Annotated in this window: 56 protein-coding genes and 2 pseudogenes (2 of these 58 running past the window's edge); 42 read left to right on the top strand and 16 right to left on the bottom strand. The window is 60.8% G+C overall.

What is annotated here, in order from left to right; translation table 11 throughout:
- The 3 genes and pseudogenes from speD to ylqF all read left to right on the top strand — a co-directional run.
- Positions 1-22 (top strand): annotated as a pseudogene (gene speD / locus ACO9S2_RS10035) (S-adenosylmethionine decarboxylase) (its annotated part extends 323 nt beyond the left edge of the window); the annotation flags it as partial.
- 83 nt (positions 23-105) lie between these two features.
- Complete coding sequence (locus ACO9S2_RS10040) at positions 106-441, top strand: SCP2 sterol-binding domain-containing protein (protein WP_423721877.1); 336 nt, start codon at positions 106-108, stop codon at positions 439-441.
- A gap of 108 nt (positions 442-549) precedes the next feature.
- Entirely contained in the window at positions 550-1,419 is an 870-nt protein-coding gene (gene ylqF, locus ACO9S2_RS10045; protein WP_423721879.1) for a ribosome biogenesis GTPase YlqF, read from the top strand.
- 17 nt (positions 1,420-1,436) lie between these two features.
- Here the strand turns inward: ylqF and ACO9S2_RS10050 are convergent, their stop codons facing one another.
- The 7 genes from ACO9S2_RS10050 to ACO9S2_RS10080 all read right to left on the bottom strand — a co-directional run bounded on the left by ACO9S2_RS10050 (position 1,437) and on the right by ACO9S2_RS10080 (position 8,427).
- On the bottom strand, positions 1,437-4,625 hold the full coding sequence (locus ACO9S2_RS10050; protein WP_423721880.1) for an efflux RND transporter permease subunit: 3,189 nt from the start codon (positions 4,623-4,625) through the stop codon (positions 1,437-1,439).
- Between the two features lie 82 nt (positions 4,626-4,707).
- Positions 4,708-5,895, bottom strand: a complete 1,188-nt coding sequence (locus tag ACO9S2_RS10055; RefSeq protein ID WP_423721881.1) for an efflux RND transporter periplasmic adaptor subunit — start codon at positions 5,893-5,895, stop codon at positions 4,708-4,710.
- Positions 5,892-6,536 carry a TetR/AcrR family transcriptional regulator gene (locus ACO9S2_RS10060; RefSeq protein ID WP_423721882.1) on the bottom strand — a complete coding sequence of 215 codons (645 nt, stop codon included), beginning with the start codon at positions 6,534-6,536 and terminating at the stop codon, positions 5,892-5,894. The genes ACO9S2_RS10055 and ACO9S2_RS10060 overlap by 4 nt, the downstream gene beginning before the upstream one ends.
- Positions 6,537-6,676: 140 nt before the next feature.
- The gene (locus ACO9S2_RS10065) at positions 6,677-7,093 is read right to left on the bottom strand and encodes a PilZ domain-containing protein (protein WP_423721883.1); all 417 of its coding nucleotides are present in this window, start codon (positions 7,091-7,093) and stop codon (positions 6,677-6,679) included.
- Between the two features lie 40 nt (positions 7,094-7,133).
- On the bottom strand, positions 7,134-7,295 hold the full coding sequence (locus tag ACO9S2_RS10070) for a hypothetical protein (protein ID WP_423721884.1): 162 nt from the start codon (positions 7,293-7,295) through the stop codon (positions 7,134-7,136).
- A gap of 69 nt (positions 7,296-7,364) precedes the next feature.
- The gene (locus ACO9S2_RS10075) at positions 7,365-7,895 is read right to left on the bottom strand and encodes a hypothetical protein (protein WP_423721885.1); all 531 of its coding nucleotides are present in this window, start codon (positions 7,893-7,895) and stop codon (positions 7,365-7,367) included.
- 7 nt (positions 7,896-7,902) lie between these two features.
- A complete protein-coding gene (locus ACO9S2_RS10080) occupies positions 7,903-8,427 on the bottom strand; it encodes a hypothetical protein (protein ID WP_423721886.1) in 525 nt (174 codons plus the stop codon).
- Between the two features lie 164 nt (positions 8,428-8,591).
- On the opposite strand from ACO9S2_RS10080, the gene ACO9S2_RS10085 reads away from it, so the two are divergent.
- The 8 genes from ACO9S2_RS10085 (at position 8,592) to ACO9S2_RS10120 (ending at position 15,538) form a co-directional block, all read left to right on the top strand.
- The gene (locus ACO9S2_RS10085) at positions 8,592-9,095 is read left to right on the top strand and encodes a thiamine pyrophosphate-binding protein (protein ID WP_423721887.1); all 504 of its coding nucleotides are present in this window, start codon (positions 8,592-8,594) and stop codon (positions 9,093-9,095) included.
- Positions 9,092-9,670 carry a thiamine pyrophosphate-dependent enzyme gene (locus tag ACO9S2_RS10090; RefSeq protein ID WP_423721888.1) on the top strand — a complete coding sequence of 193 codons (579 nt, stop codon included), beginning with the start codon at positions 9,092-9,094 and terminating at the stop codon, positions 9,668-9,670. The genes ACO9S2_RS10085 and ACO9S2_RS10090 overlap by 4 nt, the downstream gene beginning before the upstream one ends.
- Positions 9,671-9,765: 95 nt before the next feature.
- Entirely contained in the window at positions 9,766-10,839 is a 1,074-nt protein-coding gene (locus ACO9S2_RS10095) for a pyridoxal-phosphate-dependent aminotransferase family protein (protein WP_423721889.1), read from the top strand.
- Positions 10,836-11,555: a sugar phosphate nucleotidyltransferase gene (locus ACO9S2_RS10100; protein ID WP_423721890.1), complete on the top strand. Its 720-nt coding sequence runs from the start codon at positions 10,836-10,838 to the stop codon at positions 11,553-11,555. Before ACO9S2_RS10095 ends, ACO9S2_RS10100 begins: the two co-directional genes overlap by 4 nt.
- An 81-nt stretch (positions 11,556-11,636) precedes the next feature.
- Complete coding sequence (locus tag ACO9S2_RS10105; protein WP_423721891.1) at positions 11,637-13,061, top strand: CDP-alcohol phosphatidyltransferase family protein; 1,425 nt, start codon at positions 11,637-11,639, stop codon at positions 13,059-13,061.
- 150 nt (positions 13,062-13,211) lie between these two features.
- Positions 13,212-14,231, top strand: coding sequence for a lysylphosphatidylglycerol synthase transmembrane domain-containing protein (locus ACO9S2_RS10110; protein WP_423721892.1), 1,020 nt, complete (start codon positions 13,212-13,214; stop codon positions 14,229-14,231).
- Positions 14,232-14,462: 231 nt separating this feature from the next.
- Entirely contained in the window at positions 14,463-14,900 is a 438-nt protein-coding gene (locus ACO9S2_RS10115; protein WP_423721893.1) for an Hsp20/alpha crystallin family protein, read from the top strand.
- 461 nt (positions 14,901-15,361) lie between these two features.
- A complete protein-coding gene (locus ACO9S2_RS10120; RefSeq protein WP_423721894.1) occupies positions 15,362-15,538 on the top strand; it encodes a hypothetical protein in 177 nt (58 codons plus the stop codon).
- 138 nt (positions 15,539-15,676) lie between these two features.
- On the opposite strand, the gene ACO9S2_RS10125 is transcribed toward ACO9S2_RS10120, so the two are convergent.
- The 7 genes and pseudogenes from ACO9S2_RS10125 to ACO9S2_RS10155 all read right to left on the bottom strand — a co-directional run.
- Positions 15,677-16,066, bottom strand: a complete 390-nt coding sequence (locus ACO9S2_RS10125; RefSeq protein WP_423721895.1) for a PilZ domain-containing protein — start codon at positions 16,064-16,066, stop codon at positions 15,677-15,679.
- A gap of 514 nt (positions 16,067-16,580) precedes the next feature.
- Positions 16,581-16,874, bottom strand: coding sequence for a PIN domain-containing protein (locus ACO9S2_RS10130; protein ID WP_423722487.1), 294 nt, complete (start codon positions 16,872-16,874; stop codon positions 16,581-16,583).
- A 96-nt stretch (positions 16,875-16,970) separates the two neighbouring features.
- A complete protein-coding gene (locus ACO9S2_RS10135; RefSeq protein ID WP_423721896.1) occupies positions 16,971-17,183 on the bottom strand; it encodes a type II toxin-antitoxin system VapB family antitoxin in 213 nt (70 codons plus the stop codon).
- A 150-nt stretch (positions 17,184-17,333) separates the two neighbouring features.
- On the bottom strand, positions 17,334-17,981 hold the full coding sequence (locus ACO9S2_RS10140; protein ID WP_423721897.1) for a glutathione S-transferase family protein: 648 nt from the start codon (positions 17,979-17,981) through the stop codon (positions 17,334-17,336).
- Positions 17,982-18,040: 59 nt separating this feature from the next.
- Positions 18,041-19,096 (bottom strand): alpha/beta fold hydrolase, encoded by a 1,056-nt coding sequence (locus ACO9S2_RS10145; protein WP_423721898.1) that lies wholly within the window; start codon positions 19,094-19,096, stop codon positions 18,041-18,043.
- 5 nt (positions 19,097-19,101) lie between these two features.
- Positions 19,102-19,842 (bottom strand): hypothetical protein, encoded by a 741-nt coding sequence (locus tag ACO9S2_RS10150; RefSeq protein ID WP_423721899.1) that lies wholly within the window; start codon positions 19,840-19,842, stop codon positions 19,102-19,104.
- Between the two features lie 390 nt (positions 19,843-20,232).
- Positions 20,233-20,364: pseudogene (locus ACO9S2_RS10155) on the bottom strand (type II toxin-antitoxin system RelE/ParE family toxin); the annotation flags it as partial.
- Positions 20,365-20,761: 397 nt separating this feature from the next.
- On the opposite strand from ACO9S2_RS10155, the gene ACO9S2_RS10160 reads away from it, so the two are divergent.
- The 3 genes from ACO9S2_RS10160 (at position 20,762) to ACO9S2_RS10170 (ending at position 24,501) form a co-directional block, all read left to right on the top strand.
- A complete protein-coding gene (locus ACO9S2_RS10160) occupies positions 20,762-22,678 on the top strand; it encodes a carbon starvation CstA family protein (RefSeq protein ID WP_423722489.1) in 1,917 nt (638 codons plus the stop codon).
- Positions 22,679-22,828: 150 nt separating this feature from the next.
- Positions 22,829-23,326 carry a YajQ family cyclic di-GMP-binding protein gene (locus tag ACO9S2_RS10165; RefSeq protein WP_423721900.1) on the top strand — a complete coding sequence of 166 codons (498 nt, stop codon included), beginning with the start codon at positions 22,829-22,831 and terminating at the stop codon, positions 23,324-23,326.
- 104 nt (positions 23,327-23,430) lie between these two features.
- Positions 23,431-24,501, top strand: a complete 1,071-nt coding sequence (locus tag ACO9S2_RS10170) for a WD40/YVTN/BNR-like repeat-containing protein (RefSeq protein ID WP_423721901.1) — start codon at positions 23,431-23,433, stop codon at positions 24,499-24,501.
- 31 nt (positions 24,502-24,532) lie between these two features.
- On the opposite strand, the gene ACO9S2_RS10175 is transcribed toward ACO9S2_RS10170, so the two are convergent.
- Positions 24,533-25,582: a hypothetical protein gene (locus ACO9S2_RS10175; RefSeq protein ID WP_423721902.1), complete on the bottom strand. Its 1,050-nt coding sequence runs from the start codon at positions 25,580-25,582 to the stop codon at positions 24,533-24,535.
- 339 nt (positions 25,583-25,921) lie between these two features.
- On the opposite strand from ACO9S2_RS10175, the gene rsmH reads away from it, so the two are divergent.
- The 21 genes from rsmH (at position 25,922) to ACO9S2_RS10280 (ending at position 48,151) form a co-directional block, all read left to right on the top strand.
- Positions 25,922-26,860 (top strand): 16S rRNA (cytosine(1402)-N(4))-methyltransferase RsmH, encoded by a 939-nt coding sequence (rsmH, locus tag ACO9S2_RS10180; protein WP_423722491.1) that lies wholly within the window; start codon positions 25,922-25,924, stop codon positions 26,858-26,860.
- Entirely contained in the window at positions 26,857-27,189 is a 333-nt protein-coding gene (ftsL, locus tag ACO9S2_RS10185; RefSeq protein ID WP_423721903.1) for a cell division protein FtsL, read from the top strand. Before rsmH ends, ftsL begins: the two co-directional genes overlap by 4 nt.
- Positions 27,189-28,907, top strand: coding sequence for a peptidoglycan D,D-transpeptidase FtsI family protein (locus tag ACO9S2_RS10190; RefSeq protein ID WP_423721904.1), 1,719 nt, complete (start codon positions 27,189-27,191; stop codon positions 28,905-28,907). The genes ftsL and ACO9S2_RS10190 overlap by 1 nt, the downstream gene beginning before the upstream one ends.
- Before the next feature lie 16 nt (positions 28,908-28,923).
- The gene (locus ACO9S2_RS10195) at positions 28,924-30,432 is read left to right on the top strand and encodes a UDP-N-acetylmuramoyl-L-alanyl-D-glutamate--2,6-diaminopimelate ligase (RefSeq protein WP_423721905.1); all 1,509 of its coding nucleotides are present in this window, start codon (positions 28,924-28,926) and stop codon (positions 30,430-30,432) included.
- A gap of 34 nt (positions 30,433-30,466) precedes the next feature.
- Positions 30,467-31,912: a UDP-N-acetylmuramoyl-tripeptide--D-alanyl-D-alanine ligase gene (locus ACO9S2_RS10200; protein WP_423721906.1), complete on the top strand. Its 1,446-nt coding sequence runs from the start codon at positions 30,467-30,469 to the stop codon at positions 31,910-31,912.
- Positions 31,913-31,972: 60 nt separating this feature from the next.
- Positions 31,973-33,049, top strand: coding sequence for a phospho-N-acetylmuramoyl-pentapeptide-transferase (gene mraY, locus ACO9S2_RS10205; RefSeq protein WP_423721907.1), 1,077 nt, complete (start codon positions 31,973-31,975; stop codon positions 33,047-33,049).
- A 22-nt stretch (positions 33,050-33,071) separates the two neighbouring features.
- Positions 33,072-34,463 (top strand): UDP-N-acetylmuramoyl-L-alanine--D-glutamate ligase, encoded by a 1,392-nt coding sequence (gene murD, locus ACO9S2_RS10210; RefSeq protein WP_423721908.1) that lies wholly within the window; start codon positions 33,072-33,074, stop codon positions 34,461-34,463.
- Between the two features lie 33 nt (positions 34,464-34,496).
- Positions 34,497-35,705, top strand: coding sequence for a putative lipid II flippase FtsW (ftsW, locus tag ACO9S2_RS10215; RefSeq protein WP_423721909.1), 1,209 nt, complete (start codon positions 34,497-34,499; stop codon positions 35,703-35,705).
- Positions 35,702-36,826 (top strand): undecaprenyldiphospho-muramoylpentapeptide beta-N-acetylglucosaminyltransferase, encoded by a 1,125-nt coding sequence (gene murG, locus ACO9S2_RS10220; protein ID WP_423721910.1) that lies wholly within the window; start codon positions 35,702-35,704, stop codon positions 36,824-36,826. The genes ftsW and murG overlap by 4 nt, the downstream gene beginning before the upstream one ends.
- Positions 36,827-36,893: 67 nt before the next feature.
- Positions 36,894-38,282 (top strand): UDP-N-acetylmuramate--L-alanine ligase, encoded by a 1,389-nt coding sequence (gene murC / locus ACO9S2_RS10225; RefSeq protein WP_423721911.1) that lies wholly within the window; start codon positions 36,894-36,896, stop codon positions 38,280-38,282.
- Positions 38,283-38,286: 4 nt separating this feature from the next.
- The gene (murB, locus tag ACO9S2_RS10230; protein ID WP_423721912.1) at positions 38,287-39,228 is read left to right on the top strand and encodes a UDP-N-acetylmuramate dehydrogenase; all 942 of its coding nucleotides are present in this window, start codon (positions 38,287-38,289) and stop codon (positions 39,226-39,228) included.
- Positions 39,229-39,331: 103 nt separating this feature from the next.
- Positions 39,332-40,318: a D-alanine--D-alanine ligase family protein gene (locus ACO9S2_RS10235; RefSeq protein ID WP_423721913.1), complete on the top strand. Its 987-nt coding sequence runs from the start codon at positions 39,332-39,334 to the stop codon at positions 40,316-40,318.
- A gap of 17 nt (positions 40,319-40,335) precedes the next feature.
- Entirely contained in the window at positions 40,336-41,196 is an 861-nt protein-coding gene (locus ACO9S2_RS10240; RefSeq protein ID WP_423721914.1) for a cell division protein FtsQ/DivIB, read from the top strand.
- Positions 41,196-42,434 carry a cell division protein FtsA gene (ftsA, locus tag ACO9S2_RS10245; RefSeq protein ID WP_423722493.1) on the top strand — a complete coding sequence of 413 codons (1,239 nt, stop codon included), beginning with the start codon at positions 41,196-41,198 and terminating at the stop codon, positions 42,432-42,434. Before ACO9S2_RS10240 ends, ftsA begins: the two co-directional genes overlap by 1 nt.
- 53 nt (positions 42,435-42,487) lie before the next feature.
- Positions 42,488-43,687 (top strand): cell division protein FtsZ, encoded by a 1,200-nt coding sequence (gene ftsZ / locus ACO9S2_RS10250; RefSeq protein WP_423721915.1) that lies wholly within the window; start codon positions 42,488-42,490, stop codon positions 43,685-43,687.
- A 39-nt stretch (positions 43,688-43,726) separates the two neighbouring features.
- Positions 43,727-44,467 carry a peptidoglycan editing factor PgeF gene (pgeF, locus tag ACO9S2_RS10255; protein WP_423721916.1) on the top strand — a complete coding sequence of 247 codons (741 nt, stop codon included), beginning with the start codon at positions 43,727-43,729 and terminating at the stop codon, positions 44,465-44,467.
- A 96-nt stretch (positions 44,468-44,563) separates the two neighbouring features.
- The gene (locus ACO9S2_RS10260; protein ID WP_423721917.1) at positions 44,564-45,274 is read left to right on the top strand and encodes a YggS family pyridoxal phosphate-dependent enzyme; all 711 of its coding nucleotides are present in this window, start codon (positions 44,564-44,566) and stop codon (positions 45,272-45,274) included.
- Entirely contained in the window at positions 45,267-46,085 is an 819-nt protein-coding gene (proC, locus tag ACO9S2_RS10265) for a pyrroline-5-carboxylate reductase (RefSeq protein WP_423721919.1), read from the top strand. The genes ACO9S2_RS10260 and proC overlap by 8 nt, the downstream gene beginning before the upstream one ends.
- A complete protein-coding gene (locus ACO9S2_RS10270) occupies positions 46,085-46,381 on the top strand; it encodes a YggT family protein (protein WP_423721920.1) in 297 nt (98 codons plus the stop codon). The genes proC and ACO9S2_RS10270 overlap by 1 nt, the downstream gene beginning before the upstream one ends.
- A gap of 21 nt (positions 46,382-46,402) precedes the next feature.
- A complete protein-coding gene (locus ACO9S2_RS10275) occupies positions 46,403-46,915 on the top strand; it encodes a DivIVA domain-containing protein (protein WP_423721921.1) in 513 nt (170 codons plus the stop codon).
- Positions 46,916-47,014: 99 nt separating this feature from the next.
- On the top strand, positions 47,015-48,151 hold the full coding sequence (locus ACO9S2_RS10280) for a serine hydrolase domain-containing protein (protein ID WP_423721923.1): 1,137 nt from the start codon (positions 47,015-47,017) through the stop codon (positions 48,149-48,151).
- Here ACO9S2_RS10280 and ACO9S2_RS10285 read toward each other — a convergent pair.
- Entirely contained in the window at positions 48,148-48,465 is a 318-nt protein-coding gene (locus ACO9S2_RS10285) for a hypothetical protein (protein ID WP_423721924.1), read from the bottom strand. The two genes, ACO9S2_RS10280 and ACO9S2_RS10285, sit on opposite strands and share 4 nt — an antisense overlap.
- A 144-nt stretch (positions 48,466-48,609) precedes the next feature.
- Here ACO9S2_RS10285 and ACO9S2_RS10290 point away from each other — a divergent pair, with 144 nt between their 5' ends.
- From ACO9S2_RS10290 to ACO9S2_RS10320, 7 genes are all read left to right on the top strand, one after another.
- A complete protein-coding gene (locus ACO9S2_RS10290) occupies positions 48,610-49,152 on the top strand; it encodes a CDP-alcohol phosphatidyltransferase family protein (protein WP_423721925.1) in 543 nt (180 codons plus the stop codon).
- A 155-nt stretch (positions 49,153-49,307) separates the two neighbouring features.
- On the top strand, positions 49,308-50,522 hold the full coding sequence (locus ACO9S2_RS10295) for a type II secretion system F family protein (protein WP_423721926.1): 1,215 nt from the start codon (positions 49,308-49,310) through the stop codon (positions 50,520-50,522).
- Between the two features lie 196 nt (positions 50,523-50,718).
- The gene (locus tag ACO9S2_RS10300) at positions 50,719-52,410 is read left to right on the top strand and encodes a two-component system sensor histidine kinase NtrB (RefSeq protein ID WP_423721927.1); all 1,692 of its coding nucleotides are present in this window, start codon (positions 50,719-50,721) and stop codon (positions 52,408-52,410) included.
- A complete protein-coding gene (locus ACO9S2_RS10305) occupies positions 52,395-53,777 on the top strand; it encodes a sigma-54-dependent transcriptional regulator (RefSeq protein WP_423721928.1) in 1,383 nt (460 codons plus the stop codon). Before ACO9S2_RS10300 ends, ACO9S2_RS10305 begins: the two co-directional genes overlap by 16 nt.
- The gene (gene ispE / locus ACO9S2_RS10310) at positions 53,770-54,693 is read left to right on the top strand and encodes a 4-(cytidine 5'-diphospho)-2-C-methyl-D-erythritol kinase (RefSeq protein ID WP_423721929.1); all 924 of its coding nucleotides are present in this window, start codon (positions 53,770-53,772) and stop codon (positions 54,691-54,693) included. The genes ACO9S2_RS10305 and ispE overlap by 8 nt, the downstream gene beginning before the upstream one ends.
- A 202-nt stretch (positions 54,694-54,895) precedes the next feature.
- The gene (locus tag ACO9S2_RS10315) at positions 54,896-55,837 is read left to right on the top strand and encodes a ribose-phosphate diphosphokinase (protein ID WP_423721930.1); all 942 of its coding nucleotides are present in this window, start codon (positions 54,896-54,898) and stop codon (positions 55,835-55,837) included.
- 51 nt (positions 55,838-55,888) lie between these two features.
- Positions 55,889-56,144, top strand: partial view of a 50S ribosomal protein L25 gene (locus ACO9S2_RS10320; RefSeq protein ID WP_423721931.1) — the start only. 512 nt of this gene lie beyond the right edge of the window; the window shows 256 of its 768 coding nt (coding positions 1-256); the start codon lies at positions 55,889-55,891; the stop codon falls past the right edge of the window.

The following is a 56,144-nucleotide window of genomic DNA, read 5'->3' on the forward strand; positions in this document are numbered from 1 at the left end:
GACAGCCACGCTCCGGTATTAGTCGCACGCTGTGTCAACCGGGAGTGGGGGCCGCATGCCTGCGGCCCCCATTGCCACCACCCACGATACCCCGTCGATCGATCCATGAAACCCACGTCCGTTGCAGAGTTCTTCCAGTCCCTGCCCGCCTCGCTCGATCGGGATGCCGCCGAAGATGTCACGGTGGTCTATCAATTCGATCTGAGCGGAACCCAGGGCGGGCAGTATGCCGTTCAAGTCGCGGATGGGGCCTGTACGGTTCAGAGCGGCATTCATCCCGATCCGCACGTGATCATCTCCATGACGGGGGAAGACTGCCTCAAGCTGCTCAACGGCCAGCTCAACGCCCCGGCCAGCGTCATGACCGGCCGTCTTCGGGTGAGCGGGGATATGGGCCTGGCGCTGCAGATCAAGTCGCTATTTCCTACCATCGGGTCGTAACTCATTCCGGCTGGCTCACCGTTCATCCGTCACCGCCGGGCTTGACGGCCGTTGCGCTTCTCTGCGACGTTGTACCTCTGTCCTCTTGATCTGAAAGGCTGTTTCCCCATGTCTATCCAGTGGTTTCCCGGTCACATGAATGCGGCGCGCAAAGAAGCGGCCAAGACCATGGAGGTGATCGATGTCATCGTCGAAATCCTGGACGCCCGCATTCCTGAGGCCAGCTGCAATCCGCTGATCGAGGAGCTGCGCCAGGCCCGTCAGCGACCCTGCCTGAAGGTGCTCAACAAGGCCGATCTGGCCGATCCCGCCGTGACCCAGGCCTGGTTGGATCTGTATAACCGGCAACCGGGCGTGAGCGCGGTGGCCCTGTCCTGTCAGCATGCGGGCGACGCCGCCAGGATCCCCCGGCTCTGTCAGCCCCTCGCCCCTCATCGCAACAGCATCGTCAAGCCGCTGCGTATGCTGATCATGGGAGTCCCCAACGTCGGCAAATCGACCCTGATGAACGCGCTCCTCAAGCGACGCATCGCCCGCGTCGGCGATGAGCCGGCCGTGACCAAGGTCCAGCAGCGGCACAAGCTGAACGACCGTATGACCATCACGGATTCCCCCGGATTGCTCTGGGGGACCATCAAGGACCCTCGGGTGGGCCTCCTGCTTGCGACGATCAACGCGGTGGGGCACACGGTCGTCGATGACGAAGCGGTGGCCGAGTTTCTCGCCGGCATCCTGCTCGCTCGCTACCCCGCCAGGCTTTCGGCCCGCTACGGCTTTGCGGTGGAGGGACTGACGAGTACCGGGGTGATTGATGCGATCGCGAAAAAGCGCGGCTGTCTCTTGGCCGGAAGCGGCGGGGCGCTGGACCGGGACAAGGCGGCGAGGATTCTCTTAGCCGACTACCGTGACGGGACGCTGGGCCGCACCAGTCTGGAGAAGCCAGGAACAGAAGCAGAGCCACAGGCGGGGCCAGCCTGAAGAGGCTGGGCTGGAGGCTATTCCAGTGCCGGAAGCGGGCTGGTCGGTGGTGAGGGAGTAGCGGCCTGCTGCTCTTCATCCAGCTTTCTCGGGAACCGTTCCTCCAAGATCATATACATCGTCGGGACGAGGAAGAGGGTCAGCAAGGTCGAGACGCTGAGCCCGCCTACGACCGAGCGCGCGAGCGGTGCGTTGGTTTCTCCGCCCGTTCCCCAGCCGATGGCCATGGGCAGCAGGCCGAAGACGGTGGCGAGCGAGGTCATCAGAATGGGCCGGAGGCGGGTGCGCGAGGCGGTGACCACCGCGTCATGCAAGGGGCGGCCCTTGCGGCGCAGGACGTTGGTGTAGTCCACCAGCAGCACACCGTTTGAGACCACGATGCCGAGCATCATGATGATGCCCATCATCGAGGTGGTCGAGAGCGTGGTGTTGGTCAGGAAGAGGATCAGAATCACGCCCGGAAAGCCCATCGGCACCGAGAACATGATGATGAAGGGGTCGATGAGCGATTTGAACTGCGCCGCCATCACCATGTAGACGAGTGCCAGGGCGAGGATGGTGGCGAACTGCAGGCCCTGGAAGGTCTCGCGCTGCTGCTGAATCTGGCCCGCCAGCTTGATGCTGAACCCGGTCGGCATCTGGAGATTTGCAAAGGCCGACTCCAGGTCGGCGGCGATCGCGCCCAGATCCCGATTGACCGGATTCGCCGTGATGTGGACGACGCGTTGGAAATACTTCCGGTCGATCTTCACGGGGCCGGCATTCAACTTCAGGGATGCCACGTTCTTGAGCAACACCGGCTCTCCGGCCTTGGTCGTCAGCAAGATGTTCTCCAGATCGGTGAGGTCTTTCCGGTGTTCCTCCGCCAGCCAGGCGCTGATGTAGTACTCGTTGCCGTTCTGCGGGTCGGTGTAGATGATCGGGTCGGTCTGGCCGTTCCCGTTCAGTGAGAAGAGCACGGCGTTGGCCACTTCGGTTTCACTGATTCCGAGCAGCGCGGCCTTTTCCCGGTCCACCACCACGTTGATTTCAGGATAGTTCTCCTCGCGGCTCACCTCGATGTCGGCGAGGCCCGGCACTTTGTGCATGACCTCTTCGACCTGGCGGATGACCCCGCGGGCTTTCTCAAAGTCATAGCCATAGATTTCGACATCGATCGATTTCTGGGAGCCGAAGCTGGTGACCCGCTTTACCAATCCACCCGGATCAAAGAACATGGCGACACCGGGGAACAGCTTGATCACTTTCGGGCGCACGTCGTTCATGACCTGAACCTGGCTCCGTTTCCGCTTGTCGGGCGGCACCAGGTAGACGGAGATCACGGACGTATGCGGGCCGGTGTTGGGGTTGAAGAGGGATGAGCGGCCTTGGGCCAGCACGCCGGTGCTGGACACCATCGTTTCCAGTTCATTCGCCGGGATATTCTCTCGCAGGACCCGTTCGACCTCCGCGACTTGCTGCTCGGTTTTCTCGACGCGCTGGCCCACCGGCGCACGGAGGACAATGCGGAACTGGCTTTCGTCGGAGACCGGCAGGAACTCCGTGCCGATCATGGGGAGCAGCATCAGCGAGCCGACAAAGACCAGGACCACGGCTGAGATGAAGGTCCGACGGTGGTCCAGCACCCAGCGCAGCGACTCTTCGTAACGGCGATCCAGCGAGTCGTAGCGGTTCCGGCTCCACTCCATTAATCGCACAAACCAGCCCGGCATGGCGCCGTGGGCGTCCTGCTCCGGCTTCAGGAACTTGTAACAGAGCGCCGGGGTGACGGTGCGCGAGATGAAGAACGAGGTGAAGAGGGCGATGGCGATCGTGACGGTGAGCGGGATCAATAATAAGCGCGCGATGCCGACGATGAAGAACATGGGCAGGAAGACGACGACGGTCGTGACGGTTGAGGCGAAGATCGGCATCGCCACCTCACGGGCCGCTTCCAGAATCGCATCCCACCGGCGTGGGGTCGTGTTGAGGTGCCGCTGAATATTTTCCAGTTCGACGATCGAGTCGTCGACGAGGCGACCGATGCCCAGCGCCAGCCCTCCCAGGGTGAACACATTCAAGGTTTGTCCGGTGAAGTAGAGGACGATGAATGTCACGAGGATGGAGAGCGGGATGGCGACGGAAATAATCAGGGTGCTCGTCAGATTGCGCAGGAAGATCAGGATGACGGCGGCGGCCAGCAGCGAGCCGTGCAGGGCCTGCTCGATCAGGTTCTGGATGGATTGGCGGATGTAGACGGACTGGTCGAAGGAGATGCCCAGCTTCACGCCCGGCGGAATGCCGATCATCTTGGGGAGGGCGGCGCGGAGGGCATCGACCACTTCGACGGTGTTGGCGATGGGCTGCTTGTTCACGCGGAGATAGACGGCCCGTTTTCCGTCCGTCCGGACGACGTTGGTCTGAATGTCCGACGAGTCGGTCACGGTTCCCACATCCCGCACACGGACCGGGCTGCCCTGCTGGTTGACCTTGACGATGACGTCCTGAATCGGCTCGACGGTCTTGAATTGATTGTTCGTGAAGACGTTGTAGTCGAGATTGCCGGCCTTGAGGTCGCCGGACGGCAGGATCAGGTTCGCGGCCTTGACCGATTTCACGACGTCGAGGATCGAGAGCCCCCGCGCATTGAGCAGGGCCGGGTCGAGATTGATGTTGATCTGGCGGATTTTGCCCCCTTCGACCGTGGCGGCGGCCACGTTGGCGATCTGTTCGATCTGGGGCGCGATCGTGTTGTAGGCCAGGTCGTACAAGGCACGCTCGTCCAGATCGTCGCTGGAGACCGTCACGAACGACACCGGGATGTTGGAGACGTCGAACTTGACGATGAAGGGTTGGAGGATGCCCGGCGGCAGGCTGTTCAGGATCTGGGTGATGCGCTGCATCACTTCCATTTGGCCGACGTTGATGTCGGCGCCCCAGTTGAACCAGATCTGGACCGCGCCGATGCCTTGTTTCGAAAAGGATTCGACGTGCTCGACGTTGGAGGCGGAGCTGACGGCCTTTTCGATGGGATAGACGACGCTCTGTTCGATGTCGAGCGGGGGTGCGCCTTTATAAATGACCCCGACGAAGGCGACGGGGACCTGGATGTTGGGGAACAGATCGACCGGGAGCCGCTCCAGCGAGGTGACGCCCAGCACCACCATCGCAAGCGACAGCATCAGGATGCCGATGCGATTTCGTAATGCGAGCAGTGTCAGCCACATGATGGAAACGGTGACGTGTGATGCGTGATCAGTGATGAGCTAGGGATTAACGAACATCGGTTGCTGGACCGGAGTTCACCCATCACCCCTCACCCTTCACTGGGCTAAGGGATTGCGTCTGCACCGGGGTGCCGTCGTGGACGAGATCTTTTCCTGAGACGATCACCTGTTCATCGCCGGTCAGACCTTTCGTGATTTCCACGCGATTGCCCTCGCGGGCCCCGATTTCGACATTCATGCGCTGGGCCTTCCCCTCCCGCACGACGTAGACATATTGCGCGTCTTCCAACCGGCTGACGGCATCGATCGGGACCTGGATGGCCTGAGGGTGAGTGCCCACGAGGGCTTCGACCCGCGCGAACATGCCGCCCTTCAGATCGCGCTCCTTGTTGGGCAGATCGATCTCGACGGTCATGGTGCGGGTGGCGCGGTTAAGGGCCTGGACGATGCGTGTCACGGTTCCCTCGAAGACCCGATCCGGGTAGGCTTCGGCCCGCACCTCCGCCTTTTGCCCGATATGCACGAGGGGAATGTCCTTCTCGACTACCTCGATCAGAATCCGCACGGTTTCGATGTCGTGCAGGCTCAGGATCCCGCGCGACATGGTGGAGGTGCTGGCGGTCGCGCTGGTCACGTAGGCGCCCTGGTCGAGGTTCCGTTCGGCAACATAGCCTGCAAAGGGGGCCCGGACATAGGAGTAGGCCAGGTTGGTTTCTGCCTGAGCGAGCGCCACTTCTACCTGCTTTACTTGCGCTTGCAGGGATTGTAGCGCCGCGATTGCGCCGTCGAAATTCACCTGCGCGGTATCCAAGTCCTGCTGAGAGACGAATTGATCCTTGATGAGTGACTGCATGCGGTCCAGGGTCAGCTTTGTGTTGCGCACCGCCGCCTGCTGCTGCGAGACCTTGGCCTTGGCTGCTGTGAGATTGGCTTTCGCCTGGTTCACCGCGTGTTGGTAGTCGGTATGGTCGATTTCCACCAGCAACTGGTTGGCGTTGACGAAGTCTCCCTTATCCACATGGATTTTGGCGATGTAGCCATCGACGCGGGAGAAGAGGTTCACAACCTGGTTGGGAATAATGTCGGCTGTGTAGGTCAGCCGGATGGGGAGGTCCTGTTTCACGGGAGTGACGGTCCCCACGGTAATGACGCGCGGCTTTTTCTGGTCGGTCTTGGCGCCCGTGCTCAGGCGGAAGACGACCAGGGCGGTGACGGCAAAGAAAATAATCACGCCGAGGATGACGAAGGGGTGCTGCTTCCACGACTTCATGTCACGCGCCTTGTCTTTGCGCGACCGGTTGCAGGCACGGCCACGAGCCCGTGCAGGAACAGATCCACATAGCTTGAGACGGTATCTTCATAGGACCGGTCCATCGGCACGCCGAAGATTTCGTGCAGCAGGCGATGGTGGACCACCATGCCGATAAAGCCCCGGGCAGCCAACAGGGGGTCCACTTGGCGGAAAGCGCCGTCTTCGACCCGCTGCTGAATGTAGGCGGCGAGGCGGTCGTAGAATACCTTGTGATGCTTGCCGAAGAACATATCGGAGAGTTCATGGCCTTCCAAGGCGCTGAACAACAAGAGCCGTAACAAGGTCGGATCGACACCGGGGCGGATGCGGTAGCCGGCGATCAGGGTAAAGATGCGCCGGTCGTCACGCTTCCTGGCGGATTCCTCGATGGATCCGAGCAGTTCGCCGAGGGTGACCTTTTCCGCGAGGATAGCGGCATAGAGTGCGCGCTTGGTCGGGAAATGTTTGAACACCAGCGCTTCGCTGATGCCGGCCGCCTTGGCGATCTCTCTTGTGGTCGTGCCGTTGAAGCCCTTTTTGGCGAACAAACCCGTGGCGGCCTGAATGAGGCTGGCTTGCCGTTCCCGGCTGGATTGTTTGGATGGCTGTGTCGCGGGCATATTGTCCTGGTGAGTAATCACTCACCGCGACGGTAGCATGAGTCCTCTTGCGAAGACAAGCAACGGGCGGAATCGGACGGCTGGCAAGGTCGTGATCAGGGGCGGTCGTCGGGGCCTTGCTCGCAGGCCAGGGGGGAAACTCAGACCAGTCTGAATCTGGTGCGCTGATTGTGGACCGTTGCGTGGGAAATATTTTTCCAGATGTAGGACTGCAACCGTTTCCGCTGCTCTTGCGAGAGCTGGAGAAATCGAACTGAGAACTGGCAGCCCGAAACCCAGACCACATGTGCCGCAGTCAGGCACAGAGGGGCTTCACCATCCGGCAGGTGTATGGCGAGGGTGAGAAGTGTTCCACGGGTCACCGGGCCATCGGTCACGAGCTTACATCCTGTTACGGAGATATCTTTGGTCAATGCCTGGCCGGCATGAGGTTGGCTGGGGACTTCTCCCTTGTACTGGACTTTGAAACTGACCGCGAGCCGTTCGGTGTTGCGTTTGTCCAGGCTGGAGTAGGTTGGACGTGTGTGAGTGGTTGCCAGAGACGGAGACTTTCTCATTTCTACCTTTCTGTGAGCGATGCTTTTTTATAAGCCGGCTCTACGTCGGCCCAGGCGTTTCCGGAATCCCCGGGGTGAAGGGGACGATGCCCCTCGCAGTCGGGAGGGCGGTCCGGAACCGCTTCAGGTCATTAGGGAGAATGATGGAGGAGAACGGGTCGGAAAGCCAGTTATTGGTGAATTTTGCGAAACGCTCTTTCATGATCCCGAAAGAGCCTCCTCCCACGGAGTACGAGTTCTTGTATGCGGAGGGGGGAGCGGTCGTGACCGCTCAGAACACTGTGCCGGAATTCCCTTCAGCGAGTTTTTCGCGGAGCGTGCGGCTTTCGAAGAAAATGACGCCCTGTTCGACTCGCGACTCGAACCGCAGCGTGATTTCCGTATCGAACCCGTGCCAGGCATAGACGCGGATCGGGCCGACCGAAATCTGGCCCGGCGTCCGATCGAGCGGCCCGTATTTGGATTGGAGATAGGTGAGGATCTGCTCGTGCGTCTCCTTGCCATGGTAGCGGATCAGCACGCGGCCGAACTTTCCTTCAAAGGTGGTGTAACGCAAGACATCCACCGGGATGGTCCCGAGCGCGGGCGCTCCGGACTTCTGCTCGAAGGATTGCAGCGCGCCTGCATCTTCAACCCGTCCCAGTCGGTCGCTTTCGCTCAGCTCAGTCCCCCAGGGAATTTCCTCGAATCCGTTCGGATCGTTCACGATCGGGACGGCGAGCGCCAGGGCAGCGGGCAGCAGCAGGGGGGCTGTCAGGCCGGCAAGCAGCCGGTAAGGCCGTTGGAAGATCTGTGGGACCATGGCGAGGCTACTCCGCTGAATCCGTGATGTGGTCGTTGAACCGCGGCGCCAATGTCCGGCTATCGATAAAGATAAACCCCCGCTCGGTACTGGCCTGATAGGTCAGGTTGATCTCGGTCTCCGTGCCGCGCCACGTATATTGCTGATTGAGGCCCCGCGTCATCTGGCCGGGAATACGCTCCAGCGGGCCGTATTGGGCTTCCAGATAGTCCATGACACGCTTGTGGGTCTGTTCCCCGTCGTACCGGATGGTGACCCGGGCAAACTGATCATCGACCGAGACATAGAGGATGCTGGTCATCGCTGCGTCGGCAAAGGACGGGGGGCCTGTCTTGGCGCGATATTCCTTGATGTGCGGGCCGGTTCGTGCCGGCTCCAGGTCCGTACGGGTCATGAGGGCCGCCCCCCAGGGAATGTTGTGAAACCCTTTCGGGTCGTTGAGCATCGGCACGGCGCCGACGGCAGAGGGCTGAAGCAGGACGCATCCCATCAGCAGCGCAACGAACACATGGGAGAGCGGGCGACAGCGCATGGCGGAAGATCCTGTCGAAATCATCGGCGTGGGTGCACGCTACCATTGCTGTCCGGCTCCGTGCAACCGGCCGGCATTTGTTGAGAATGCCCAAAGCCTGTCCTATAATGCCACCGCTTTCACAGTCGGTTCAACGATAGGGGCCATGCGGGCAAAGGATTGAGATGGACATGATCGAGAGCGACGCATTCGTTCAAGCGCTGCAGGACATGGGGGTGGACTTTTTCACCGGGGTCCCTGATTCGATCCTGGGCGGCATTATTGCGGAATTGATGGATCGCCGGCTCTACACGCCGGCCGTGCGGGAGGACGAGGCGGTGGCTATGGCCGCCGGCGCCTACATGGCGGGAAAGATTCCCGCCGTGCTGATGCAGAATTCCGGTCTCGGGACCTCGCTCAACACGCTGATTTCCCTCAATATGATCTATCGTCAACCCTGCATCCTGATCGTCTCCTGGCGCGGCCAGGGCGGGAAGGATGCGCCGGAGCATCTGGTGATGGGCGAAGTCATGCCGCAATTTCTTGAGACCATGAAAATCCCGCACCGTGTGTTGACCGAGAAGACGGCCCTGGACGACTTCAAATGGGTGGCCGAGACCTTCATGAAGCAGCGCATCCCGGTCGCGCTCGTGATCACCAAAGGCGTCGTAAAGGGGTTGCATCCATGAGGCCTGAAGAGGGAACACTGATCAGCAGGGCGCAGGCGATCGCCGCGCTGCTCGAATTGCTCACCGACCAGCCCGTCATCATCTGTAACGGGTTTCCATCCCGCGAAGCGCACAAAATCGCCGATCGCCCCACCCACTTCTACATGATCGGCTCGATGGGGAATGCGCCGGCCATCGCGCTCGGCGTGGCGCTGGCCAAGCCGAACAAGCAGGTGATCACTTTCGACGGCGACGGCAATGTGCTGATGGGCATGGGCACGCTGGCCACGGTGGGGGCCTTGAAGCCGAAGAATTTCATCCACGTGGTATTTGACAATGAAGTCTACGGCACGACCGGAAACCAGCCGACCATTTCCAACGTGGTACCGCTGGAAAAGGTCGCCAAGGCGGCCGGCTATGTGAATGTGGAGCGCGTGCTCGACCGCGACGACCTCGTCTACGAGTTCAAAGACATGTTGAAGAAAGACGGGCCGAGCATGTTGCTGATCAAGGTCAACGAGTTTGCGGAAGACGCCGGGCGGGTGCTCCATGAACCGCCCGACATTACCAAACGGTTTATGAAGGCCATCGAGTAGAAAGGCTGGCCAGAGGCACGTGGCACGAGGCAAGGGGGGATCCTCCCGCGTGCCCCTTGCCCCCTCGCCTCTTGCCGAAAGGTCCTATGATTTTATTGAATCCAGGTCCAGTCAATGTGAGCGAGCGGGTGCGGCAGGCGTTGCTGCGGCCGGACATCTGCCACCGCGAATCGGAGTTCACCGAGCTGCTCTACCGGATTCAGGACAAGCTGTTGAAAGCCTTTGTCCCCGGCGCGGAAGCCGAATATGCGGCGGTGCTCATCACCGGCTCCGGCACGTCGGCCGTCGAGTCGGCGCTCATGTCGGCCATCCCCCACGGAAAGCGCATGCTGGTGTTGAACAACGGCGTGTATGGCGAGCGCATTTCCCAGATCATCGGCCTCCACCGGCTGGGGGTGTCCGAACTCAAGTACGACTGGACGGCCAAGCCGGACCCCGAACGGCTCCGGCTCGCCCTGCGGCAGCATCCCGAAGTCCATGCCGTGGCGATGGTGCATCACGAGACGACGACCGGCCTCATCAATCCGGTGAAAGAAGTCGCGGAGGTGGTCGACAGCCAGAATCGCGTGTTCATCCTCGATGCGGTGAGCGGTTTGGGCGGGGAGTCGCTGGATATCGCCGGGTCGCACATCTACATGGTGGCGGGGACGGCGGGCAAATGCATCCAGGGATTTCCGGGCGTGTCCTTCGTGCTGGTGCGGAAAGGCTTCCTGGAGCGGATGCGGAACTATCCGAAGCGTTCCTGGTATCTGCATCTGACGCATTATGTGGATGATCAGGGCCGCGGCACCATCCCCTTCACGCCCGCGGTACAGGTCTATTACGCGTTCGACGAGGCGCTGAGCGAATTGCTGGAAGAAGGCGTGGCGAACCGCATTCAGCGCTATAAAAAATCCGCCGCGTTGATTCGCGCGCGCATGGCGAAGCTCGGCGTCAAGCCGGTGCTCACGCCGGACCGCCAGTCCAACACGATCACGGCCTATTATCTGCCCGAGGGGGTCGCGTACGCTCAGCTCCATGATCGTCTGAAGGCCCAGGGCTATGTCATCTACGCCGGCCAGGGACAGCTGGAAAGCAAAATCTTCCGGGTGGCGAACATGGGCGCGCTCACCGAGGCGCAACTGGCCGGATTCCTCGACGCATTCGAACAGGCATGTAAACCGGCATGAAGGCGATCATTCTTGCCGCAGGAGTCGGGAAACGACTCTGGCCGGTGACCCAGCACCATCCCAAGTGTCTCATCAAGATCGGGGGAGAGACGCTGCTCCGCCGGTATCTCACCTCGCTGGCGAGCGTCGGCATCCGGCAGGCCGACATCGTGGTCGGGTACAAGCAGGAGATGATTCGTTCCGCCGTGGAGTCCGATGCCGGCGGGGTGCGGGTGAACTTCCTGGTCAACGAACAATTCCATCGCGGGAGCATCTCGTCGTTGTGGATCGCGCGGACGGCCTTCACGGACGACACGATCGTCATGGATGCGGACGTCCTCTTTCACCGGGAGATCCTGCGCCGGCTGGTCCAGTCCCCCTATGAGAACGCCTTGCTGATGGACGAAACCGTCAAGCAGACCGGCGAAGAGTGCATGGTTGTGGTGGAGGGAGGCCGGGTCATCGCCCTCACGAAAAAGATGCCGCCGCGCTATGAGTATGCGGGTGAAGGGGTGGGGTTCTTGAAAGTCCGGCAGGCTGATTCGCCCCATGTCGTGGCGTCTCTCCGGACCTATGTCGACCGCGAGGCCTGGCAGATGGAGTACGAAGATGCCTTGATCGATTTCTTCCGCGATGTGAAGGTCGGCCACGAGAAGATCGGCGGGCTGCCCTGGACCGAAATCGATTTTCCCGAAGATGTCGAGAAAGCCGAGCGCGAGATTCTGCCACGGCTCTAGCGGAGATCGTGGTTCGTGAAATGTCTCTTGTGAAACGCAAGAGAGCCCGCGAGCGACGGACGACGAGCAACGGATTCTGAAATGAGTGAAAGTCTCACCCAACAGCAGGCGGAAATCCACGGACTGGCGACGGCGATTCTGCTGCCCTCCGCGAGCGTCTTCGGAGATGCGATCGAACGCAGGCCGGGTGTAGCCGGGCCGCTGACCAGCGTGGTCGGGATCGGATTGTTTCAGCGGGCTGTCCTCACCTTGCAACGGGCCGGTATCCGGCAGCTGATCGTCCTGGCCGGTCAGGAGGAAGACCAGCTCAAGCAGGCGCTGGGCCGCGGCCCGCGCGTGACGATTGCTGTCCGGTGGATGCCGATCCGGGAGTTCCCGCTCGACGATCCCCGCACCTGGGACGTGCTGGCGGAGGAAGTGCATGGCTTTTGTCTGATCGCGAGCGCGCGCGGGCTGTTTTCCCGTCCCTTGATCGAAAGTCTTCGTCGCGACGTGCAGCACGGGCAGGCCATTCTGGTGGCGCAGCCCGCCGGTCGGCCTGGAGCAGGGGAGCGGCGGGTGCCGGTGACCGTGAGAGCCGAACGGCTGCTGGCGCTCGGATCTGCCCGGGGCGAGGAGAGCGGTCTGGTTGCGGGGGAACTGCTGGTGGTCCCGGCCAGTCTCATGCAATCCAGTAACACCCCTGATTCCACTGAAGACACGATTCCCATCCGCAGCTGGATCGAACGGGCCGCGCGTGACGGCCGCGTGCGGGTGCTGAGAACGGACGTGAATCCGTCGGAGTGGTATCAGGATGTGCGGACCCAGGATGACGTACCGCGGGCGGAGCGCAGGCTCTTCTCCTCCCTGAAAGGTGAATTCGAAGGGTTCGTCGACCGGTATTTCAACCGCAAGCTGTCCCGCTGGTTCACCCGCGTGTTCCTTGTGCTGGGGTTGTCACCGAATGCCATCACGATGATCGCGACGGTCATCGGGATTCTCGCGGCGGCGGAGTTCGGCATCGGTACCTACAGTGCGGGCATTCTGGCGGCAGCGCTCTTTCAACTGGCGGCTGTGATCGATTGTTGTGACGGGGAGGTGGCCCGCCTCACATTTACGGAGTCGCCGTTCGGGGCCTGGCTCGACATCGCCATGGACAATGTCGTGCACATGGCCATCTTCGCCGGCATCGCGGTGGGAGCCTATCAGCGCGCGGCCGGGCAGGACGAGGCGTGGACTCCGCTGGCGCTGGGCGCGGCGGCCATCGTCGGAAATGCCCTCTCCTTCATGCTGGTCAATCGGGCGCAGAAGATCAAGGCGGCCAGCGGATGGAAAACCCCGGTCCATGCCGCCTGGTCGGACTTCATGCTGAAGAACGTGGCCAGCCGAGATTTCTCCGTGATCGTGCTGCTCTTCGCCCTGCTGAGCAAGCTGGAATGGTTCCTCTGGATGGCCGCGACCGGTTCGATCGTGTTTGCCGTGCTGATGTTGTGGGTCATTCGTCCGTCCGCGACGTCCCGTGCTTAGCAGCGGGATGCTGAACACATCCCCCAGCGTCGTTCTGAGTCGCTCAGTCCCCCCGGCGTACCAGCGACGTACGCCTCGGGGCCTTCGCTCCCTGCGGCCTTGCCGGATGGCCGTTTTGAGCATCCCGTCAATGATGGTTTGTAACGCATCGTGGTCAGGCTAATATTACTCACCCTTGGGCTGGTCACACTCGGTCTCCTCGTCTGGCATATCGGGCCAGGCCGCATCTACGACGCGGCGGCGCAGCTCGGGCCGGCGGCCCTGTTCGTCGTTCTCATCCCCTCGTTCATCATGTATGCGATCGAAGCCTACGGGTGGAAAGTCACGCTGGGGTCATCGGCGCAGGCCGTGCCGTTCTGGCGCCTGTTTGCGATTCGAACCGCCGGGGAAGTGGTGAACATGACCACGCCGGCCTATGTCGGCGGCGAGCCGTTGAAGGCGTATCTCTTGAAGAAACACCACGTGCCGATGGTGGAGGGCCTCGCGTCGGTCGTCATTGCCAAAACTACGATGACGGTGGCCGAAGTCCTGTTCATTCTCCTCGGCATTGCACTGGGGCTGTGGCTGATAGGGGGACAGGATTCGTCCGGTCAGACCGTGGCTGCGGCGCTCTTGAGCGTGGGGCTGCTGGCCTTCGGGACGGCGGCCTTCGTGTTTGTCCAGCGGCGCGGCATCTTTACCTGGATTCTGGAGACACTGAGAACAATCGGATTCCGGATCGGATTTCTGGAAGCGCGTGAAGACAGGCTGCGCGAACTCGACCGGACGATCCTCGAGTTCTATACACACCACCGTCCGGCCTTTTACGCCTCCACGGGGCTGTTTTTCCTAGGCTGGCTGGCAGAAGCGCTGGAAGTGTACGTCATCATCTACTATCTCGGCGGGCCGGCGCTGGCGTTCCCGGCCATTTCCATCGGGGCCCTCTCGGTCTTTATCAAAGGCGGCACCTTCTTCATTCCCGGCAGCCTCGGCGCGCAGGACGGCGGAAATCTGCTGCTGCTGAAAGCCTTCGGCTACAGCGACGTCACCGGCATTACCTTTGCGTTGCTTCGCCGGTTCCGTGAACTTGTGTGGGTCGGGATCGGGTTGCTGTGTTTGGCCCTGGTCGGGAAAGACCGAAAGGCTGCGGAGTCAGGACAGTCGAACAGACCGGGCGGTTCTCCCGCCTGAGCCAGCCATCCCCGGCTGTGTTCCCTCTCTTCCCCCTCTTGACTTTTTCTCGGGAGAAATTAACTCCTCTCTCGTTGCTGATACTGACCAGATGGATTTGGTGTTAGGCCCGAGTCTGGAGGTGTAGCGGCGGCAGGTGTTGCCCCGGGTCTTCCTCGGCCTGACTCCCGATCCACAACCATCACCATCAACCCATAACGTGACCTCTCGGAGAGAGGAGGAGGGAGAGTTATGAGCAGCTATGTACCGACCGTGGTGTCCTCGATCAGCCCCGATCTATTCAACCGTCAGATTGACCGGATGTTTGATGAAGCCCTGCGGGCGTTTGGAACGTCTGGCCAGCCGTGGTCGCCGGCCTGTAACGCCTGGGAGGATGGCGACGGCTTCTATGTAGAGGTCGCGCTTCCAGGGTGGGAGACAAAAGACCTCTCGCTGGAGATCGACAACCAGGTGTTGACGGTGAAGGGAGAGCGGAGGGAGGAGGGTGCGCCCGAAGGAGTCTATCATCTGCACGAGATCGCCGGCGGCCGGTTTGTGCGGCTCTTCAAGCTGCCGGCGTTCGTCGATCAAGACAAGGCCTCGGCTACCCACAAGCACGGTCTGTTGACGGTGTCCTTCCCCAAGCGGGAAGAGGCCAAGTGCCGGCGGATTATGATCGAAGGAACGTAACGTACCCGTGACAAGGGTTCGTGTCGGTTTCGTTACGAGAGCCCTGCCTGCTTCAGGATGACCGGTCTGTGATGCCTCACCGATGTCCTCGATCGGTGGGGCCTTCTTCCCTGCGATGTTCCAGGATAGGCGATCCGGGTGCATGGGGAACCGGCCTCTCAGGCAGAGGGCGGAGACATAGGATGCGAGCAAAGGAGACGGGTGATGAGACCGTTAGTGTGGTTCGCGAAATGGCGGAAGGGAGAGAGACCGGGCGAAGAGCAGGAGACGCCCGGCGGGAGGGGCCGCTCCCGAGTGTTCGGCCGGATGAAGGACGTATGGCGGAGAAGTGCGCCGGAAGACCGTCGGCGGGACGAGACGGAGGGTCTTCGACCACTCAGGTGAGATCCTTGGCGCACGGGCTTTTCTGACAGGAAGACCAGCGTGCCCATACACGCTGAGGAAGAAAGGGGGTGAACACGATGATGGATTTGAGTTCGGTCATTGATGCCGGACTGGTTGCAATTGGAGCGATAGCGGTGCTTCTGATGGGACTCTGGACCTTGTCTTCCGAGTCCAGCACCGTGTCCACCTCCGTGCAACCGCCCGTCAGGAAGAATCGACATCGCGATCTCGCTTCGCTGCCGAAGGCGGCGTAAGGAGATCGGTGTCGCGTAAGTTCGAGAGAGGCGTTCCCAGGGGGCAGGCCTGGTGTAGAGGGTCTGCCCCCTTCTTTTATCGTATCCGGTCCGGATCGGGATTCCGTGCTGCGCAGTGAGCGAGGAACGCGGGGCCCGTCAGGACTGAGAGGGTGAGGACTTCTGCTGCTTCATGGTGGTGAGCCGTTCGATCATCCGGTCCCAGACAAACCCGTGGAGGCGGAGGTTCGCCGCCCGCTCCACGTTCGTAAACTGCACCCCAATCTGGTTATCTTTCACCCACCGCACTTCCGCTCCGTCGATCGGCAGCGACTCGGGCCGATCGGGAAGAATCAAACGAAGTAGCAGGTTGCCCGCTTGAGACGGGGGCGTGGCACATTCGATCGTGCAGCCCAGGACCGTTAGATTGGTCACGGTACCCTCGCCGATCGCGTCGGCTCCGGCAAACATGACGGGATACGACACCGGCAGCGGCAGGCGGTAGTGCGCTCGTTGATAGGGCTTGGTCTGCTCCTGAGTCTGTTCCATGGTGGAGGGAGTGTAGCCCGGCTGCGGGCCGCGGGCCTATCCCCCGTTGGAGGGGCGAGGGGGAGAGAGGGGGGCCTGGTTAATTTCCTGTCCTCGCGCCCCGCGCACGCGGGAACCATCGAATTTCGGCGCTTCCGGATATCGAGTAGGTCAGGCATCCCGTTGATCAGACTCTTCTCGCTGGTGCCTATTTCTCGCCCTCCCCTTTGTAAGGGGAGGGAAGGCGGGGTAGAGGATCTCGCCGGCAGCGGCGCGCAGGTGGTTGGCCCACTGATCCATGCAGCCGTTCTCAGGATTCGACCTCCCCTCCCCCCCCTCCTTACGAAGGAGGGGTCAGCTGGGAATACTGGCGTCAATCCAAACGGGCACCCTTCTCACTGGCCCACACGAAATTCTGAAACACCCGAATTTCTAAACTATACGCGGTGCTCCTTGGGGCAAGGACGTGTCCCGGCGCGGCCGGGGTAGGCGGGTGAGAAAGTTGCGTGCATTAGTGAGTGCGGTTGGTCGGTGACTATTCGGGGAGAATGACCAAATTGCAATGGTTGGCGATGCGAGAAAAGTCTCGATCTGTTGTCAGAAGAGGATAGCCGTGCTGGCAGCAGGCAGCGGCGATCAAGAAAGCGATGGGGCCGGCCAGCACGCCTTTTGGGCGGCACGCCGTCCGGAGGTTGGCCGCAGCGGCGTAGGTCGAGCGATCAAGATCGAGGAGAGGGAATGGCTCAAGAAGCTGTATCAGTCGATCAAACTGTTTGTCGGACCGAAGCCCGTCCAGGAGTTCCTGGAGGATATTCCCGAGAAGGAAGATCCTGTTGTTCGATTCGAGCTGAGTGGAAACGTGTGGACATGAATATTGGAATCATCGACCCGGGGCCGCCGGAGCACGAGTGACCAGACCGAGGTGTCAACGACGCGGTTCACGCTCTTGCCGATCCTGTTTGTAGTCCCAGTCCTTTCGGAAGTCGAAGGTTCCCAGGGACTTCAGAAGGTGCCGCTGGCGCCGACGCTGGATAAATTCTTCCAGGGCGACCGTGACGGTTTCTTTCTTGGTGCGGAGCTTGCCGATCCGGCGGGCCTTTTCGAGCAAGGCATCGTCAATGGCGAGATTCGTTGGCATGACCGCTTCCATGTGTAGCGATTACACACAAAGTAGCGAACAGCGGCCGGTCTGTCAAACGTTGGGATCTGGCCATTAGCCATAAACACGTGAGTTCGGCTGCCGGTGACCCGAATCAGCCATCGCAGGGTGAGGAATGGGGAATGGTATTTAGGTGGACCCGCTCATGGCGCGGTGCCAGCGTCGGAGGTTCTTCAGCTTGGGCAGCTTCGTTTTCCCGTTGAAGAGATAATTGCCAAGCACGCCGTATAGATCATAATCGACGAAGAGCGGGCGATCGGCCAGGAGAAACGGCGAGGCCGCCAGCATATTGTCGATCGGCTCCAGGAGTTCGGCAAATTGACCGCACAGGTACTTGCGATGGCTGGTCCATTCCTGAACGCAGCCCTTTCCGAACTTCCGTTCCTTGTGGCGAATGAGCATCACGCGCTCGACCAAGGGGCGGGAGGGAATCACATAAGTATCGTTCACTTTGAATCCCACCGACTCCAGATCGTGCTCAATATAGCGCGAGAGAATCAGTTGAATACCGTCGAGCTCTTTTGGAAAGAGATCGAGGTGGTAGCGCCGGTCGATGTAGCGTGCGACCTCCTGTCCAAAATCAGTGGCGTCGCAGATCGCATCTTTCCCATCGACGAGGCAGGGCACCGTATACCCACGTCCGTTCGTGGCCCTGATAATGGAGGCCCGCTCGTGATAGGGGATGTTGCGCAGGCGGAACAGAATCCCGCTCCGTTCAAGGATATGCCGCACCGTGATGCAGAACGGCGACCAGGGGAATTGGATCAGCGTGAGCATGGGGCCTATATGACGGAAACGAGTGGAAACTGCAAGATCGGGGGAAAGGCCAGAGCGAATCAGGGAGCTAAGTTGGCTGCCTGATGAAGCAATGGTTGCGAAGAGTTTGGGCTCGTGGTGGGTTTGGGGCGATCGGTTTCGACCATCTGCCGAACGGTTTCGACGACAAGCTTCGGCTGGTCGAATTGGATGAAGTGGCTGCTCCGGTCGGCGAAGACCTGGCGGCTGTTGGTGGAGAGTTTCGTGAGATCGGTCTGAAAGTGGAGCCACATCTCCCGGAACTTCGCCGGGTCGATGTCGGGCGGCAGGTCGGGCCACCAGGTTGGTCCTGTCGCGGTCAAGACCGTGAGCGGGAGATCGCCGAGTGATCCGAGGCGTTGGACATGCGCGCAGGTATCCGGGAGGGCCTCGCCTTCGTCGGCCATCGTCTTGAAGTAGCGCGTCTGCATCCACCCGGTTCGGAGCAGCGGGCGAACCTCGGCAGACGCGTTCTTTTCCTGCTCGCTGAAGAACGAGGGCGAGAGGTCCAGCGAGATCAAGAGGCGAGTCAGGCCTAAGCCTGTGACCGCGCGAATGATCGGAAAGACGATCCTGCCGGGCGCGACGAACTTGCGGAACTCCTCCTGCTCGAATTGCCGCTCATGTCCCGCATCCACCAGCACCATTCCGACCACCTCGTCCGGATGGGCCTGGCGATAGAGCCGCACGATGAAGCCGCCGAGAGAATGGCCGACGAGCACGTAGGGGCCGGAGATCCCGGCGCGCGTCAGGAGTTGGTGGAGTTCATCGGCCATCCGTTCGCCGCTTCGTGGCAAGGGGCCTGCGTCACTCCAGCCGAATCCCGCACGATCATAAGAACAGACCCGCGTAACCTTCGCGAGATCTGGTTGGACTTTTGACCAATAGACCGACCAGCCAGGCCCTGCCGCCTCCAAGATCACCGTGGGGCTGCCCTCACCAGTGCAGTAGAGATGAAGTTTATGTCCGCCGACGTCGATGAGTTGGCCGGGAGGCGGGTACTGCTTCCGGTCCTGCACCATGCCGACGAGCTGATACCCCACACCGATCAGCGCGAGGAGAAACAAGCTAAAGGTGATGCGGATCAACCAGCGCATGGCCACTAGTAATCATCTTGTTTGATCAGATCTATTGAGCGAAGTAAGAGTCTGCCCAAGTTCGTTATGTCCTGGCCGCTTGCCTTGGGCATACCTGTTCGCTTGTCGAATTCGGGGATCTCTCCTTGGCGAAAAAGTTCAAAGCTGTTACAAAGCAGTCCTAGGCCAACCAAGTGTTGTGTATAGCTTTCGTAAATGGCTACCTCGTCGAGCACCTCCTGTGGGGAGCCATGGGTAGCTAGCCTTGGCTCGAGCACCTTCTTGTGGCGATCCCAAAACTCTGCATCCCTTTTGGGATGTTTAGCATGAGATCGCAGAATAATGATCTCAGTATCATTTAGGGCGGAAAGAAGACTAATAAGCTTCTTATACTGTATTGCCTTCTCGTCCGACTCAGCTAGGCCGTTTTTGATCAATGCCGCAATATGCTCGAGTCTATCCCTACTAATAGAACGAGCAGCTTGGTACATGCTCTCTTCAAATAGGTCAACAAAACCAGGATCCGTGAAGCGTTTGGATACCAATGTCTTATCGAGCTCTGTCACCTTCTGTTCGAGCGCTTGCAACATTCCTGCAATGCGATCAATACGCTGGTTGGGAATTATGGTGCCGATTACTTCGGCAACTAACCCTCCGATATAGGGGATGCTATTGAGTGTGCCTTTGCTGAGCGCAATCAGCATATCCGTTCGGTTAGCGTTAAGTTCGTTGGCAGGAGGCTGAGAGTTAAACATGGGAATTTCCATTTACTTATGTGGGGTGTCTTAGCGTCTTCACGGCTCATTCTCTGGCCTGCTCCCGGTTTCTTCACGCACCTAGATCGGTGTCTTTGAAACCGGCAGCAGGCAAGTTAGGCACGCAAATTCTTTTCGTCCTCAGGGCTCAAACAGGCTACGTCGCGGGCAGGAAGGTGTCAACCTGTTCTATGGCTGGTGGCTGGCGAAGCAGGTGGATGAAGTGAACCAGTATCGTATGCCCCTGGTAAATCTCGGGTAGGTTTTCTATAGCAAGTAACGGTCGATACTGAGCGCGCCGTGGAAGACGCCGAGGATGTCGATCGTTCAGTTATTCTTGATCACATACGCGATTCGGTAGTGCCCGTGGAGCAGAATGCAGATGTGCCGGTCAGGTTGTTGTCAGTACCGGTACCCTGATTCAGGAAACTCTCGAAGGATCTCGGCTTTGAGATAGATCGTTTCGACCGTGCGGCTTGCGGCTGCGGGATTATCGTGCGCGATGAAGTCGTGGATGTCGCGCAGCCATCGTTGGGCTTCCGCTGTTCAGGTCAGCTCCGCCATGTCCTGATACGGCGTCCCATCTCTTCATGGCTGATCGTTCGTCCTGCATCGGAGTCTGCAAGGCCTCGCTCAATCATTCGGGCAAAAGCCAATTCCCGAAGAATTTCATCGTAGGAGCTGTCGTCAGGCTGGTCCTGAAGAATTTTCGCGATCTGCTCTTTGGCCGAAGGCATGGTCATCTCTCTGCGGTGGAGGTACTTGCATAACAGAGTAAGGATAGCGAGAAGCCTTTTGATTTACAAGCGCTTGGCGGGTTGTTAGGATGCGCCGCGTGAAACACTTGCTCATCTTGATTTGGGGCCTGCTTGCGGCCCTTGGCGCTGTCGCGCTCGCCTTTGTGACTGGTCTCGTTCATCCCGAAGAAAAGGTGAATGGGCTGTGGCTGGTTGTCGCGGCGTCGTGCATCTACGTGCTCGCGTTCCGCTTCTATGGCCGTTGGATTGCGCGGCGGGTGGTCGATCTCAACGATCGGTATGTGACGCCGGCGGTGCGGTTGAACGACGGTGTCAATTTCCACCCCACCAATCGATACGTCCTCTTCGGTCATCATTTCGCGGCGATTGCCGGCGCGGGGCCGCTGCTCGGGCCGGTGCTGGCAGCCCAGTTCGGATTTCTCCCTGGTTTTCTCTGGCTGGTAATCGGCGCGGTGCTGGCCGGGGCGGTGCAGGATTTTGTGATCCTTGTGGCCTCGATGCGGCGCAACGGGCGCTCGCTTCCGGAGATTGCCCGCGATGAACTGGGCCCTATTACCGGCACGGCGACGGCGGTCGCGGTGCTCTTCATCGTCGTGGTCGCGCTGGCGGGGTTGGGCTTTGCGGTGGTGAATGCCCTGTATCGGAATGCCTGGGGGACGTTCACGATTGCGATGACGATCCCCATCGGCTTCATTATGGGCTTTTACCTGCAGAAGTTTCGCCCCGGTGCGGTGGGGGAAGTCTCGTTGCTCGGGGTCGTGCTGTTGATTGCTGCGGTGATCTCGGGGCATGCGGTGGCCCATTCGGCGCTGGCACCATGGCTGGAGTTTGAGCGCGGGACGCTGGTGTGGCTGCTGGCGGGCTATGGATTCCTGGCTTCTATCTTGCCCTGCTGGATGTTGCTGGTGCCGCGCGGCTATCTCTCGACCTTCATGAAGCTCGGGGTGGTGTTCCTGCTCGGCTTCGGAGTGGTGCTGATGGCGCCGACGATTGAAATGCCGCGGGTCACGATATTTGCCGCCGGCGGCGGGCCGATTATTCCCGGCACCCTCTTCCCTTTTCTCTTCATTACGATTGCCTGCGGAGCGGTCTCTGGTTTTCATTCGCTGGTCTCCTCCGGCACGACGCCGAAGATGATCGAGCAGGAGTCGCAGGCGACGGTGGGCTATGGGGCGATGCTGCTGGAAAGTTTCGTCGGCGTGATGGCGCTGATTGCGGCCTCGGTGCTGATTCCCGGCGATTATTTCGTGATCAACACGATGCTCTCGCCGGAGCAGCTGGCGTCGATGGGATTCCCGGTTTCGCGCATTCAGGAGTTGTCGCAGTTGGTGGAAGTGGATGTGGCGGGACGGCCGGGCGGGGCGGTGTCGCTCGCGGTCGGGATGGCCTCGATTTTCTCGGCCCTGCCGGGGATGGCGGGGTTGATGGCCTATTGGTATCAATTCGCGCTCGTGTTTGAAGCGCTGTTTATTCTTACGACGATGGATACGGGCACGCGGGTGGCGCGCTATCTGCTTCAGGAAATGGGCGGGCGGGTCTATGCGCCGCTGCGGCAGATCAATTGGTGGCCGGGGGTGCTGGCGAGCAGCGGGCTGGTGGTGGGAGCCTGGGGCTACCTGATCGGCACGGGGAGTATCTCGACGATCTGGCCGATGTTTGGCGCGGCGAATCAGTTGCTGGGGACGCTGGCGCTCTGCATCGGGACGACGGTGCTGATCAAGATGCGCAAGGCGCAGTTCCTCTGGATTACGGCGGTGCCGATGCTGTTCGTCGGAGCGATCACGCTGATCGGGTCCTATCAGATGTTCGGGCTCTTCATGGGGAAGGCGGCGAAGCTGCAGGACGGTGGGCAGGCGTTTGCGCTGTATCTGGATGCGGTGTTGGTTGCGGCGGTGGCGTTCCTGGCCCTGATCGTCTTGATCGACAGCCTGCGGCAATGGTACGGGTATGTGGTGTTGAAGAAGCCGTTCACGAGCAGCGAAGTCCTGGTGCTGGCCGGCGGCGGATCGGCGGGACGGATGCAGACGGCGATCTGCCGTGAGGATGATGGGAAGGGGTATAAGCTGCCGCACGGGGGCGGGTGTTGTTGAGGGGGCGGTCTGGTCGATCTCCTGTGCTCGCGCCCCGCGCACGCGGATTGATTAAATAATGATATCAGGGGCTGTGCTCGGTGCATGCGCGCAGTAGGAGATCGACCGGGCTGCCCCTTGGGGTTGGTAGGGTGAAAGAAGGAGGGGATCGTGGCGGATCAATTTTCGTTCGATGTGGTGTCGGAAGTGAATATGCAGGAGTTGAAGAACGCGCTGGATCAGGCGACGAAGGAGATCAAGCAGCGGTTCGATTTCAAGGATTCGAAGACGGAGATCACGCTGAAGGAAAAAGAGAAGGAGTTGGTGGTCGTCTCCGACGACGATTACAAGCTGAACGCGGTGATCGAGATCATCAAGACGAAGTGCACGAAGCGCGGGGTGTCACTGAAGGCCTTCGACTATGGCGCGGTGGAGCCGGCGTTGAGCGGGACGGTGCGGCAGACGGCGAAGATTCAGAGCGGGCTGACATCGGAGAAGGCCAAAGAAATTACGAAGGCGATCAAGGACTCCAAGCTCAAGGTGCAGGGGCAAATTCAGGGCGAGCAGGTGCGGGTGCTCAGCAAAAGCAAGGACGACCTGCAGGCGACCATGACCTTCCTCAAAGGGAAAGATTTTGGCGTGGATTTACAGTTTACGAACTACAGGTAGTTGGCTTGTTCGACGGGGTTGAGGCGGCGGGGATCGTTCCTGTGCTCGCCCACCGCGGCACACAAGAATGATCGTATTGTTAAATTGAGGGAGGTGCTCGGTGGATGCGCGCACTTAGAACGGTCCCCGCCGCCTCCCTTGGGAACCATGCGATGCTGAAATCCCTCTCGGTACTGCTTCTTGTTGCACTTTCACTTGCCGGCTGCAATCGCAGCGATCCCATCGTCGTCATTCAGCTCCATCCTAAGAATCCGGACATTATCTACGTCGCCACGAACGACTACATTTATAAGACGCGCGACGGGGGGCAGACCTGGGCCAATCTCTCGCGCGGGATGAGCCATTCCCGCGTGATCTGCATGGCGATCGATGCGGTCTATCCCGCCACGGTCTATGCCGGGACGAAGGGCGATGCGGTCTACAAGAGCTACGATGGCGGGCAGCGCTGGGTGTCGCAGCGATCCGGGTTGGACGATGCGACGATCTCCTCGGTGGTGAACCAGTTCGTCATCGATCCGGATGACAATACCCACCTCTTTGCCGCGACGACGATGGGGGTGTTTGAGTCCAAGAATGCGGGCGACAGCTGGACGAAGCGGATGGAGGGGATGAAGGAAGTGCTGATGGTCGTGTCGCTGGAGATGGACCCGACCAGGCCGTCGATTCTCTATGCGGGGACGAGCGGCGGCGTGTACAAGTCGATCGATCAGGCCGGCCATTGGGAGAAGGTGAACAACGGCCTGGTGCCGCCGGAGATGGTGAAGTCGTCCCGCGCGCTGAATGTGACGGCCATCGAGGTTGATGCCTTCGAACCGGAGACGGTCTATGCCGCGACGCTGGCGGGACTTTACAAGTCCACGGACGGGGCGAAATCGTGGGTGCGTATCGGGGAATTGCTGGCGGATCAGATGATCATTTCCATGCTGCTCGATCGCTCGAAGAAAGGTGTGGTCTATATCACCGGGCGGGAAGGGGTGCATCGCAGCGAAGACGGCGGCGTGACGTGGAAAGCCATGAATGCCGGATTTGCCACGACGAACATCCGCTCTCTCGCGCAGAGCCAGACCGACCCCAGGCTCTTCTATGCGGGCACGAACGGCAGCGGGTTGTATCGCAGCAAAGACGCGGGAGAGTCCTGGGAGGTGATGCCTCCGGTCGTGCCCACGAATTCGTGACTGCGCAGTGATTGCGGCGAGAAGTGGGCCGTTACCGCGGGGCCGTTCCGCGATTCTGCAGGCTGGATCCTATGGACGATCCTTCGAGCGACGATCCCACGGAGGTATCGTTGAGGCCCGATCCGATCGTCGATCCGCCGAGGCTCGACCCGATCGTTGAATCTTCCAGACTTGATCCTACCGTAGATGGTTGCAGGCTGGATCCGACCGCTGACTGCTCCCGATTGAGCGACGATTCGCCGATGGCCGCTCCCGCCCGTCCTGTTGCCCCGATATCAAAGCCGGTCGGGCCGCTGCTGCCGATGTCCCCTCCGGTTCTCGGCACGGCCCCCACGTCCGCTCCAAGCGCGCCCCCCGATCCAATGTTCGCGCCGGTTTTCGGCGTCTTTCCGATGTTTGGACCAACGGTCGAACCGGCGCCGATTCCGGTTCCTGTCTTAGGGCCTGTCGGGAGGGGGCGCGTCTGGAAATCGCTGCGGATGGAATCTTCGGCCTCTTGAATGGCGCGCAGCTCTTTGGCGGACGATTCGTAATCGAGTTGGTTGAGCTTGTCTCGAGCCGCGCCGATCGTCTCCAGTCTTGTGCGCAATCTCTTCAGGTCCGCCCGTGCTTGCGCGACGGGAGGCAGCAATTCCGCAATGGTCCAGCCCCGCAGTTTCATATGCTCGCTGAACAACCCGGATTGGGCCATCGCCAGGAGTTCGTTCACCTCGTCGCCCAGTTCTTCCACCCGTTCGAGTTCCGCCAGGTCCGTGCGGCAGCATTCGATGAACTGATGGTATTTCTGCAGGAAGCCGACGACTTCGGTTTGCAAGTTCTCGATTTTCAGTTCGCTGGTCGCTGTGCGCGGCGTGCGGGCGTCGCCTGGCGCAGGGTCTTTTTTCTCGACGAGCGGGGAGCAGCCGGCGGTGTCGGCCGACGGCTTCCCCTTTGAGGCTCTCAGTTGCTTGTCGGGGGAGCTCTGTTCGCAGTATTCGATCGGCGGCGCGGCGGCAGCGTGGCGAGGGATCAGGGGAAGCAGGATGACGAGCATCAGCCAGAGAGCGCTGAAGGCGAGTATCCTATGAACGAACGGCATCATGAAAGAATTGTCCGTTCGCCTGCCGGCAAAGTCAACGAATTCGCCTTTTGCAACAAATCTCCATAGCAGCCCGAGGGGAATATCGTTCCGCAGGGGGCGCTGGGCTCATCATGATTTCCCGGGAGCTTCGTCTTCGAATAGGGGGAGGGAGGCCTCTGGGGGGTATCCGGCCACGAGACAGGGGTTTTTGAGGGGGCTGGCAAGGGTAAGGAAACGGTCTTTGTCCTATCAAGTTTGAGTGCAACCGGCCCGGGCCAGATTTTGATGTAAGTGCATGAATTTAATATTGACAAGGAGTCAAACGGGAGTATACTCCGCCGGTAGTGGGGGAAAGTGGATATAAGTGGAGGGCAGTATATCGAGGGGAAGTACGAGCATGTTCCTGTCTTTCATGATGAAGTCATCTATTGGCTCAATCCTGAACGATCTCAAGTCCTTGTCGATGGGACGGTGGGGTATGGTGGGCATGCAGAATTGCTGCTTCGAAGAATGGGAAGCGAATCGACCCTCGTCGGTATTGACCGGGATGAGCAGGCGCTCGCAGCGTGTCAATCCCGGTTGGCCACATTCGGTCAGCGCGCCATCTTGCTCAAAGGTGACTTCGTGGATGTGAAGCCGCTGCTGCGGAGCGTGGGTGTTCAATCAGTCGACGGGGTCCTCTTCGACCTCGGGGTGTCGTCGCCGCAGTTGGATGATCCGCAGCGGGGATTCAGTTTCCAAACCGATGGCCCGCTGGATATGCGGATGGACCGGGCCGGTGCCCGCACCGCCGCGCAGTTAGTGAACGAGCTTCCCGAGGCCGAGTTGGCCGATATGATTTTCCAGTATGGCGAAGAGCGGTTCTCGCGGCGCATCGCGCGTGCCATTGTTCAGGCGCGCGCTCACAAGGCGTTCGAGACGACCCAGGAGCTTGTCGCGGTGATTAAGGGGGCCGTGCCTGCTGCATACCGGCACGGCCGCATTCATTGTGCGACGAGAACTTTTCAGGCGCTTCGGATCGCGGTGAACCGGGAGCTGGACGTCATCGCGCCGGCCATTCACGATGCGGTGGATATGTTGCGTCCGGGGGGCCGCATCGCGGTCATTTCCTTCCACTCGCTCGAGGATCGCATCGTGAAGCACACGTTGCGCGCCTTGACTGAGGAGCCTCGTCCCCGAGTGAGAGTGTTGACCAAGAAGCCGCAGGTGCCCTCCGAGGCGGAGTGCCGGGAGAATCCGCGAGCGCGGAGCGCCAAGTTGCGAGTGGCTGAGCGTCTTCCAAAGGAGTGTGTCCAATGAAGATGTTGGCGGTGCTCATGGGGCTCTGTCTCGTGTTTGTCTTTGTGTGGGAGCGCGTGGATATGGTGCGCCTCGGCTACCACGTCGAACGGCTGAAGCACGAAAAGGTGCTGCTTGAACGGGAGCGGGACGAGCTTCGGGTGAAAGTGGCGACCCTGAGTTCCCCCGATCGCATCGCAAAGGTGGCGACAGACAAGTACGGGATGAGCCTGCCGCAGCCGGGGCAGGTGGTGATGGTGCAGTCCGGGCCAGCGGACTGGCCGGCGGCATCCCGCCAGGCGCCGGAGATCCGGATTGCCAAAGTTGATATGCCAGGTGGGAGGCGATAGTGGCTGGTTCGCCGTTACGCACACGCCGATTTGTGCTGCTGGTGGTGTTGTTATGCGGATTCGGCGTGGTGCTGTTTCGCCTGGTCAGTCTGCAGGTATTGCAGGCGGCTGAGCTGACCGTCAAGGCGGACCGGCAGCATCAGAAGACGGTTGCGCTGGAGGGCGCTCGTGGAACCATCGTGGATCGGCACGGAAAGGTGTTGGCCATGAACATGGATGTGCCGTCCGTGTTTGGTGTTCCGACCGCCCTCGAGAGTCCTGCCCGGACGGCCCGCACGCTGTCTCCGGTCCTGCATGTGCGTGCGGCCGAGCTTGAGAAAAAGTTGCGTCAGGATCGCAGCTTCGTGTGGCTGGCGAGAAAATTGGATCCGGAGCAGGGACATCGCCTGGAGCAGATGCCGATGGAGGGCATCGGGACGGTGCTGGAAGGGCGCCGGTTCTATCCGAAGGGGCCGTTATTGGCGCATGTGCTGGGATTTGCCGGCATGGATGGAACTGGGCTTGAAGGGCTGGAGCGCCGCTATGAGGCGCACCTTCACGGGGAGAAGCGGGTCGCGGTGCTGCAGCGGGATGCGTTAGGGCGGGTCGTGTTTCCTAAAGGCGAGGCGGAGCAGAATCCGGCGTCCGGTCACAGTTTGACGCTGACGATCGACGAGGTCATCCAATATATCGCGGAAAAAGAACTTGAAGAGGCGATGAACAAGACGCGCGCCAAGGCCGGCACCGTGATCGTGCTCGAGCCCCAAACCGGGGCGCTGCTGGCGCTGGCCATCAGCCCGCGCTTTGATCCGAACTCCGTGGCCGCGCTCACGCCGGGCCGTTGGCGCAATCGAGCCTTGACGGATGCGTATGAGCCCGGGTCGACGATGAAAGCCATTGTGGCTGCTGCGGCCCTCGAAGAAAAAGTCATGAAACCCGGGACGATGGTGTTCGGCGAGAATGGCCGGATGACCATCGCCAATACGGTCATTCACGATCATGAGAAGCTCGGCTGGGTCACCTTCGCGGAGGTCATTCAGAAGTCGAGCAACATCGGAGCCGCGAAGACCGGCATGGCGCTGGGGGATCAGCGCCTGTATCGCTACTTGCAGGCCTTCGGATTCGGGCAGCGGACCGATATCGATTTGCCCGGTGAAGCCGGTGGCCTCTTGCGGGATCCGAAATATTGGGGGCGCCGCTCGCTGGCCTCGATTTCCATGGGGCAGGAAATCGGCGTCACCCCGATGCAAATGGTGTCCGCGATCTCGGTGCTGGCGAACGGCGGCGTCCTGATGAAGCCCTATGTCGTGTCTGAAGTGCGGGATGCGCAAGGACAACTGCTCAAGCAGATCGAGCCGCAGGCCAAGCGGCGGGTGATCTCGGCGGACACGGCGCGCACGGTGACCTCGATTCTCGAAGGCGTCGTGACCGACGGCACCGGAACGAAGGCGGCGATTCCCGGGTTCCGGGTGGCGGGGAAGACCGGCACGGCGCAGAAAATCGATCCGCGAACCGGTGCCTATTCTTCCACGCAGTTCGTGGGGTCGTTTGTCGGATTCGTGCCGGCCGATAATCCGCGGCTCGCCATGATTATCGTGATCGACGAACCGCAAGGGGAAGCCTGGGGCGGCGCGGTGGCCGCGCCTGTCTTCCGGCGGGTGGGCGAGCAGGTGTTAAATTATCTGGGCGTGTCATCGAATGAACCGGTGAAACTGGCGATGGCGTCAGGCCATCGATAACTCAGGTGCTTCTGCCATGGCGACGACGTTGGCACAATTAGCCGAAGCCTTGCAAGGACGGGTGGATGTCCTTGAGCGGAGGGGGGATCTCGGCGTGCCGGTGGCAGCCATCACGGACGACTCCCGAACGGTTCGGGCCGGCAGTTTGTTTGTCGCCGTCAATGGTGAGCAGGCGGACGGCCACCGGTATGTGGCTTCCGCCTTGTCGGCCGGCGCGTCGGCGCTGGTGATGCAGGATGCCATCGCCGGAGTGACGTGCCCCTACATCCAAGTCTCGGATTCGCGTAAGGCCCTGGGCCTCCTGGGCAGCCGGTTTTACGGAGATCCGTCGGCGCGTTTGCGCATGATCGGAGTCACCGGCACCAACGGCAAGACGACCACGTCGTATGTCTGCAAATCGCTCCTTGAAGCCATCGGAAATCGAGTGGGGTTGATCGGGACTGTGGCGTATCAAATCGGGGCCGAGACGCTTCCGGCATCGCACACGACGCCGGGCGCGTTGGAGCTGCAGAAGCTTCTGCGGAAGATGGTGGATGGCGGCTGCACGACGGCGGTCATGGAAGTATCCTCACATGCGCTCGTTCAGGAGCGCACGAACGGGTGCGAATACGATGTGGCGGTCTTTTCGAATCTGACCCAGGACCACCTGGACTTTCACAAGACGATGGAAGCGTATTTTGAAGCCAAGCTGAGGCTCTTCGTGGGGCTGACCGGGACGACCAAACCGAAGAAGCGGGCGATCATCAATGTGGACGATCCGAGCGGGACCCGCATCGCCTCCCTGTGCCCTGCGCCGGTCTGGACCTACGGGATCAAGGGGAAGGCGGATCTTCGGGCGGAGGCTGTCCGCCTTTCATTGGGCGGGACAACCTTCACGGCGGCTACGCCTGCCGGGTCCTTCCTGGTCGAGAGCCACCTGGTCGGCGAGCATAACGTCTACAACATGCTGGCGGCCATCGGCGTGGCGCTGCACGAAGGGGCGACGATACAACAGATAGGCGAGGCGGTCACGCACGTGACGAACGTCCCCGGCCGGTTTGAGCGGGTTCTGGCAGGACAGCCCTTTACCGTCGTCGTAGATTACGCCCATACGGATGATGCGTTGGTGCGGCTCCTGACGGCCGCGCAAGCCTTGAAAGCCGGCCGCATCATCACGGTGTTTGGATGCGGGGGAGACCGGGATCGAGGCAAGCGCCCCAAGATGGGCCGTGCGGCGGTCGCCCATAGCGACATGGTGATTCTGACGTCGGACAATCCCCGCACCGAGAATCCGCTGTCGATTCTGGACGAAGTCGAAGTTGGTGTCATTGAGGCGCTACGGGAACGGCCAGCGGTTATGTATCGCAAGATCGCGGACCGTCGCGAGGCGATCGGTGTGGCGGTCCGGGAAGCCCGGGCGGGAGACATGGTGCTCATTGCCGGCAAGGGGCATGAGGACTACCAGATCATCGGCACGACGAAGCATCATTTTGACGACCGTGAAGTCGCGCGTGAAGCGATTCAGCAGCTGAAGAGCGGTGGATAGATCAATTCATGAGGCCGTAGGGTTCGGGGATTCCATGGCACTGTTTACGGTTGAAGAATTGCGGGAAGTCATCAGCGTGAAGGTGCTCGCCGGCGAAGGGACCCGGTGGGCCAAGCAGCGCGTTCGCCGCCTCAATATGGATTCTCGAACGATCCGCTCGGGGGACCTGTTCGTGGCAATCAAGGGCGACCGGTTCGACGGGCATGACTATATCGCGATGGCCCTGTCGCGGGGTGCGGTCGGAGCGATCGTGCACGATGCCTATGTCGTGCCGCAGGCCATCCTGAAAACCGGCGGGAAGTCCTCGCCGTTCATTCTCGGCGTGCGCGATCCGCTCTTCGCCTATCAGCAACTGGCCACGCACCACCGTTGTCGCTTCGACATTCCTCTGGTGGCGGTGACGGGAAGCAACGGCAAGACGACGACAAAGGAAATGGTCGCCAGCGTTCTGGGCCAGCGATGGAGAGTCTTGAAGACGGAAGGCAATTTGAACAATCGCATCGGCGTCCCGCAGACCCTCTTCCGGCTGACGGCCCGTCATGAGGCCGCGGTGATCGAGATGGGGGTCGATAACGTCGGGCAGACGACTCGGTTGTGTGAAATCGCGCGGCCGACGATCGGGATCATCACCAATATCGGGCCGGATCATCTGGAATTCTTCGGCAGCATGGAGGGGTCAGCGCAGGGGAAGGCGGAATTGCTCGACTTGTTGCCGCCGGGCGGCGCCGCGATTTTGAACGCCGACGATCCGTATTTTGATTATCTGGCCGCCCGCGCCCGCTGCCGAGTGGTGTCGTTCGGCTATTCGCCGAAGGCCGACGTCCAGGCGGTGCAGGAAAAGTCCGATGGCAAAGACGGCACCATCTTCCGCCTGCTCCTGCCCGGGAAGGTCCGGCACACCATCGTTCGTATGAAGGTGCAGGGGTCGCACAATGTGACCAACGCGCTCGCAGCCGCGGCAGTGGGCACCGTATTGGGCATCTCCGGGGCGGTGATCGCACAGGGACTCTCCCGCTTCCGTCCGGCCGCCATGCGTTCCCAGGTCGTCATGAGCCATGGCGTGCGGATCATCAACGACTGTTACAACGCCAATCCGGCCTCGATGAAGGCGGCGGTGCAATTGCTGGCGCAGTCCGGCGCGGGTCGCAAGACCATTGCAGTGTTGGGCGATATGTTGGAGCTGGGGCCGAACGCGGCGCGAATGCACGAAGAGGTCGGCGCCTTCATCGCGCAACAGGGGATTGCGCAGTTAATTGCCTGTGGCTCCCTGGGGCAAGGCCTGGCCGAGGGCGCCCGCCGGGCCGGCATGAATCCCGGCGCCGTGCTCGAAGTAGCCGACGCTGCCGCGGCTGCCACTGCGGTGAAAGCGATGGTCGCACAGGGCGATGTGGTGTTGGTGAAGGCGTCGCGCGGCATGAAAATGGAGCAGGTCGTGAGCGCATTGCAGGGTACGAAGCGGGTCGCGAGGAAAGCGTCGTAATCATCCAGGGGCGGCAACCAGTCGGACGCTGTAAGCCCCCAGCGTCGCTATGGCGATCTTATGCTGTATAACTGGCTTTATCCGCTGCATACCGAGTTCTCGTTTCTGAACGTCTTCCGTTACCAAAGCTTTCGCATCATCTATGCCGCGGTGACGGCCTTCCTCATCGCCTTTGTGCTGGCGCCCTGGCTTATCCGGAAGCTCCAGGAGATCAAGCTGGGCCAGCAGATCCGCGATGACGGTCCCAAGCGGCATTTGGCGAAGAGCGGCACGCCGACCATGGGGGGGCTGCTGATTATCTTTGCCGTCGTGCTCTCCACGCTGCTCTGGGCCGATATCACCAAGCCCTATGTCTGGCTGGTGTTGGCGGCGACTATCGGGTTCGGCGCGATCGGCTTTGCCGACGATTACCTCAAGTTCATCAAAGCGCAATCGAAGGGGTTGTCCGCCAGACAGAAGTTTACGGCGCAGGCGGCGGTGGCGCTGGCGATCGCCCTCACCTTGTATTTTCTGCCGGGCTACTCCACGAAACTCAGCGTGCCGTTCTTCAAGAACTTCATGCCGGATCTCGGGTGGTTCTACATCGTGTTCGCCGTCCTGGTGATCGTCGGCAGTTCAAACGCCGTCAACCTGACCGATGGGCTCGACGGCCTGGCCATCGGGCCCGTCATGATTACCGCCTTGGCCTATACGATTGTGGCCTACGTCGCCGGGCACCGGTTGATGTCCGACTATCTGCTCATCCCGCACATCGAGAATGCCGGCGAGATTGCGGTGTTCACGGCGGCGATACTCGGGTCGAGCCTCGGCTTTCTCTGGTTCAACACCTATCCGGCCTCCGTGTTTATGGGCGACGTCGGGTCGCTTCCCCTGGGCGCGGCGCTCGGGACCGTGGCGGTGATCAGCAAGCATGAGCTGCTGTTGTTGATGGTCGGCGGCGTGTTCGTGATCGAGGCGGTGTCGGTCATCTTCCAGGTGTTGTCGTTCAAGTCGCGCGGGAAGCGGATCTTCTTGATGGCCCCGATCCACCATCACTTCGAGATGAAGGGATGGGAAGAGCCCAAGGTGGTGGTGCGGCTCTGGATCATCGCGATTCTGTTGGCGCTTTTGAGTCTGAGCACCTTGAAGCTGCGGTAACGGGATGGTGAGTGAAGACTGTATGGAACTGACAGGGACGAAAGTGACGGTGGTGGGGCTGGCACGCAGCGGCGTGGCTGCCGCCCGGTTGCTGCAATCTGCAGGGGCGCTGGTGACCGTGGCCGATAAGAAGGAACGTAGCGAGCTGGAGGCGGTGTTGAAGCAGTTGGACGGCTCGCGCATCGGCGTGACGGTCGGCAGTCAGTATGAGACCGCGCTGGACGCGGCCGAGCTCGTCGTGATCAGTCCCGGTGTGCCCTATCGGATGGAGGCATTGGAACGGGTCCGTCGTCGCGGCGTCAAGGTCATCAGCGAACTGGAACTGGCGTCCCGGTTTCTCTCCGTGCCGATCCTCGCCCTGACCGGCACCAACGGGAAAAGCACGACCGTGACCTTGATCGGACAAATGCTGCAGGAAAGCGGGAAGCGGGTGTTTGTGGGCGGCAACCTCGGGACGGCGCTCAGCGAAGCGGCGGAGAAGTCGTTGCAGGCTTCCCGGCAGGGCCTGGCTGGTCCGTACGATGTTGCCGTGGTGGAAGTCTCCAGCTTTCAGCTGGAAACGGTTGATCAGTTTCATCCCTGGATCGCCGCGATTCTCAATGTGACGGTGGATCATCAAGACCGGTATGAGTCGATCGACGAGTATGTCGCAGCCAAGCGCCGGATTTTCGAGAATCAAAAGCCGACCGACTATGCGCTCTTCAATCTGGATGATCAGCGGGTGGCGGCGCTCAGGCATGGGGTCAAGGCCCGGGTCCTTGGATTTACCCGGCAGTCAACCCTCCCGTCCGACCTGAGCGGAGGCACCTATCTGGAGGGCGATCGCATCGTGACGACCGTGACGGGTGTTCGCCAGGAGGTCTGCCGCCGTTCCGAGATCAAGATCATCGGCAACCACAACGTCGAAAACGTCATGGCGGCCGTGACCTACGCCTTGTTGAGCGGCTGCCCGATCCACGCCGTCACGCGCGTGCTGACGACGTTCCCCGGCCTTGAACATGCCTTGGAAATTGTGCGCGAACGCCGCGGGGTGCGATTTGTGAACGATTCCAAAGGCACGAATGTCGATGCCACGCTGAAGGCGCTGGAGAGTATCGACCAGCCTATCTGGCTGATTGCCGGCGGGCGCGATAAGGGCGGAGATTTTTCCCGACTGGCTCCGGCGATCAGGCAGCGGGTGAAGGGGCTGATCCTCATCGGAGAGGCCGGGCCGTTGATTGCCGATGCGGTGGCGGGGTTCCCGTCGATCGTTCGGGCCGCATCGATCAAGGACGCAGTCCAGGCGGCGGCGGACGGCGCCGGTCCCGGCGAGGTGGTGTTGCTGTCGCCGGCCTGTGCGAGTTTCGACATGTTTGCCGACTATCAGGATCGAGGTCGGCAGTTTAAGGCCCTCGTGCAATCCTTGCCCGCCTGAGCGTGCAAGGCACAGGAGAATTGACACTGGACGATGTCACAGAGAGCCGCAGGGACGTTGGCATTGCCGTGGCCCGCCACGGGTCTTCGCGCCGCGAAGACCCGGGTGCCGATGGACCATACGCTGTTGATCGTGACGATCATCCTGGCCTTGGTCGGCCTGGTAATGGTCTTCAGCGCGAGCGCCGTGGTGGCGGGGAACCGCTTCCACGACTCCGGTTACTTCCTCAAGCGGCAGTTGGCGTGGCTGACATTCGGGCTTCTGCTGCTCCAGCTCGCATCGCGCATCGATTATATCTGGTGGAAGCGTCTGTCGATTCCCATGCTGGGATGCATGGGGCTGCTCCTGGTGATGGTCCTGATTCCCTCGTTGGGCGTGTCGGCGAAAGGGGCACGGCGCTGGTTGCGCCTCGGCCCGATTTCGATTCAGCCGGCCGAGATGGTCAAGCTGGTCGCGGTGATATATGTGGCGGCCTATCTGACGAAGAAGGAAGACCGGATCACAATCTTCTCCTCCGGCCTGGTGCCGGTGTTGGCCGTGATCGGAGTCCTGAGCGGACTGGTCCTGCTGGAGCCGGATCTTGGGACGGTCGTGGTGATCGGCCTGGTGACCGTGGGGCTGCTCTTTCTCGGAGGGGCGCAACTGAAGCATCTCCTGGGGCTGGGCTTGTGCGCAGCGCCGGTCGTTTTGGCGCTCGTCCTCGGCTCGAGCTACCGGCGCCAGCGGATGCTGACGTTCCTGGCTCCCTGGAAGGACGCGTCGGATGCCGGTTTTCAGATTACCCAGTCGTTCCTCGCCTTTGGCAGCGGCGGGCCGTTCGGAGTCGGGCTGGGCGAGGGCAAACAGAAGCTCTTCTTTCTTCCCGAAGCCCACACGGATTTCGTGCTGGCACTGGTGGGGGAAGAATTGGGACTGGTGGGGACCGCGGCGATCATCCTCCTCTTCGCGGTCTTCGTGGTGCGCGGATTTCAGATTGCGGCCAGGGCCAGGATGCCTTTCGGCCGGCATTTGGGGATGGGCATTACGTTGTTGATCGGGGTGCAGGCGCTGGTGAATGCGGGCGTGGTCACGGGCCTGCTGCCGACCAAGGGACTGACGCTGCCCTTCGTCAGTTACGGCGGTTCCTCGCTGATCATCTGCTTGATCGGAGTCGGCATTCTGCTGAACATTTCACGGGATCGCCAAGCCGGGCGGGAAGAGAGCGGAGCGCGAACAGGTCGCGGAAGGTCCGGTCGCCGATGACGATCGTGATTGCCGCGGGAGGCACAGGGGGACACTTGTATCCGGCTGTCGCATTGGCCCGAGAGTTTCTGCGGCGCGACCCCTCGGCGAAGATCGTCTTCGTCGGCACGACGAAAGGGATCGAGTCCAAGGTGCTCGCCCACGAGAGATTTCCGCTTGAACTCATCACGGCAAAGCCGGTGATGGGAAAGGGCCTCGGAGAAGCCCTGCGGGGACTGCTGTCGGTGCCGATCGGGATTTGGCAGTCCTGGCGGATTCTCGGCGCGCACAAAGCTGATCTCGTGATCGGCGTGGGCGGATACACCAGCCCCACCATGTTGGCCGCCGCCGCGCTCAGGGGTATCGCCAGGGTGATCCTGGAGCCGAACGCCTATCCCGGCATGGCGAACATTGCCGTCGGTCCATTGGCCCAGCGGGTGTTTCTGGCCTTCGACTCGGCCGCTGACAAGTTTGCTAAGAGCAAAGTGCGTGTGGTGGGGACGCCGATTCGCCAGGACTTTCTCCGCGACACGACTCGGCCGGAGCCATCGGCAACCGGGGACCCGCAACGGCTGTTGATTTTCGGCGGGAGCCAGGGAGCAAAGGCGATCAATAGCGCGGTCATCGATAGCCTGGCTCCGCTGATGCAGAAGCTGCCAAAGCTGTCCATCACGCACCAAACCGGTGAAGCCGATCATGCGCGGGTGGCCGAGGCCTATCGTCAAGCCGGGGTGCAGGCCGAGGTGGTGCCCTTCCTGTACGACATGCCGAGGGTGTTGCGGGGGGCCGACTTAGTGGTGGCGAGATCCGGGGCCATGACGATCGCGGAGCTGACGGCCTGCGGGAAGCCGGCGATCCTGATTCCGCTGCCGACCGCGATCTACAACCATCAGATGATGAACGCGCGCGCGATGGAAGCGGCGGGCGGGGCTGTCGTGCTCCCGCAGCCCGAGCTGACCGGGGCGCAGCTGGCCCGAACCATTGCCGATATTCTGCAGCAGCCGGACCGGCTGCGCAGGATGCAGGACAAGAGTCGGGGGATGAGGCGAATTGAGGCGGCGGAGACCATTGTCCGCGAATGCTATGCACTCATGGGGGTGAACCATGACCACAACCGGACTGTTGGAGCGGCAGGAGCCTAATGCGATCAGCACGCGTGAGCAGAGACCTCGGCCATCAACGGGCGCAACAGGATTGAGGCGGACCGTCATGTTTCGAAAAACACAACAGATCCATCTAGTCGGCATCGGCGGGTCGGGGATGAGCGGGATCGCGGAGGTGCTGCTCACGCTGGGCTACAAGGTCACCGGCTCCGATCTGCAAACATCCGAAACGACCAGGCGGCTGGAAGAACTCGGCGGCAAGATCTTTATCGGCCATCAGGAGGCGAATGTTGGGGAGGCGCAGGTGGTCGTCATTTCCTCCGCCGTGTCCGCGACCAACCCCGAGGTGCTCGCCGCCAAGGCCAAACAAGTGCCCGTGATTCCGCGCGCTGAAATGCTGGCCGAGCTGATGCGCTTGAAATTCGGCGTGGCGATTGCGGGAGCCCATGGCAAGACGACGACCACCTCGATGGTGGCCAACGTGCTGGCGTCGGGCGGGCTGGATCCGACGATGGTGATCGGCGGCAAGGTCAACGCGCTCGGCAGCCATGCCCGGCTCGGCCGGGGAGAATTGCTGGTGGCCGAAGCGGACGAGAGCGACGGCTCGTTCCTCCGCCTCTCGCCGACCATTGTGGCGGTCACGAATCTGGATCGCGAGCATCTCGACCACTACGGGTCGATGGAAAAGATTTACGACAGTTTTCTGGAGTTCATCAACAAGATTCCCTTCTATGGGGTGGCGGTCTTGTGTTCCGATGACGAGCGGCTTCAGGCCCTGTTTCCGCGCATTGTGAAACGGTATTACACCTACGGATTGCAGGAGCGGGACGGGCTGGTGCCGGACTTTAAGGCGACGGACATCAGCCTCAAACAATGGGGGGCCGAGTTCCGTGCGCACTTCCGGGGGAAAAATCTCGGGCCTTTCCGGCTTGCCGTTCCCGGCATTCACAACGTCTCGAATGCGCTGGTCGCGATTGCGATCGGGATCGAGCTGGAGGTGCCGGTCGACTTGATTCGCAAGGGGTTGGCGGCATTCACCGGCGTGGAACGGCGGTTTCATCTGCGGGGAGAAGCGAACGACATCATGGTCGTGGACGACTACGGTCACCATCCCACCGAAGTCAAGGCGACGCTGGCCGCAGCCAAGCAGGGGTGGGATCGCCGCCTGGTGGTGCTCTTCCAGCCGCACCGGTATAGCCGGACGCGCGATCTGGTCAATGAGTTCGCTCACGCCTTCGATCACGCGGATCTTGTGTTTATGACGGAGATCTATGCGGCAGGCGAGCAGCCGATTCCCGGCGTGTCCGGCGCGCAGCTGGCCGAAGCCGTGAAACAAGCCGGCCATCAGGGTGTGACGTTCATCGAGAAGAAGGAGTCGTTGCCGGACCAGGTGCTGCCCCATTTGAAGCCCGGCGATCTGGTGGTGACGTTGGGTGCGGGAGATATCTGGAAGGCCGGGACTGGGTTGCTGGCCCGGTTGGCCCCCGGTTCGTAACACGATGGCTCGACAGGGTCGGACGCATGCACAGCCTCGTCGGACAAGCAATCAGCGCCGGTTGGCCGCGGCGGTCGCCGGTCTCAAAGGGACGGTGCAGTTCGATGCGCCACTCAAAGACTATACCTCGTTCCGCATCGGGGGGCCGGCCGATGTACTTGTGGAGCCGGCTGATATTGACGATGTGGTGTGCCTCGTCCGGCAAACCAGGGCGCAGAAGCTTCCGCTCTTCGTGGTGGGAGGGACCAACCTCCTCATCCGGGACAAGGGCATCCGGGGGGTGGTGGTCAGCCTCGGGAGACTGCGCGCGATTAAAGAGGAGCCGGGGGCGGTCTTGTATGCCGAAGGCGGGGTGGGGATGCCGACGCTCATCGGGTATGCCATCCGCCATTCGCTGGCGGGGTTGGAATGGGCGGCCGGTATTCCGGGAACAGTCGCTGGGTGCGTGGTCATGAATGCCGGGACCAGGCTGGGCGAAATGAAAGATTCAGTGAAAGCTGTGCGGCTCGTCAATATGCAGGGCGAGATCGTAGACCTGCCGGTCTCCGAGATCCCCTTTGCCTATCGGCGAGCGACGCTTCCGCCAGGGATTGTGGTGGGTGTGTGGCTGCAACTGAAGGCGGGCGTGCGAGCGGAGATCGAGAAAGTCGTGAAAGACTATCTGCACTATCGCCGCGACACGCAGCCGCTGACGCTGCCGAGTGCCGGCTGTGTGTTCAAGAATCCTCCGAAGGACTCGGCGGGACGTGTCATTGATTCGGCCGGACTCAAAGGCGCGCAGGTCGGCGATGCGCAGGTGTCGGACAAGCATGCGAACTTTATCGTGAACCGGGGGCAGGCGAGCGCGAAGGATGTGCTGGCGCTGATCCGGAAGGTGCGTGCGGCGGTAACTCGGAAGACAGGCGTGAAGCTGGAACTGGAACTCAAGGTCGTCGGACAGGCTTAACGGATGTGACGGGTGACGTGTGATGCGTGATGGGCAGGTTGCCGGAATGAATCGACGTTCGACGCAGCACTCGTCACGGATCACCGATCACGAGGAATAACTTATGGCGCAGACTGGTCGGTTAACACAGAAGCGGATAGGCGTCTTGATGGGCGGGCAATCGTCCGAGCGCGAGGTGTCGCTGCGTACCGGGCAGGCGGTGCATCAATCGCTGCTGCGCCGGGGGTATCAGGCGGTGGCCATCGACGTCGGTCCGCATCTGTTCCGGGATCTCACGGAGCACAAGATCCAGATCGCCTTTCTGGCGCTGCACGGTCCGGGAGGAGAAGACGGCACCATTCAGGGATTTCTGGAGACGCTCGGGATCCCCTATACGGGGTCCGGCGTCCAGGCGAGCGCGGTCGGCATGCACAAAGTCACGACGAAAATCCTGGCCGCGTCGCAGGGGGTTCCCGTGCCGGGCGGTACGGCGGTGCGCCGGGGTGAACAGCCCTCACTGGCGATGGCGCTGAAAGCGGCGAAGCTGAAGCTGCCGGTGGTGGTGAAGCCGGCCTCGCAGGGATCCACGATCGGCGTCACGATCGTGCGCAAGCCGGCGCAATGGAAACCGGCGCTCGCGCTGGCCCATCGCTATGATCCGGACGCGATGGTGGAAGCCTATATCCCGGGTCATGAAATCACGGTGTCGATCCTCGGCGGACCGGAGGGACAGGTGGCGGTGTTGCCTGCGGTGGAAATCGTCGCCCCGGACGGGTTCTACGATTTTTCCGCAAAGTATCAAAAAGGGAAAACGCAGTATCTCTGTCCGGCTCCGCTCCCGGCCAGGATTGCCAAGCAGGTTGCCGAACTCGGACAGAGGACGTACGAAGCATTGGGGTGCGAAGGGGCGGCGCGGGTGGACTTTCGTATTACGCCTCGCGGCAAACCCTATATGTTGGAGATCAACACGGTGCCTGGCATGACGGAGACGAGTCTGTTGCCGATGGCTGCAGGGCAAGCGGGACTGAACTATGACGCCTTGGTCGAACGTATCCTGCAATCGGCGCTCGACCGCGCGGCGCGGATGAGCGGCGGGACTCAAGAGGTATGAATATGAGGCGGTGGGCGGTGAGACGACAACAGCCGCATGGGCCGGCGGGACTGCGGCAGAATCAGTGGAAAGGTGAGCGTGCGGAGTCCGCTGCAAAACAGGAGCGGGTGGCACGCCGCGCTCAAGCCTGGGCAAAAGGCCGGACACTGCTTCGCCGGGGTGCTATCGCGGCCGGCGCGGGGCTGGCAGGATGGGCCATCGTGGCCGGTCTGAACTATGCGGGCCCGATGATGCAGCGGTGGCTGGAAGTCAAAACGGTGACGGTCGAGGGGCTGCATCGTATCCCCCGGCAGCAAGTGTTGGCGCAGGTGGATCTTCAGCCGGGTACGCCGCTTCACCACGTCGTGACGGAGAAGATCAAGGAACGAGTGGAGTTGCATCCCTGGGTCAAGGAAGCGGACGTGACGCGTGTCCCGTTTCATGAACTCCGTATCTCCGTCGTCGAGCGGACGCCGGCGGCCGTGATTCACTCCGGGACTGAAAATTATCTGAGCGACGACGAAGGGCATGTGCTGGCGAAACTGGGGCAGGAAGACGAGGGCGCCCTGCCGATGGTGACCGGCATTGATCCGAAGGGGCTGGCGCAGGGTGATGCCGCGGTGCGGCATGCGGTGAAGTCCGGGATCGAACTGGCCAAATTGGTGGGGAATACGCTTGACGGCCGGCTGCAAGTCAACGCCGCCAATCCGGCGAATCTGGTGGCCTCTGTCCGGGGGGTTCAGTTTCAATTCGGCCAGGACGCTCTCAGCGATCAATGGGAGCGGTTTCGGCGGGTCAAGCCGTCGTTGAAGACGCTGACCTTTGACGGGCAGAGCCATGGCGCCAACGAAGTCGATCTGCGCTATGAAAATCGAGTGATTGTGCGGGAAAGGGGGTGATCGCGGTGTCGAAACGGGATCAAATCCTTGTCGGGCTGGATATCGGGACAACCAAGATTTGCGCCATCGTCGCTGAAGTGACGGATGCCGGAGCGCTGAACATCATCGGGGTGGGATCGAGCCCGTCCCGCGGCTTGCGCAAAGGGGTCGTCGTCGATATCGAGAGCACAGTGGAGTCGATTAAGAAGGCGGTGGAAGAGGCCGAACTCATGGCGGCGGTGCAGATCAACTCAGTGTATACGGGGATCGCCGGCAGCCACATCTCCGCAGAGAATTGCAAAGGGGTGGTGGCGCTGAAGAAGAGCGAGGTCACGCGCGAAGATATCCATCGGGCGATCGAGAGCGCGCGGACGCTGGCGGTGATTCCGCATGAGCGGCGCATCCTGCATGTGTTGCCGAGGGAATTCATGGTGGACGGGCAGGAAGGCGTGCGCGAGCCGCTGGGCCTCTCCGGGAACCGGCTCGAAGTCAACGTGCACGTGATCACCGGCGCGGTGACGTCCGCGCAGAACATTATCAAGAGCGTAAACCGCGCGGGGCTCGATGTGGTGGACATCATTCTGCAGCCCCTGGCCTCCAGCGAGGCGGTGCTCAGCCAGGAAGAGCGCGACCTGGGGGTGGCGATGGTGGATCTGGGCGGCGGCACAACCGATCTGGCCATCTTCCTCGACGGGAGCATCCGCCATTCGGCGGTGCTGCCGATCGGCGGACAGAACCTCACGAAGGATCTGGCGATCGGGCTCCTGACCTCGCAGACCGAAGCCGAGAAAATCAAAATGCAGCAGGGCATCGCCAGGACCGAGTTGATCACCGGGGATGCCATGGTCGAGGTGCCTTCGGTGGGCGATCGTCCGGCGCGGACCTTTTCTCGCCGGGACATCGCCGAGATTCTTGAGCCGCGCGTGGAGGAGATGTTCGACCTGGTCCGCCGGGAGATCGCGCGCGCCGGGTATGAAGGGATGCTGGGCGCGGGCGTGGTGATTACGGGGGGCACGTCGTTGCTCGAGGGGATGCCGGATGCGGCGGAGAAAGTGTTGAACCTGCCGGCCCGGCGGGGGACGCCGTCCGGTGTCGGCGGACTGCGGGATATTGTGACGCATCCCAGTTATGCGACGGGTGTGGGGCTGCTATTGCACGCCCGCCGTCATGCGGAAGAATTGGAAACGGCCGGCCTGCGCAACGGCGGTCCATGGACCAAGGTGGTGGGGTGGACGAAACGGGTGTTCGAGGTGTTTTAGGTTTCGCGCGCGGCATGGGGCCGCTCAGCGATCAGATGTGAGGAGGTGCCGCCATGTTCTCATTCCAGGAAGATGTGCTGTTGCCGGTCCGGATCAAGGTGATCGGAGTCGGCGGAGGGGGTTGCAACGCGGTCAACACGATGATCAGTTCGGGACTGGCCCGGGTGGATTTCATCGCGGCCAACACGGACCTGCAGGCGCTCGACCGGTCGATGGCGCCTTATAAGATCCAGTTGGGGCCGGAGCGGACGCGGGGATTGGGCGCGGGCGCGAAGCCGGAAATCGGGAAAGATGCGGCGCTCGAGAGCAAAGACCATATCCGTGAATGCCTGGAAGGCGCGGACATGGTGTTCGTGACGGCCGGCATGGGCGGCGGCACCGGCACCGGCGCCGCGCCGATCGTGGCGAGCATTGCGCGGGAACAGGGCATCCTGACCGTCGGCGTGGTCACGAAGCCGTTTCAATACGAAGGCCAGCGGCGTCACAAGCATGCGGAGGAGGGGATTCGCGATCTCCGCCGTCATGTCGATACGCTCCTGGTGATTCCGAATCAGCGGCTGCTCGGCATCGTCGATAAGTCGACGCCGCTGCTCGAAGCGTTCAAAGTGGCCGACGATGTCTTGCGGCAGGCGATCCAGGGGATTGCCGATGTGATTACGACGACCGGCCATGTCAACGTCGACTTTGCCGACGTGCGCACGGTCATGTCGCATACGGGTCGGGCGGTGATGGGAATGGGGATTGCGCGCGGGACGAATCGCGCGATCGAAGCGGCGCAAAAAGCCATCTGCAGTCCCTTGCTTGAAGAAGGCACGGTGCAGGGGGCGCGCGGGGTGTTGCTGAATATCACGGGCGGTCCGAACATGTCGCTGCACGAAATTGAAGAGGCGGCGTCGATTATCCAGCAGACGGCCGATGCCGAGGCGAACATCATCGTCGGTCAGGTGATCAACCCGGATATGGGCGACGATCTGGTGGTGACGGTGATCGCCACGGGCTTTGAAACCGAGGAAGAGATGGCGGCGATGGCGATCAGCCCGGAACGAGTGGCGGTTCGGACTCCCAAGCCCGTTCAACCAGTCTTGACTGGTGTGGGTGTCGGGGCAGCGGCTGCGGCCGAGCGTCCGATGAAAGACCTTGATCGTCCGACCTATCTTCGCCGGCTGGCCGAATCCCGGGAAGCCATCGATCGTGCGCTGGTGGCCGAGGATGAATGGGATGTGCCGACATTTCTCCGGAAGCAGGCGGACTAACGGGACCGTTGTGCGGTTCGGAGGACCACGGAGCCTCGTATGGTGAATGCGCCTGTCATTACGGTGCCTGCATTTGCGCCGGCTCGGAGCGGCGTCAGGCATTTTTTCGGAACGCGGCGTCACGCGTCGGCGCTGCGCCTGGGGACAGGGATGCCCGTGCGCGCAACGGGAGGCCGCGCGCGCGCGTCGTGGCTGCTGTCCGTGAAGCAAGTGCATGGGACCGACGCGCTGGTGGTGGACCGTCCGCTGGCCGAAGCGGATCGCTTTGAAGGCGGCTGGGATGCCTTGGTGACGGACCAGCCCGGGACAATGGTGGCGGTCCGAACGGCGGACTGTGTGCCGGTCCTGGTCCATGATGCCCGGCGGCGGGTCGTGGCGGCGATTCACGCCGGCTGGCGCGGGGCGGTGGCCGGGATTGTGCCGAAAACACTCGAGCTGATGCGGGCGCGATTCAACGCGGATCCGGACTCGTTGCATGTCAGCATCGGACCCTCGGCCGGTGTGTGCTGTTATGAGGTGGATGAGCCGGTCCTCGATCAGGTGCGAGAGCGGTTCCCCTGGTGGGAGGCCGTGCTGCGCGACCATCGCGAGCGCACCGCACACCTCGATCTGAAGGCGTTGATCAGGCGGCAGGTGCAGGACTACGGGATTGACCCCGAGCGCGTGACGAGCGTGAATTTGTGCACGATCTGCCATGAGGATTTGTTTTTCTCGTATCGCCGGGAAGGGAAAGTGCTGGGGACGATGGTGAGCGCCGTTGGATTGGCGCCGATTCGCTAGCGGCACGAAGCCCCTGCCAATTCCCCGGGCCTTCCGTTAGAATGGCGGCAGCGGACAAGATGGTCGGGCTATGGATGGTACGGTATCACGGGGACCATGGAGCCGGAGAACGCGGATTCCGTTGGCGAGCGTGTGCGGCTGGTACTTGGGAACATCCGTCACGCGGCGGAGCGAGCCGGACGGCTTCCGGAGAGTGTCCGGCTCGTCGCGGCCACCAAAACGGTTTCTGTGGAGCGGATTCAGGAAGGGATTGCCGCGGGGCTCTGTCTCCTGGGTGAAAACCGGATGCAGGAAGCTCTGGCGAAGATGGAGCGTCTGCGAGACGCGTCTGTGCGGTGGCACTTTATCGGCCAACTGCAGCGCCGCAAGGTGCGATCGGTCATCGGTCTCTTTGATGTCATTCATTCCGTGGATTCTGTCGAGCTGGCGCAGGAAATCGATCGGCGCGCGGGTCAGGCAGGCATCACGCAGGCGATTCTCTTGGAAGTCAACATGGGTGGCGAAGCAACCAAAGCGGGTTTTCATCCCGATGAGATTGTCGACCAGATCCCGACGCTGGGCGCCATGCCTCATCTCCGGATACAAGGGTTGATGACGATTCCTCCCCCGACCCCTGAGCCTGAGCAGGCGCGTTCCTATTTCCGCGGTTTGCGGGAACTGGCGGGCCGGATCGCCGATCAACGAGTCGCCGCTGTGACGATGCAGGAACTTTCTATGGGCATGTCGCACGATTACGAGGTCGCCATTGAAGAGGGGGCGACGCTCGTTCGCGTCGGAACGGCGATTTTTGGTGCGCGGCATGTCTAAGGGAACGCTCACGCAGAAACTGGCCTTTGTGGGCGGCGGCCAGATGGCCGAAGCTTTGGTCGGCGGATTGATCGCGGCGAACCTCTGTGTTCCCGAGCAGATCTGGGCCACGGATCCGGTTGCCGACCGGCTCGATGTGCTCAAGCGCCAGTATGGGATTCGTGTGGGGCAGTCCAATCGGGACGCGCTGTTGTGGGCCGATATTGTGGTGCTTGCGGTGAAGCCGCAGGTCCTTGATGCAGTGTTGAAAGACGCTCCGGTTGAGATTCAGAAGACGCTTGTGCTGTCCGTGGCGGCCGGGATTCCCATCCGCAGTATCGCGGAGAAGTGCGGGGCCGGAACCAAGGTTATCCGGGCGATGCCGAACACCCCAGCCATGGTTCGCGAGGGGATGACCGCCCTGGCAATCGGAGCCGGCGTGTCGGATGCCGAGGCGGCTACCGCGCGAATGATCTTCGAGTCGGTCGGCAAGGTGATTGCGGTCGAAGAGCGGCTTATGGATGCGGTGACGGGGTTGAGCGGCAGCGGACCGGCGTATGTTTTTCTCGCGATCGAGGCGCTGGCGGATGGCGGCGTGAAAATGGGGCTTCCCCGGGGAACCGCGGAACTCCTGGCCGCGCAGACCGTCCTGGGCGCGGCCAAGATGGTGCTGGAAACCGGTGAACACCCGGCCAGACTCAAAGATCGTGTGGCCTCCCCGGGAGGAACGACGATTGCCGGATTGCATCGGCTGGAGGCGGGTGGATTGCGCGCGACGCTCATCGATGCGGTTGAAACGGCGACCAAGCGGTCGCAGGAGTTGGGACGCTGATGTTTGTGCTTCGCAATGTGTTGCTCGGAGCGGCCACGGTCCTCGACTATGTCCTCTGGTTGTACATGTGGATTATTATCGCGCGGGCGTTGATTTCGTGGGTCAACCCCGATCCGTGGAACCCGATTGTCCAATTCTTAAGTCGGGCGACGGAGCCGGTGCTGGAGCCGATCCGACGCTGGATAGGCTGGCGGATGGGCATCGATCTGTCGCCGATCATCGCGATTCTGCTGTTGACGTTTCTCCAGTTTGCGGTCGTGCAGTCGCTGAAAGATCTCGCGTTGCAGATGAATTGATTCAACGAATGGGGGGGCGCCATGCATCTCACACCGCTCGACATTCAGCAGATGGTCTTCCGGACGAAGTTTCGCGGCTATGACCGTGAGGAAGTGAACCGGTTTCTCGAAGAGCTCGCGCAGACCGTTGAGGCGCTCAACCGGGATAACGCACAGTTGCGGGAGCGGATGGCGATGGCCGAGCAGCAGGTATCCGAGTTGAAACGGACGGAAACCACGTTGACGAGCACGCTGGTGGCGGCGCAATCGCTGGCGGAGGATGTGAAACGAAGCGCCCAGCGCGAGGCGGAGTTGGTACTCAAAGAGGCGGAATTCAAAGCCGGCGAGATCCTCCGCCAGGCCCGCGTTGAATTGACCGACACGCAGCGGGATCTTTCGCAGTTACAGAAGCAGCGGTTTCTGATGCTGGAACGGATGCGCGCGACGCTCCATACCTTTGAGCGCATGCTTGATGTGGAGGCCGCCGAGGCCTACCAGGACAGCGCCGCGATGCCGGAAGAGAAGATGGAAGGGGAGTCGAGCCCCGCGAGGTAGCGGCCCTGCGAAGCTTCAGGCGCCCCGGTGTCCTTTTTCCGGATGCTGTGCGTGACGTGCCTTGCAGCGCCTCTCGCCCGAGTGAGTGATCTGCCCATCATGTCCGTTTCTCCAGCTATCCAAGCGGCCCTCGATCATGCCGTGAGCGACGGGGTCTTCCCCGGGGCCGTTCTCGCCGTACGTTCCGGCGGATCTCACGTTCAACTGGCCTGTGTGGGACGGTTGTCTGCTCTCGCTCCAGGCCAGGCGGTGACGCCCTCGACCGTCTATGATCTCGCCTCTTTGACGAAGCCGCTGGCGACGGTGACAGCGATAGCCCTATTGCTCCAGGAGGGGCACTGTCACCTCGAGGATCGCGTCGAAACCGTTCTCCCCGAATTAGCCGGCGCGCCAGTCGGAGAGGTGACGGTGTGGCATCTCCTGACGCACAGCTCCGGCTTGCCCGGGTGGCGCGGGTATTACGAGCGTCTCAGCGCAAATGCCGTTCTTCCGGTGACAGAGGGGGCGAGGACCGAGGCCAAGCAGAGCCTGCTGCGGCTGCTGCACGAGGAGCCCTTGATCTATGGGCGCGGGGAGCGGAGTCTCTATAGCGATTTGGGATTTATGGCATTGGGGCTTGTCGTCGAACGATCCAGCGGAATGACGTTGGACCGCTTTTTCAGCGAACGGATCGCCCGGCCGCCGGAAGCGGATCTGCTCAGATTTATCCCGCTGGAAGAAGCGGAACATGTCCGGCAGACCTCCGCTGTTGCGCACGGAGGGATCGCGCCCACAGAGGAGGATTCCTGGAGGGGACGGCTGCTCTGCGGAGAGGTGCACGATGAAAATGCGGCGTCATTGGGCGGAGTGGCCGGTCATGCCGGTCTGTTCGGAACGGCGGGATCTGTCTTGGCTGTGACGGGGAGTTGGCTTCGGGCGTATCGGGGCCATCCATCACTGCTTGATTCCGCGATTGTTCAGGAGTTCACGGCACGGCAACAGCGGATTCCCGGATCGAGTTGGGCTTTGGGGTGGGATACGCCGTCGTCTCCCTCTTCATCCGGGCAGTACTTCTCTTCGAATTCGTTCGGTCACCTCGGCTATACAGGGACCTCCATCTGGGTCGATCCGGACCGGGAATTGGAGGTAGTGTTGCTCTCGAATCGAGTGCACCCGACGAGGAAAAACGAACTCATCCGGGCGTTTCGCCCGATGATTCACGATCTTGTCTGGCGGGAGTGTGCCGGGAGTCGTTAGGCAGGATCGGCGTACTCGACCCACGTTTCCTTCTCGGCGAGATAGCGGGTCCCTTTGAAATTAGCCCTGGTGCGTATCCGCGAGAATCCCAGTCCCTGCAGCTTCTCGACGATATTGAGAACGGCTGCGCCGATTGTCGAATAGGAATCGCCCTGAACGGTGAGGGCTTCGTACATGACCTTCGCGGTATAGCCCGAGCCGGTACGATTCACTAATACGGCGCGGCTGAAATAGCGATCGCTCGGATCGACCCCTTCCAATTGATGCTTTTCGACCAGGCCTTCTTTCTTCAACATGAGGGGCAGCGCGCTCATCGGGTCCTCCACGGGTTCGGGTATGAGACGGAGGTCGAATTATAGGCGGCCCCGCGTTCGACTGCAACCGCGTTGACAAGCTGGAAACACCCTCACTAAGATGCCTCCCTGACCAGGCGAGAGGCAGGGACTCAGCGCGGTCTCATGAATATACCCAACAGTTTGACGATTCTGCGGATCTTATTAATCCCTGTCTATGTGGGCTTCATGACCTATGGGCGGTACGGCGCGGGGCTGGTGACGCTGCTCTGTGCCGGGATCACGGATGCGCTGGATGGATTGATCGCGCGCAAAACCAACCAGCGGACGAAACTCGGGGAAATTCTCGACCCGCTCGCCGATAAGCTTCTGCTGATATCGTCATTTCTCACGCTCGCCGTGCTTCATCTGGTTCCCTCGTGGGTGGTGATCGTCGTCGTCAGTCGGGACGTCATGTTGTTGCTCGGCACGGCGGTCGCGCATGTGACGAACTCATCCATCGACATTACGCCCACCTGGCTCGGGAAAGGCACCACCTTGTTTCAACTGGCGTATGTCGGCCTCGTGGGCTTCACGGTCTGGCACGGCTCCCAGCAGAGGTCCCTCTTTCCTCTGCTGCTCCTGATGGTGTCGTTCACGCTTGCCTCGGGCCTTCATTACCTCTATCGGGGCTATCGCCGCACTCAGGCGGCGGGTTCCTCCCACTAAGTGGCGTTCCGACCTGCCCCTTCCTGTCAGAGGCGCGTCCGTGTGCGCGCAGAAAACGCATTTATTTTGACAGGTTTTTGACCCCCCAGTAGACTCACCCGGTAGCAGCGCCGCTTTTTAACCGGCTCATCGAGCCCTAACAGGATGACACGCCCATGGCCACCTTTGCATATGTCGGAAGAAGCAAGTCGGGGGCAGTGAAGAAGGGTGAACTTGTCGCGAAGACCCGCGATGAGGCTGTCGACCAATTGCGCAAGCAAAGCGTCGTGGTGACAAGCCTGGAGGAGAAATCCGGGAAGGAAGGATTTACGCTGAGCCTCGGGTCCGGGCTGACGGACAAGGACTTGGTAGTATTTACGCGTCAATTCGGGACGATGATCAACGCCGGCTTACCGCTGATTCAATGCCTGGAGATTCTTTCCACGCAATCGGAAAATGCCGCGCTTCGGAAGGCGGTCGGGGAAATCAAAGTCCAAGTTGAAGGAGGCTCGACATTCTCGGATGCCCTGCGGAAACATCCGAAAATTTTTGACGACCTGTACATCAATATGGTGCATGCCGGCGAAGTTGGCGGCTTGCTGGATACAATTCTGGCGCGACTGTCCAAGCACATTGAAAAGGCCATGAAGCTCAAGGGCCAAATCAAGAGCGCGATGGTGTATCCCGCCGCCATCGTCGGCATTGCCACGATCGTGATTTCGGTGTTGATGATCTGGGTTATTCCGGTGTTCGAGAAGATGTTCAAGGACATGTCGGGCGGAAAGATGGCATTGCCGGGGCCGACACAACTGGTCATCGATATGAGCAACTTTTGCCAGTCCTATTGGTATGTGGTTCTGGGTGTGATCGTTGCCGCCGTGTTTGTATTCAAGAAGTATTACGCGACCACGAAAGGCCGGTATGCCGTTGACAAGTTTGTTTTAAAGCTGCCCGTGTTCGGGGACTTGATCAGAAAAGCCTCCGTCGCGAAGTTTACCCGCACGCTGGGCACCTTGATTACCAGCGGCGTGCCTCTCTTGGAAGCCTTATCGATCTGCGCAAAGACGTCCGGCAATAAGGTGATCGAGGGCACGCTCATGGAAGCGCGGGTCAGCATCAGCGGAGGGAAGACGATCTCGGAGCCTCTCGCCAAGAGCGAGGTATTTCCCAAAATGGTGACCCACATGATATCCGTCGGCGAGTCGACCGGCGCGCTCGACAACATGCTCGGAAAGATCGCTGATTTTTATGAGGATGAAGTGGATGAAGCGGTGACGAATCTGACGGCACTGTTGGAGCCTATGATGATGGTATTTCTCGGTGTGACCGTTGGTTTTATCGTGATCGCCATGTACCTGCCTATTTTCACAATGGCTTCGGCCATCGCATAGCGCGCGATGGTGTGACGACAGGCGGCCCGGAGAAGGCATTCTGATGTCCGGGTGAGGCTTGTCGGCGTTCGAGCCTGAGCCGCTCTTGGTGTTGCCCAGGCAGCTTGTCCAGAATGCCGAGGCCATGATTTCCGAGCGCCAGCCCACCGGACCGTGACGGAGTTGAGAGCTTGTTTGGCCCTATGTCGGAGTGCGAATGGGTGACGTGAGAGCAAGGATCCAGTGGCTTATCGGGCTACGGGTGCTCGTGGTGACCCTGCTCCTGGGCCTGTCGCTTACTTTCCAGGTCACGAATGGTGAGCGGGTGGAAACCTTCTATGCGCTCATCATTTTCACTTACGCGATAACAATTCCCTATGCCGTCGCGGTTAGAACCATCACGGGCTCCGAGGCCCTTGTCCGATTTGCCTGGGTGCAAATCGGAATCGATTTTCTGCTTGAAACCCTGCTCGTTGCGAGAACGGGAGGGGTGGAGAGTCCGTTTGCCGTTCTCTATGTCATTTCCATAACTCTCGCGAGCCTGGTGCCCCGTCGTCGTGTCGGGCTTTTGACGGCCAGCCTTTGCGTCATCCTTTTTGGCGTCCTGACCAATGTTCAACTCTATGGCTTTGCCGAAGTGTGGGGGTGGCTGCCACGGACGCGCCTCAGCGCTCCGGAAACGCTTCAGACATTCGGCGTTTACGGGCTAGCCTTTCTCGTGGTGGGCTTGCTGAGCGGCGCGCTGGTGGATCAACTCCAACAGGCCGATCATTCCTTGCGAGAAAAGGAGCAGGGACTCAGCCGGTTACAGGCCTTTCATGAGAATATCGTGTACAGCATCAGCAGCGGCGTGTTCACCACCGATGCAGGCGGGTGCATTACGTCATTTAATCCAGCGGCGCATGAAGCGACGGGCTACACGCTTGAACAGGTCCGGGGGCGTCGCTGGGAGGAAGTGTTCAATTGGCATCCCGATCGGCCGGCGGATGAGTCGGGCGAGGTGGATGCGCACCGGCGGTTCGAGGTCGAAAGTAAACGGGCTGACGGCAATCGTCTGATCCTCGGGATGACGCTCTCGCCGCTTCACGAGCAGGGGCAAGCCACGGGATTGGTCGGCGTCTTCAAGGATCTGACGCAAATACGGGACCTCGAAGAGGAAATGCGACGGAAAGAGTGGCTGGCCAGCCTGGGCGAGATGTCCGCCGGGATGGCGCACGAAATCCGTAATCCGTTGGGCGCTCTGGCCGGGGCGATGCAGATGTTGCGCAAGGACCTCCAGGGGGATGAAACGAGTCAACGGCTGATGGACATAGCCGTTCGGGAGGCCACCAGGCTGGACACGATCATCACCGCTTTTCTCCAATATGCCCGTCCGCCCGCTCTGAATTTGGTTGAGCATGATTTGAACAAAGTCCTTGCTGAGACCTTGGATCTGGCGCAGCATGAAGCCCGGGCCAGAAAACATATCAAGATCGTCACGGTTCTGGCGGCACACTCGTTGGACCGGCAGGTGGATCAGGACCAACTGAAGCAGGTGTTCTGGAATTTGGCGACGAATGCATTTGATGCGATGCCCAAAGGCGGGCAACTGACGATCGCCACCGGGTGCCGGCCGATCGATGTCGACGGCCGGAAGGGAGATGTCGTCGAAATCTCCTTTCAGGATACCGGGGAAGGCATTCCCAAAGCCAATCTCGACAAGATTTTTCTCCCCTTCTTTACAACCAAGAAGCACGGGTCGGGGTTGGGGTTGGCGGCGGTTCATCGGATCGTCGATCTGCATGGTGGATGGATCAAGGTGGAAAGCCGGGAGCGGGAAGGCTCTCGATTCGTCGTGTGCCTGCCGCACTCGGCGGAAGTCGGTGCGAGGCTCCGGCACGAAGGTAGGGAACCGTGGAAAAGATCTTAGTCGTCGATGACGAGCAGAGTTTGCGAGAGGTCTTGAGCATCATGCTCAAGCGGGCCGGGTATGCCGTGACCAGCGTGTCCGACGGTGAGGAGGCGATCGAGCAGCTCCAGAAAGAAATTTTCGATCTTGTCATTACCGATCTACGGATGCCTAAAGTCGACGGGATGGAGGTGCTCAAGGCGGTCAAGTCGGCTTCGCCGGAAACGGTGGTGTTGATTATCACCGCCTTTGCAACGGCCGATTCCGCAGTTGAAGCGATGAAGCAGGGTGCCTACGACTATTTGACGAAACCGTTTCAGGTCGATGAAGTACAGCTGATCATCCGCAACGCGCTCGAGAAGCGCCGGCTGACGACTGAAAACATTCTGCTGAAACGGGAGATGGCGAGTCAGTCGTCGTTCGCTCGGCTGGTCGGCCAAAGCGAAGCCATGCAGAAAGTGTTCGATATCGTCAGGAAAGTGGCAGACTCGAAAAGTAATGTCTTGATTTGCGGAGAAAGCGGAACCGGAAAAGAATTGGTGGCGCGGGCCATTCACTACAATAGCGCGCGAAGCGCCAGGTCTTTCGTTGCAGTCAATTGCAGTGCCGTGCCGGAGACGTTGTTGGAAAGCGAGCTCTTCGGCCATATGAAAGGGTCCTTCACCGGCGCCATTTCAAATAAAGCCGGGTTGTTCGAAGTGGCGGACGGTGGAACGATTTTTCTCGATGAGATCGGCGATACGACCCCGACGATTCAGGTGAAGCTCTTGCGGGTGATTCAGGAGCGTGAGTTTCGCCGGGTCGGCGGGAGTCAGGATGTGAAAGTGGATGTGCGGATTGTCGCCGCGACAAACAAAGATCTTGAAAAAGCCGTGGCCGACGGGTCGTTCCGGGAAGATCTCTATTATCGACTGGATGTGATCCCTATCCGCCTCCCGCCGCTTCGACTTCGATCAGGCGACATTCCCCTGTTGGTCAATCATTTCCTCGATCGGTTTTCAAAGGAGAGCGGAAAGCCCACACCCACTCTTACCCCGGAGGCAATGCATGCGCTTCTGGCACATGAGTGGCGGGGCAACGTTCGGGAATTGGAGAACCTAATCGAGCGGGTGGTGGCCTTTTCAACGGGGACTCCAGTCACTGAGCTGAATGTCCGCGAGTGGCTCCATCGGTCCGTGTCCCCGCAGTCGCAGGGTGTGCCGACCGAACTGCCGGAAGACGGGCTTGACCTGGAAGGGATGATGAACGGGATTGAAAGGGATTTGTTGCTCAAAGCGCTTGAGCGCTCGAAGTGGGTCAAGAAGAAGGCCGCCCGGTTGCTCCGGCTCAATGCACGTTCGTTCCGCTACCGGCTTGAGAAGTATGCTATAAAAGGAGGGCGTGACTAAGCGTGCTGCGGAATCAGTAGGTCGAGATCTGCCCGTGATCACCATTTTTGCCCCCGCCAAGGTCAATCTTATCCTTCGTGTTCTTGATCGTCGTCCTGACGGGTATCACAATCTCTGGTCCATTATGCAGACCGTGGGGCTGGAAGATGAAGTGTCGATCCGTGTGGCGCTTCATCGTTCGGAAATCCAGCTCGGATGTGATGATTCTTCGCTCCGCACGGATCCATCCAACCTGGTTTATCGTGCGGCTGCGGCGGTGCTGGAGCAATCCGGGAAATCCGTCGGGCTCGAGATTCACTTGACCAAGCGCATTCCGATGGGAGCCGGGTTGGGGGGAGGGAGCAGCGATGCCGCCGCAACCATCATCGGACTGAATCAGGTACTTCAGCTTGGCTGGTCGTCCGCGAGGATGGCGGAGGTCGGGCAAGCGCTGGGAAGTGACGTGCCATTTTTCCTGTATGCGCCCGCTGCGATCGTCGCCGGGCGAGGTGAGAAGGTGAGGCCCATTCAACTCACCGGCGGCCGGTGGCTCGTGCTGGTTAATCCGGGGTTCCCGGTTGAAACGAAATGGGCCTATCAGCAGCTTTCGATGACCAGGAAGGAGCTTGAACCGTTGTCGGAACGGCTTCGACGGTTGGAGGCCAGTTCTCAAATTGCATGGAGTGAGGTGGTGGAACTGGCCGGCAATGATTTCGAATCCCCTGTTTTTAGCGCCTATCCTGCCTTGCGGGAGATCAAAGAGGAATTGCTTGCCGAAGGGGCAGATATCGCACTGCTGTCCGGAAGCGGAGCTACAGTGTTTGGCGTGTTTCGCGATGAAGCCGGGGCCCAAAAGGCTGCCTCTTGCTTTCAGGATCGAACGGAGTTCAAAGCCTTCGCAGTGCGGGCCTGCACTGGTCCCGTGGCGCAGCGCTGAACCGTCCGTTGGTTTTCTGGGCAGTTTGGTTGACAAGGAGCAGCGCTTTCCGATAAATTCCCACCCTTGGTTGGCTTCCTCAGCAGCAAGTAGCGAACGAGGTGGCAGGACGGTGGCGGTCCTGCCGACGCCCGCCGTTAATGCGATTCGTGCCCGTTATCATGGGCTTGCAGGTAAATCTGAGTGAGTTGAGAGCCGGTGGATGAACAGAGAACTGAAAATATTCTCTGGCAACGCTAATCCTGCGCTTGCCAACGAGATTTGCCAGTATCTTGGGCAGAAGTTAGGAGCCGCGACTGTCTCCTCGTTCAGTGACGGGGAAATTCGTGTCAAGATCGACGAAAACGTCCGGGGCGCGGATGTGTTTGTCGTGCAGTCGACATGTCAGCCGGTCAACGATTCGTTGCTCGAATTGCTGATCCTCATCGATGCGTTGAAGCGTTCATCGGCCTATCGAATCACCGCCGTGATCCCATATTTCGGCTATGCGCGCCAGGATCGCAAAGATCAGCCTCGCGTGCCGATTTCAGCCAAGCTGATCGCAGATTTGATCAGCACAGCGGGGACTGATCGGGTGCTGACAATGGACCTCCATGCCGGCCAGATTCAAGGGTTTTTCAATGTGCCGGTGGATCACTTGTATGCCTTGCCCGTCTTACTGGACTACATTACCAAGAAGAAGCTCAGCGATCTCGTGGTGGTCTCGCCTGATGCCGGCGGCGTAGAGCGGGCCAGAGCGTTCGCCAAGCGCCTTCAAGCCAATTTGGCGATCATCGACAAGCGACGTGAGGGGCCGAACCAAGCGCAAATCATGAACATCATCGGCGATGTGCAGGGGAAGAGCGTGTTGCTGCTTGATGACATGATCGATACGGCAGGGACCATTGTGCAGGGCGCTCAGGCCTGCGCCGATAAGGGTGCCCGGGAAGTCTGGACCGCATGCACGCATGCCGTGTTGTCAGGCCCGGCCTTAGAACGCCTTCAGAAGTCCTGCCTCTCCCAGGTTGTCGTGACCAATACGATTCCGCTACGTGGGAAAGAGCAGACGTGTCCGAAGTTGCATCAGCTGTCCGTGGCACCGCTTTTGGGCGAGGCCATTCGGCGTATTCACGAAGACGAATCAGTCAGCTCATTATTTGCCTAGGCTCCCCCTGTAAGGGAGCCGGATCGACCGCAGGGGAGACGGAGGAGCATCATGAAATTCGAATTAGCAGTCACCGTTCGTGAACAGGCCGGGAAGGGTGCCGCGCGCCAACTGCGCCGTAGTGGTCAAGTGCCCGCGGTGTTGTATGGTCAGGGAGAGTGCGTGTTGTTGACCGTCAATCCTGACGAATTGGTCAAGATTCTTAAATCTCATGCCGGCGGATCGGCGCTGCTTGCATTGACGGTAAATGGAGCCAAGACAAAGCCGAATCGCAACGCATTGCTGCGTGATTACCAGGTCGATCCCA

It is taken from the genome of Nitrospira sp. NS4 (assembly GCF_049546785.1).
In the GTDB taxonomy this organism is placed as follows: domain Bacteria; phylum Nitrospirota; class Nitrospiria; order Nitrospirales; family Nitrospiraceae; genus Nitrospira_D.

Bases quoted from the DNA above. Each gene is read 5' to 3' on its own strand.
- ACO9S2_RS10040 (WP_423721877.1), top strand. From the start codon at position 106: ATGAAACCCACGTCCGTTGCAGAGTTCTTCCAGTCCCTGCCCGCCTCG.
- ylqF (WP_423721879.1), top strand. From the start codon at position 550: ATGTCTATCCAGTGGTTTCCCGGTCACATGAATGCGGCGCGCAAAGAA.
- ACO9S2_RS10050 (WP_423721880.1), bottom strand. From the start codon at position 4,625: ATGTGGCTGACACTGCTCGCATTACGAAATCGCATCGGCATCCTGATG.
- ACO9S2_RS10055 (WP_423721881.1), bottom strand. From the start codon at position 5,895: ATGAAGTCGTGGAAGCAGCACCCCTTCGTCATCCTCGGCGTGATTATT.
- ACO9S2_RS10060 (WP_423721882.1), bottom strand. From the start codon at position 6,536: ATGCCCGCGACACAGCCATCCAAACAATCCAGCCGGGAACGGCAAGCC.
- ACO9S2_RS10065 (WP_423721883.1), bottom strand. From the start codon at position 7,093: ATGAGAAAGTCTCCGTCTCTGGCAACCACTCACACACGTCCAACCTAC.
- ACO9S2_RS10070 (WP_423721884.1), bottom strand. From the start codon at position 7,295: ATGAAAGAGCGTTTCGCAAAATTCACCAATAACTGGCTTTCCGACCCG.
- ACO9S2_RS10075 (WP_423721885.1), bottom strand. From the start codon at position 7,895: ATGGTCCCACAGATCTTCCAACGGCCTTACCGGCTGCTTGCCGGCCTG.
- ACO9S2_RS10080 (WP_423721886.1), bottom strand. From the start codon at position 8,427: ATGCGCTGTCGCCCGCTCTCCCATGTGTTCGTTGCGCTGCTGATGGGA.
- ACO9S2_RS10085 (WP_423721887.1), top strand. From the start codon at position 8,592: ATGGACATGATCGAGAGCGACGCATTCGTTCAAGCGCTGCAGGACATG.
- ACO9S2_RS10090 (WP_423721888.1), top strand. From the start codon at position 9,092: ATGAGGCCTGAAGAGGGAACACTGATCAGCAGGGCGCAGGCGATCGCC.
- ACO9S2_RS10100 (WP_423721890.1), top strand. From the start codon at position 10,836: ATGAAGGCGATCATTCTTGCCGCAGGAGTCGGGAAACGACTCTGGCCG.
- ACO9S2_RS10105 (WP_423721891.1), top strand. From the start codon at position 11,637: ATGAGTGAAAGTCTCACCCAACAGCAGGCGGAAATCCACGGACTGGCG.
- ACO9S2_RS10115 (WP_423721893.1), top strand. From the start codon at position 14,463: ATGAGCAGCTATGTACCGACCGTGGTGTCCTCGATCAGCCCCGATCTA.
- ACO9S2_RS10120 (WP_423721894.1), top strand. From the start codon at position 15,362: ATGATGGATTTGAGTTCGGTCATTGATGCCGGACTGGTTGCAATTGGA.
- ACO9S2_RS10125 (WP_423721895.1), bottom strand. From the start codon at position 16,066: ATGGAACAGACTCAGGAGCAGACCAAGCCCTATCAACGAGCGCACTAC.
- ACO9S2_RS10135 (WP_423721896.1), bottom strand. From the start codon at position 17,183: ATGCCAACGAATCTCGCCATTGACGATGCCTTGCTCGAAAAGGCCCGC.
- ACO9S2_RS10140 (WP_423721897.1), bottom strand. From the start codon at position 17,981: ATGCTCACGCTGATCCAATTCCCCTGGTCGCCGTTCTGCATCACGGTG.
- ACO9S2_RS10145 (WP_423721898.1), bottom strand. From the start codon at position 19,096: ATGCGCTGGTTGATCCGCATCACCTTTAGCTTGTTTCTCCTCGCGCTG.
- ACO9S2_RS10150 (WP_423721899.1), bottom strand. From the start codon at position 19,842: ATGGAAATTCCCATGTTTAACTCTCAGCCTCCTGCCAACGAACTTAAC.
- ACO9S2_RS10170 (WP_423721901.1), top strand. From the start codon at position 23,431: ATGCGCGCACTTAGAACGGTCCCCGCCGCCTCCCTTGGGAACCATGCG.
- ACO9S2_RS10175 (WP_423721902.1), bottom strand. From the start codon at position 25,582: ATGATGCCGTTCGTTCATAGGATACTCGCCTTCAGCGCTCTCTGGCTG.
- ftsL (WP_423721903.1), top strand. From the start codon at position 26,857: ATGAAGATGTTGGCGGTGCTCATGGGGCTCTGTCTCGTGTTTGTCTTT.
- ACO9S2_RS10195 (WP_423721905.1), top strand. From the start codon at position 28,924: ATGGCGACGACGTTGGCACAATTAGCCGAAGCCTTGCAAGGACGGGTG.
- ACO9S2_RS10200 (WP_423721906.1), top strand. From the start codon at position 30,467: ATGGCACTGTTTACGGTTGAAGAATTGCGGGAAGTCATCAGCGTGAAG.
- mraY (WP_423721907.1), top strand. From the start codon at position 31,973: ATGCTGTATAACTGGCTTTATCCGCTGCATACCGAGTTCTCGTTTCTG.
- murD (WP_423721908.1), top strand. From the start codon at position 33,072: ATGGAACTGACAGGGACGAAAGTGACGGTGGTGGGGCTGGCACGCAGC.
- ftsW (WP_423721909.1), top strand. From the start codon at position 34,497: ATGTCACAGAGAGCCGCAGGGACGTTGGCATTGCCGTGGCCCGCCACG.
- murG (WP_423721910.1), top strand. From the start codon at position 35,702: ATGACGATCGTGATTGCCGCGGGAGGCACAGGGGGACACTTGTATCCG.
- murC (WP_423721911.1), top strand. From the start codon at position 36,894: ATGTTTCGAAAAACACAACAGATCCATCTAGTCGGCATCGGCGGGTCG.
- murB (WP_423721912.1), top strand. From the start codon at position 38,287: ATGGCTCGACAGGGTCGGACGCATGCACAGCCTCGTCGGACAAGCAAT.
- ACO9S2_RS10235 (WP_423721913.1), top strand. From the start codon at position 39,332: ATGGCGCAGACTGGTCGGTTAACACAGAAGCGGATAGGCGTCTTGATG.
- ftsZ (WP_423721915.1), top strand. From the start codon at position 42,488: ATGTTCTCATTCCAGGAAGATGTGCTGTTGCCGGTCCGGATCAAGGTG.
- pgeF (WP_423721916.1), top strand. From the start codon at position 43,727: ATGGTGAATGCGCCTGTCATTACGGTGCCTGCATTTGCGCCGGCTCGG.
- ACO9S2_RS10260 (WP_423721917.1), top strand. From the start codon at position 44,564: ATGGAGCCGGAGAACGCGGATTCCGTTGGCGAGCGTGTGCGGCTGGTA.
- proC (WP_423721919.1), top strand. From the start codon at position 45,267: ATGTCTAAGGGAACGCTCACGCAGAAACTGGCCTTTGTGGGCGGCGGC.
- ACO9S2_RS10270 (WP_423721920.1), top strand. From the start codon at position 46,085: ATGTTTGTGCTTCGCAATGTGTTGCTCGGAGCGGCCACGGTCCTCGAC.
- ACO9S2_RS10275 (WP_423721921.1), top strand. From the start codon at position 46,403: ATGCATCTCACACCGCTCGACATTCAGCAGATGGTCTTCCGGACGAAG.
- ACO9S2_RS10280 (WP_423721923.1), top strand. From the start codon at position 47,015: ATGTCCGTTTCTCCAGCTATCCAAGCGGCCCTCGATCATGCCGTGAGC.
- ACO9S2_RS10285 (WP_423721924.1), bottom strand. From the start codon at position 48,465: ATGAGCGCGCTGCCCCTCATGTTGAAGAAAGAAGGCCTGGTCGAAAAG.
- ACO9S2_RS10290 (WP_423721925.1), top strand. From the start codon at position 48,610: ATGAATATACCCAACAGTTTGACGATTCTGCGGATCTTATTAATCCCT.
- ACO9S2_RS10295 (WP_423721926.1), top strand. From the start codon at position 49,308: ATGGCCACCTTTGCATATGTCGGAAGAAGCAAGTCGGGGGCAGTGAAG.
- ACO9S2_RS10300 (WP_423721927.1), top strand. From the start codon at position 50,719: ATGGGTGACGTGAGAGCAAGGATCCAGTGGCTTATCGGGCTACGGGTG.
- ACO9S2_RS10315 (WP_423721930.1), top strand. From the start codon at position 54,896: ATGAACAGAGAACTGAAAATATTCTCTGGCAACGCTAATCCTGCGCTT.